The sequence below is a fragment of the Plantactinospora sp. KLBMP9567 genome (assembly GCF_033446045.1).
In the GTDB taxonomy this organism is placed as follows: domain Bacteria; phylum Actinomycetota; class Actinomycetes; order Mycobacteriales; family Micromonosporaceae; genus Plantactinospora.
Genome location: NZ_JAWQRR010000026.1, coordinates 172,475 through 230,145 on the forward strand (window position 1 = coordinate 172,475; position 57,671 = coordinate 230,145).

48 protein-coding genes and 2 pseudogenes (1 of these 50 cut by a window edge) are annotated in these 57,671 nt (G+C 71.7%); 16 read left to right on the plus strand and 34 right to left on the minus strand.

Translation table 11 applies throughout. From position 1 onward, the window contains the following. Positions 1–1,679, plus strand: the 3' portion of a protein-coding gene (gene cydD / locus R6Y94_RS21415; RefSeq protein WP_318397656.1) for a thiol reductant ABC exporter subunit CydD. It extends 151 nt beyond the left edge of the window; only the last 1,679 of its 1,830 coding nucleotides appear in the window; the start codon falls outside the window, past its left edge; its stop codon occupies positions 1,677–1,679. Beyond that, on the plus strand, positions 1,676–3,469 hold the full coding sequence (cydC, locus tag R6Y94_RS21420; protein ID WP_412102830.1) for a thiol reductant ABC exporter subunit CydC: 1,794 nt from the start codon (positions 1,676–1,678) through the stop codon (positions 3,467–3,469). The genes cydD and cydC overlap by 4 nt, the downstream gene beginning before the upstream one ends. 59 nt (positions 3,470–3,528) lie before the next feature. On the opposite strand, the gene R6Y94_RS21425 is transcribed toward cydC, so the two are convergent. After that, complete coding sequence (locus R6Y94_RS21425) at positions 3,529–3,870, minus strand: PadR family transcriptional regulator (protein ID WP_318397657.1); 342 nt, start codon at positions 3,868–3,870, stop codon at positions 3,529–3,531. A 153-nt stretch (positions 3,871–4,023) separates the two neighbouring features. Here R6Y94_RS21425 and R6Y94_RS21430 point away from each other — a divergent pair, with 153 nt between their 5' ends. The 3 genes from R6Y94_RS21430 to R6Y94_RS21440 all read left to right on the plus strand — a co-directional run bounded on the left by R6Y94_RS21430 (position 4,024) and on the right by R6Y94_RS21440 (position 8,894). Next, positions 4,024–4,986 carry a DNA primase gene (locus R6Y94_RS21430; RefSeq protein WP_318397658.1) on the plus strand — a complete coding sequence of 321 codons (963 nt, stop codon included), beginning with the start codon at positions 4,024–4,026 and terminating at the stop codon, positions 4,984–4,986. A 38-nt stretch (positions 4,987–5,024) separates the two neighbouring features. Next, positions 5,025–7,364 (plus strand): transposase, encoded by a 2,340-nt coding sequence (locus R6Y94_RS21435; protein ID WP_318397659.1) that lies wholly within the window; start codon positions 5,025–5,027, stop codon positions 7,362–7,364. Positions 7,365–7,679: 315 nt separating this feature from the next. Further along, positions 7,680–8,894 (plus strand): ABC transporter substrate-binding protein, encoded by a 1,215-nt coding sequence (locus tag R6Y94_RS21440; RefSeq protein ID WP_318397660.1) that lies wholly within the window; start codon positions 7,680–7,682, stop codon positions 8,892–8,894. Between the two features lie 277 nt (positions 8,895–9,171). Here the strand turns inward: R6Y94_RS21440 and R6Y94_RS21445 are convergent, their stop codons facing one another. From R6Y94_RS21445 to R6Y94_RS21465, 5 genes are all read right to left on the minus strand, one after another. Further along, positions 9,172–9,759, minus strand: coding sequence for an ATP/GTP-binding protein (locus tag R6Y94_RS21445; RefSeq protein ID WP_318397661.1), 588 nt, complete (start codon positions 9,757–9,759; stop codon positions 9,172–9,174). A 1-nt stretch (position 9,760) separates the two neighbouring features. Then, positions 9,761–10,138: a DUF742 domain-containing protein gene (locus R6Y94_RS21450; protein WP_101371820.1), complete on the minus strand. Its 378-nt coding sequence runs from the start codon at positions 10,136–10,138 to the stop codon at positions 9,761–9,763. Positions 10,139–10,245: 107 nt separating this feature from the next. Beyond that, the gene (locus R6Y94_RS21455; protein ID WP_130465005.1) at positions 10,246–10,650 is read right to left on the minus strand and encodes a roadblock/LC7 domain-containing protein; all 405 of its coding nucleotides are present in this window, start codon (positions 10,648–10,650) and stop codon (positions 10,246–10,248) included. After that, a complete protein-coding gene (locus tag R6Y94_RS21460; RefSeq protein WP_318397662.1) occupies positions 10,647–14,075 on the minus strand; it encodes a nitrate- and nitrite sensing domain-containing protein in 3,429 nt (1,142 codons plus the stop codon). Before R6Y94_RS21460 ends, R6Y94_RS21455 begins: the two co-directional genes overlap by 4 nt. A 585-nt stretch (positions 14,076–14,660) precedes the next feature. Further along, entirely contained in the window at positions 14,661–15,740 is a 1,080-nt protein-coding gene (locus R6Y94_RS21465) for an adenosine deaminase (protein WP_318397663.1), read from the minus strand. A 106-nt stretch (positions 15,741–15,846) separates the two neighbouring features. On the opposite strand from R6Y94_RS21465, the gene R6Y94_RS21470 reads away from it, so the two are divergent. Next, positions 15,847–16,707 (plus strand): putative RNA methyltransferase, encoded by an 861-nt coding sequence (locus R6Y94_RS21470; RefSeq protein WP_318397664.1) that lies wholly within the window; start codon positions 15,847–15,849, stop codon positions 16,705–16,707. A gap of 11 nt (positions 16,708–16,718) precedes the next feature. Here R6Y94_RS21470 and R6Y94_RS21475 read toward each other — a convergent pair whose 3' ends face one another. Beyond that, the gene (locus R6Y94_RS21475; RefSeq protein ID WP_318397665.1) at positions 16,719–17,399 is read right to left on the minus strand and encodes a DUF4272 domain-containing protein; all 681 of its coding nucleotides are present in this window, start codon (positions 17,397–17,399) and stop codon (positions 16,719–16,721) included. A 263-nt stretch (positions 17,400–17,662) separates the two neighbouring features. Here R6Y94_RS21475 and R6Y94_RS21480 point away from each other — a divergent pair. Next, positions 17,663–17,885, plus strand: a pseudogene (locus R6Y94_RS21480) (transposase); the annotation flags it as partial. Between the two features lie 98 nt (positions 17,886–17,983). Here the strand turns inward: R6Y94_RS21480 and R6Y94_RS21485 are convergent. The 11 genes and pseudogenes from R6Y94_RS21485 to R6Y94_RS21535 form a co-directional block, all read right to left on the minus strand. Then, positions 17,984–18,946 (minus strand): hypothetical protein, encoded by a 963-nt coding sequence (locus tag R6Y94_RS21485; protein ID WP_318397666.1) that lies wholly within the window; start codon positions 18,944–18,946, stop codon positions 17,984–17,986. A gap of 8 nt (positions 18,947–18,954) precedes the next feature. Next, entirely contained in the window at positions 18,955–19,302 is a 348-nt protein-coding gene (locus tag R6Y94_RS21490; protein ID WP_318397667.1) for a PadR family transcriptional regulator, read from the minus strand. A 662-nt stretch (positions 19,303–19,964) separates the two neighbouring features. Next, a pseudogene (locus tag R6Y94_RS21495) lies at positions 19,965–20,858 on the minus strand (IS5 family transposase). Positions 20,859–20,900: 42 nt separating this feature from the next. Continuing rightward, on the minus strand, positions 20,901–22,181 hold the full coding sequence (locus R6Y94_RS21500) for a thymidine phosphorylase (protein WP_318397668.1): 1,281 nt from the start codon (positions 22,179–22,181) through the stop codon (positions 20,901–20,903). Positions 22,182–22,597: 416 nt separating this feature from the next. Further along, entirely contained in the window at positions 22,598–23,302 is a 705-nt protein-coding gene (locus tag R6Y94_RS21505) for a cytidine deaminase (protein WP_318397757.1), read from the minus strand. A 30-nt stretch (positions 23,303–23,332) separates the two neighbouring features. After that, a complete protein-coding gene (locus R6Y94_RS21510) occupies positions 23,333–24,610 on the minus strand; it encodes an ABC transporter permease (RefSeq protein ID WP_318397669.1) in 1,278 nt (425 codons plus the stop codon). A gap of 116 nt (positions 24,611–24,726) precedes the next feature. Beyond that, positions 24,727–26,142, minus strand: a complete 1,416-nt coding sequence (locus R6Y94_RS21515; protein WP_318397670.1) for an ABC transporter permease — start codon at positions 26,140–26,142, stop codon at positions 24,727–24,729. After that, entirely contained in the window at positions 26,139–27,806 is a 1,668-nt protein-coding gene (locus tag R6Y94_RS21520) for an ABC transporter ATP-binding protein (protein WP_318397758.1), read from the minus strand. Before R6Y94_RS21520 ends, R6Y94_RS21515 begins: the two co-directional genes overlap by 4 nt. 253 nt (positions 27,807–28,059) lie before the next feature. Beyond that, on the minus strand, positions 28,060–29,124 hold the full coding sequence (locus tag R6Y94_RS21525) for a BMP family ABC transporter substrate-binding protein (RefSeq protein ID WP_318397759.1): 1,065 nt from the start codon (positions 29,122–29,124) through the stop codon (positions 28,060–28,062). Between the two features lie 316 nt (positions 29,125–29,440). Beyond that, positions 29,441–29,782 (minus strand): hypothetical protein, encoded by a 342-nt coding sequence (locus R6Y94_RS21530; protein WP_318397671.1) that lies wholly within the window; start codon positions 29,780–29,782, stop codon positions 29,441–29,443. Between the two features lie 125 nt (positions 29,783–29,907). Next, positions 29,908–30,948, minus strand: coding sequence for a hypothetical protein (locus R6Y94_RS21535; RefSeq protein WP_318397672.1), 1,041 nt, complete (start codon positions 30,946–30,948; stop codon positions 29,908–29,910). Between the two features lie 99 nt (positions 30,949–31,047). Between R6Y94_RS21535 and R6Y94_RS21540 the strand changes: the two genes are divergently transcribed. Both R6Y94_RS21540 and R6Y94_RS21545 read left to right on the plus strand, forming a co-directional pair. After that, complete coding sequence (locus tag R6Y94_RS21540) at positions 31,048–31,653, plus strand: TetR/AcrR family transcriptional regulator (protein WP_318397673.1); 606 nt, start codon at positions 31,048–31,050, stop codon at positions 31,651–31,653. A 304-nt stretch (positions 31,654–31,957) separates the two neighbouring features. Beyond that, positions 31,958–32,674, plus strand: a complete 717-nt coding sequence (locus R6Y94_RS21545; protein ID WP_318397674.1) for a DUF305 domain-containing protein — start codon at positions 31,958–31,960, stop codon at positions 32,672–32,674. Positions 32,675–32,753: 79 nt separating this feature from the next. On the opposite strand, the gene R6Y94_RS21550 is transcribed toward R6Y94_RS21545, so the two are convergent. The 3 genes from R6Y94_RS21550 to R6Y94_RS21560 all read right to left on the minus strand — a co-directional run bounded on the left by R6Y94_RS21550 (position 32,754) and on the right by R6Y94_RS21560 (position 36,032). Next, positions 32,754–33,599, minus strand: coding sequence for a sugar ABC transporter permease (locus tag R6Y94_RS21550; protein WP_318397675.1), 846 nt, complete (start codon positions 33,597–33,599; stop codon positions 32,754–32,756). Positions 33,600–33,601: 2 nt separating this feature from the next. Continuing rightward, positions 33,602–34,621, minus strand: a complete 1,020-nt coding sequence (locus R6Y94_RS21555) for a sugar ABC transporter permease (protein WP_318397676.1) — start codon at positions 34,619–34,621, stop codon at positions 33,602–33,604. Between the two features lie 106 nt (positions 34,622–34,727). After that, positions 34,728–36,032, minus strand: coding sequence for an extracellular solute-binding protein (locus R6Y94_RS21560; protein ID WP_318397677.1), 1,305 nt, complete (start codon positions 36,030–36,032; stop codon positions 34,728–34,730). Positions 36,033–36,307: 275 nt separating this feature from the next. Here R6Y94_RS21560 and R6Y94_RS21565 point away from each other — a divergent pair, with 275 nt between their 5' ends. Both R6Y94_RS21565 and R6Y94_RS21570 read left to right on the plus strand, forming a co-directional pair. After that, positions 36,308–37,384, plus strand: a complete 1,077-nt coding sequence (locus R6Y94_RS21565) for a LacI family DNA-binding transcriptional regulator (protein ID WP_318397678.1) — start codon at positions 36,308–36,310, stop codon at positions 37,382–37,384. 207 nt (positions 37,385–37,591) lie between these two features. Beyond that, positions 37,592–39,238, plus strand: a complete 1,647-nt coding sequence (locus R6Y94_RS21570) for a glycoside hydrolase family 13 protein (RefSeq protein ID WP_318397679.1) — start codon at positions 37,592–37,594, stop codon at positions 39,236–39,238. A 240-nt stretch (positions 39,239–39,478) separates the two neighbouring features. Here the strand turns inward: R6Y94_RS21570 and R6Y94_RS21575 are convergent, their stop codons facing one another. The 6 genes from R6Y94_RS21575 to trpS all read right to left on the minus strand — a co-directional run bounded on the left by R6Y94_RS21575 (position 39,479) and on the right by trpS (position 45,957). Next, entirely contained in the window at positions 39,479–39,925 is a 447-nt protein-coding gene (locus tag R6Y94_RS21575; RefSeq protein WP_318397680.1) for a hypothetical protein, read from the minus strand. 118 nt (positions 39,926–40,043) lie between these two features. After that, positions 40,044–40,952 carry a YihY/virulence factor BrkB family protein gene (locus R6Y94_RS21580; protein ID WP_318397681.1) on the minus strand — a complete coding sequence of 303 codons (909 nt, stop codon included), beginning with the start codon at positions 40,950–40,952 and terminating at the stop codon, positions 40,044–40,046. Between the two features lie 235 nt (positions 40,953–41,187). Further along, positions 41,188–42,501, minus strand: a complete 1,314-nt coding sequence (locus R6Y94_RS21585; protein WP_318397682.1) for an SPFH domain-containing protein — start codon at positions 42,499–42,501, stop codon at positions 41,188–41,190. Continuing rightward, positions 42,498–44,123: an SPFH domain-containing protein gene (locus R6Y94_RS21590; protein ID WP_318397683.1), complete on the minus strand. Its 1,626-nt coding sequence runs from the start codon at positions 44,121–44,123 to the stop codon at positions 42,498–42,500. The genes R6Y94_RS21585 and R6Y94_RS21590 overlap by 4 nt, the downstream gene beginning before the upstream one ends. Positions 44,124–44,279: 156 nt before the next feature. Further along, the gene (locus tag R6Y94_RS21595) at positions 44,280–44,795 is read right to left on the minus strand and encodes a 2'-5' RNA ligase family protein (RefSeq protein ID WP_318397760.1); all 516 of its coding nucleotides are present in this window, start codon (positions 44,793–44,795) and stop codon (positions 44,280–44,282) included. A gap of 136 nt (positions 44,796–44,931) precedes the next feature. Next, a complete protein-coding gene (gene trpS, locus R6Y94_RS21600; RefSeq protein WP_318397684.1) occupies positions 44,932–45,957 on the minus strand; it encodes a tryptophan--tRNA ligase in 1,026 nt (341 codons plus the stop codon). Positions 45,958–46,208: 251 nt separating this feature from the next. On the opposite strand from trpS, the gene R6Y94_RS21605 reads away from it, so the two are divergent. Together R6Y94_RS21605 and R6Y94_RS21610 are read left to right on the plus strand one after the other, a co-directional pair. Beyond that, a complete protein-coding gene (locus tag R6Y94_RS21605) occupies positions 46,209–46,883 on the plus strand; it encodes an RNA polymerase sigma factor (RefSeq protein ID WP_318397685.1) in 675 nt (224 codons plus the stop codon). Positions 46,884–46,886: 3 nt separating this feature from the next. After that, on the plus strand, positions 46,887–48,155 hold the full coding sequence (locus tag R6Y94_RS21610; protein WP_318397686.1) for a hypothetical protein: 1,269 nt from the start codon (positions 46,887–46,889) through the stop codon (positions 48,153–48,155). Here the strand turns inward: R6Y94_RS21610 and R6Y94_RS21615 are convergent. Beyond that, a complete protein-coding gene (locus R6Y94_RS21615) occupies positions 48,148–49,239 on the minus strand; it encodes a hemolysin family protein (RefSeq protein WP_318397687.1) in 1,092 nt (363 codons plus the stop codon). The two genes, R6Y94_RS21610 and R6Y94_RS21615, sit on opposite strands and share 8 nt — an antisense overlap. A 196-nt stretch (positions 49,240–49,435) precedes the next feature. Between R6Y94_RS21615 and galE the strand changes: the two genes are divergently transcribed. Further along, positions 49,436–50,425, plus strand: coding sequence for a UDP-glucose 4-epimerase GalE (galE, locus tag R6Y94_RS21620; protein ID WP_318397688.1), 990 nt, complete (start codon positions 49,436–49,438; stop codon positions 50,423–50,425). A 92-nt stretch (positions 50,426–50,517) separates the two neighbouring features. Then, complete coding sequence (gene galK, locus R6Y94_RS21625; protein ID WP_318397761.1) at positions 50,518–51,639, plus strand: galactokinase; 1,122 nt, start codon at positions 50,518–50,520, stop codon at positions 51,637–51,639. A gap of 72 nt (positions 51,640–51,711) precedes the next feature. Here galK and R6Y94_RS21630 read toward each other — a convergent pair whose 3' ends face one another. The 5 genes from R6Y94_RS21630 to R6Y94_RS21650 all read right to left on the minus strand — a co-directional run bounded on the left by R6Y94_RS21630 (position 51,712) and on the right by R6Y94_RS21650 (position 55,793). Beyond that, complete coding sequence (locus tag R6Y94_RS21630; RefSeq protein ID WP_318397689.1) at positions 51,712–52,617, minus strand: arylamine N-acetyltransferase family protein; 906 nt, start codon at positions 52,615–52,617, stop codon at positions 51,712–51,714. Between the two features lie 94 nt (positions 52,618–52,711). Next, positions 52,712–53,311, minus strand: a complete 600-nt coding sequence (locus R6Y94_RS21635) for a hypothetical protein (protein WP_318397690.1) — start codon at positions 53,309–53,311, stop codon at positions 52,712–52,714. Then, positions 53,308–55,134, minus strand: a complete 1,827-nt coding sequence (locus R6Y94_RS21640; protein WP_318397691.1) for a M91 family zinc metallopeptidase — start codon at positions 55,132–55,134, stop codon at positions 53,308–53,310. The genes R6Y94_RS21635 and R6Y94_RS21640 overlap by 4 nt, the downstream gene beginning before the upstream one ends. Before the next feature lie 14 nt (positions 55,135–55,148). After that, complete coding sequence (locus tag R6Y94_RS21645; protein ID WP_318397692.1) at positions 55,149–55,478, minus strand: hypothetical protein; 330 nt, start codon at positions 55,476–55,478, stop codon at positions 55,149–55,151. Positions 55,479–55,649: 171 nt separating this feature from the next. After that, on the minus strand, positions 55,650–55,793 hold the full coding sequence (locus R6Y94_RS21650) for a hypothetical protein (RefSeq protein WP_318397693.1): 144 nt from the start codon (positions 55,791–55,793) through the stop codon (positions 55,650–55,652). Positions 55,794–55,823: 30 nt separating this feature from the next. On the opposite strand from R6Y94_RS21650, the gene R6Y94_RS21655 reads away from it, so the two are divergent. Continuing rightward, positions 55,824–57,143, plus strand: coding sequence for a hypothetical protein (locus tag R6Y94_RS21655; protein WP_318397694.1), 1,320 nt, complete (start codon positions 55,824–55,826; stop codon positions 57,141–57,143). A gap of 55 nt (positions 57,144–57,198) precedes the next feature. Here the strand turns inward: R6Y94_RS21655 and R6Y94_RS21660 are convergent, their stop codons facing one another. Further along, complete coding sequence (locus R6Y94_RS21660) at positions 57,199–57,573, minus strand: hypothetical protein (RefSeq protein WP_318397695.1); 375 nt, start codon at positions 57,571–57,573, stop codon at positions 57,199–57,201. Positions 57,574–57,671: the final 98 nt, after the last annotated feature.

A 57,671-nucleotide genomic window follows, 5' to 3' on the forward strand; every position in this document is an offset into this window, starting at 1 on the left:
GCGGCCACCTCGACCGGGCCGCACTGGCCGGCTTCCTGGCCAGTGTGGCCGGCCGGGCGGGCCTGCTCTGGGCGCAGGGCACGGTGGCTGCCCGGGCCGCCGCCACGGTCAAGGCCGCACTCCGCGCCGACCTGCTCGACGCCGTCGGCCGACGCGGGCCCGGCTGGCTCTCCGGGCAGCGTACGGGTCAGCTCGCCACCCTGGCCGGGCGCGGGCTGGACGCGCTCGACGCGTACTTCACCGGCTATCTGCCGCAGCTCGTGCTGAGCATCACGGTGCCGCTGGCCGTACTGGCCCGGCTGGTCTTCGCCGACTGGAGCTCCGCCCTGGTCATCGCGGTGACGCTGCCACTGGTCCCGATCTTCGGAGCACTGCTCGGCTGGCAGGCCCAGGCCGCCACCGAACGCCAGTGGCGCCGGTTGGCACTGCTCGGCGGGCACTTCCTGGACATGCTGCGCGGGCTGCCCACCCTGCACCTGTTCGGCCGGGCCCCCGCCCAGGTGACCGTGGTACGCGCGATGGCGGACCGGCACCGCCGGGCGACCATGAAAACGCTGCGGATCGCCTTCCTCTCCGCGCTCGTACTCGAACTGGTCGCCACCCTCTCGGTCGCACTGGTCGCGGTGCCGATCGGCCTCCGTCTGCTCGGCGGCGGGCTCACCCTGCAGACCGCACTGCTGGTGCTGCTGCTCGCCCCCGAGGCGTTCCTGCCGCTGCGCGCGGCCGGCAGCCAGTTCCACGCCAGCCAGGAGGGGCTGACCGCACTGGACGAGGCGTTGACCCTGCTCGACCCCGAGCCGCCCGCCAGCACCGCCGACCAGCCGCCCGCCCGCACCTCTGGGAAGCCGGCCGCCCCTGCCTCCGGGAAGCCGGCCGCCCCTGCCTCCGGGCTGCCGGCCGCCCCTGCCTCCGGGCTGCCGGCCGCCGCCCGGGTGGCCGGCAGCCCGGACGGCCCGGACCGCGAACGCCACTACCAACCGGGTCGGCACGGCGAGATCAGGTTCGAGTCCGTGACGGTCGCATACCAGCGCACCACTGCACTGCGCGAGGTCACCCTCACCATCCGGCCCGGTGAGCGGATCGCCGTCGTCGGCCCGAGCGGCGCCGGCAAGAGCACCCTGCTGCACCTGCTGCTCGGATTCGCCAGCCCCAGCAGCGGGCGGATCACCGTCGACGGTACGGACCTCGGGGCGCTGGACCTGGCGCGGTGGCGCCGGCAACTGGCCTGGGTGCCACAACGGGCCCACCTGTTCGGCAGTTCTCTCGCCGACAACATCCGGCTCGGCGCACCGGACGCACCCGTCACGGCGGTCTGGGACGCGGTCCGGGCCGCCGACCTGGCCGAGCTGGTCGCCGACCTCCCGGACGGCCTCGACACCCGGCTCGGCGAGCACGGCCACGGGCTGTCCAGCGGGCAGCGGCAGCGGGTCGCGCTGGCCCGGGCCTTCCTCCGGGACGCCCCGATCGTGCTGCTCGACGAGCCCACCGCCCGGCTCGACGCCGGTTCGGAGGCGGCCGTACTCGCGACCACCCGGCACCTGGTCGCCGGGCGTACGGCGCTGCTGGTGGCGCACCGCCCGACACTGCTGGCCGGGGCGGACCGGGTGCTCCGGGTCGAGGACGGGCGGGTGACCGAGCAGGAGCCGGTCGCGGCGCTGCCCCGGGAGGTGGTGGCGTGAGGCTGCGGCCCGAACGTGCCATCTTCCGGCTGGCCCGCCCGTACCTCGGTCGGCTGCTCGGCGCCGGCCTGCTCGCCGCCGGCACCGAACTCGCCGGGCTCGCCCTGCTGGCGACCGCGACCTGGTTGCTGGTCAGTGCCGCCGGCCGGCCGCCGCTCGACACCCTCACCGTGGCGATCGTCGCGGTCCGGGCCCTGGCGATCGGCCGGGGCGTGCTGCGCTACACCGAGCGGCTGGCCGGGCACGACGCCGCGCTGCGGGTCGTCACCGAGGTCCGGGCCCGGCTCTTCGCCACGCTGGCGGCCCGGCGCACCGCCGCTCCGCAGCGCTCCGGTGACCTGCTCAGCCGGCTCGTCTCGGACGTCGAGGCGGTGCAGGACCTGCTGCTCCGGGTGCTGGTCCCCGGGGCCGCCGCCACGATCGTGGGCCTGCTCGCCGTGGCCGGCGCGTCCGCCGTCGACCCGCTCGCCGGGCTGGCCCTGGCCGGTGGACTGCTGCTGGCCGGAGTCGTGCTTCCGGCGCTGGCGGCGGTGCTCACCCGGCGTACCGCCGCCCGGGTGGCGCCGTTGCGCGGCGCGCTCGCCGGGGACGCGGTGGACCTGACCGCCGGCGTCGCCGACCTGGCCGCCTTCGGCGCCACCCGGGCGGCGCTGGACCGGGCGGACGCTCGGGCCCGCGAACTCGCCGGGCTGGAGCGCCGGATGGCGGCGGTGGGCTGGGCCGTGGACGGTCTCGGGGTACTGCTGGCCGGTGCGACCAGCGCCACCGTGCTGACCGTGGCGCTGCGGGCGGGCGTCGACGGCGTACTCGTCGGAGTCCTCGCGGTCGGCACGCTCGCCGCTGTCGAGGCGGCCCTGGCGCTGGTCGGCGCGGCCCGGCACTGGACCCGGCTGCGCACCGGCCTGACCCGGGTGGCCGACCTGCTGGAAGCTCCGCAGGGCGAACCGGAAGGGTCGGCCGGCGGGCCGACGTCCTCGTCGGGCGTCGAACCCCGGGGCGCCTCCGGGGCGGAGGAGGTCGCCCGACGGTGGCACTGCCGGGTCGAGGAGGTGAGCCTCCGATACCGCCGGCCGGGACCGCCCGCACTCGACGGGGTCAGCCTCGACCTGGCGGCGGGGAGCCGGATCGCCGTCGTCGGTCCGAGCGGTGCCGGCAAGAGCAGCCTGCTCGCCGTACTGACCGGGATGGTCCGGCCGGACCGGGGCCGGGTCGTGTGCAACGGCGTCGACCTGCCCGACCTGCCCGTCGACCGGCTGCCCCGGATCGTCGGCGGACTGCTCGCCGAGGCGCACGTCTTCCACGCCACGGTCCGGGAGAACCTCCTGCTCGGCCGGGTCGGCGCGACCGACGGCGACCTGGCCGGCGCGGCCGAGGCCGCCGGCCTGCTCGACTGGGTACGGCAGCAGCCCGCCGGCTGGGACACGGTGGTCGGCGAGGACGGCGGTCAACTCTCCGGCGGGCAACGTCAACGGCTGCTGCTGGCCCGGGCCCTGCTCGCGGCCCCGGCCGGGATCCTGGTGCTGGACGAGCCGACCGAGGGCCTCGACCCCGCCGCCGCCGACGCGGTGCTCGCCTCGGCGACCGCCCACGCCGGTCCGGACCGCACGGTGGTACTCGTCACGCACCGACTATCCGGTTTGGACCGCTACGACGAGGTCGTCGTCCTCGACCAGGGGCGGGTCACCGACCGGGGCAGCCACGCCGAGCTGGTCGGCCGCCCCGGCTGGTATCGGGACCAGTGGCTGCGCCAGACCGGCGCGGAACGCGACTACCTGGCGATCGGCGCCTGAGATATCTGTCGATCGGCGCCTGGACCGGGCGTCGAGGCCGCGCCGACCCGAGCGGCTGCTTAGGCGGGTGCGCCGGGGGTGGGCGCTCCGCCGAGAAACTGCCCCACCGTCGAGCTGAACTCCTGCCAACTCGTCCGCTCGCCCGCCAGGGCGCGCTGCCCGGCACCGGTCAGCTCGTAGGTCCGGCGCTCGCGGCCGTTGACGGTGCTCCAGGTGCTGCTGACGTATCCGGCCCGTTCCAACCGGCGCAGTGCCGGGTAAATGGTCCCGGTGGGCAGATCGAGCACGCCGCCGCTGCGGGCCCGGAGCGCCTCGATGATGGCGTACCCGTGCAGCGCGCCCTGCTCAAGCACCGCGAGCAGCAGCGCATCGAGATGGCCGTGCAGCGCCTGGGCGTTCATAAGTAGCAAGCCTACTAATATATGCGACGAAGTCCAACGGGGTGCCGGCATCCATGCCCGCCGCCGGCCTACTAGGGTGTGTGCGCAGAGTCACCGATCCGCCGGCACCCTCGCCGGGTCGGGTGCCCATATCGAGCGCACACGGAGGTCAGCGTGGCCCGCCAGTCGTCCCACCGGCCCGAAACCGACGAGCCCGGCAACGAGCCCGCCGGAAGCGACGGGGCTGTCGACCCCGGGCAGATCGACGGCTCCTCGGAAACCAGCGACGACACCGCCGGCACCGACGACGCCCCGGCGGCGTCCGGCACGCCGGACCGGTCGCTGTGGGAAGAGGTGCGGATCGACCCGGTCGAGATCGCCCTCCCCTCGGGCGCCGGTTTCACCCTGCGGACCTACCGCCCGGCGAGCGAGCTGACCCCGACCGACATCGAGGACCGGGAGCAGGACGACCTCTTCGCCAGCCGGTCGCGGCAGGCCGAGGTCGACGAGGACGAGGACGACGAGACGGTCGTGATCCTCGACGAGGAACTCGCCGACCAGTTCGCCGAGGTCGACGAGGAGGAGGCGGAGCGGGACGGCAAGGCCAAGGCCGCCGACTCCGACGCCGAGGCGGCCGAGGAGGACGAGGACGAGGAGGTGCCGGCCTTCCTCACCCACCGGGGCAAGTTGCTGCTGTTCAAGAGTCCTGAGGCGCTTGTCACATTCGTCAGGTCCGGCGCGCCGCACGACCTGGCCGACCTGGACACCTGGGACCAGCTCGTCGAGCGGATCACGCCGGCCGACATCGCCCCGCTCGACGAGGACTCCTACGAGCTCGACCTCGTGGTGGAGAACCTCCGTGGCGGGCACGACGTCTGGGACTCGACGCTGCTCATCGAGGCTGGTGAGGTGGCCCGCGACCTGGCCTACGCGCTTCGGCTCCCCGCCGTACTCGATATGCTTTCCGCTGGCTCCAGCCTGGACGACCTCGACGAGGCGCTCCGGGCGACCGTGGCCGGCGGTCTCGGCGGATTCCGGGGTCGGCGGCGACTCAAGAAAATCGGGGCACAAACCGCAAGTCTCGGGTGGCGCACGATTATCGGCAAGATCTCTGCCGTCGTGGACTGGCGCGACTGACCCCTTACCAGGGAGCATCAGTCTTTGGCACACCACTTGTGTCTCGGGAGGAGGACGACGCCGTGGCGCTCGTGCGGGTGTACTGCGGTCTGGCCTCTGCGGATGCGACGGGCCGGCCGGCTTCGGCCGGCGCGACGCTGACCTCCGCGGTGGTCGATGACGCAGGCAGACTGCTCCATGTCTGCGAGATCACCGATGACCCGGCTGGCTACGCCCAGCTCGGCGCGGTGCTCGTGGAACGGAGCAGCGGGCCGAGCGGGGCGGCCGTCGCGGCGGACAGCGACGACCACATGGTCACCTCGCTGCTGAGCGCGGCCGGGCGTCCACTGGTCATCGCCGACGACGACTCCGTCGACGACTTCGCCGAACGGTTCGCCGACGACGAGTCGGCCGAGGAGCGGGAGTCCGCCCCGGCCGAGCGACGCGCCGTCGGGCTCGCCCGGGCGTTGCAGGCCGGCGCGCTCTCCGCTGCCACCCTGCCGCCGCCGCGCGAACTCGCCAGCTTCAAGCCGGTACTCGCTGCGCACGCCGCGCTCGCGAACGGCCGGCACGCCGCCGCCGTGGCCCTGCGCGAGGTGCTGCGCGAGCTCTACCCGGCCGCACTGCGGGCGTACCCGGATCCGGCCGAGCCGGTCTCGCTGGCCGTGTTGGACGCACTGCCCGAGCCGGGCATGCTCGGCGGCACCAGTGCACGCGGACGGGACACCTCGCTCGCCACCGACGCCATCGCCGCGCATCTCGCTGCGGACGGCGTCGCCGAGGCCGACGTCATCACCGAGGCGGTCACCGCACTCCGGGTCGCCATCGCGGAGACCCCTCGACGGGGCACCGCCAACAAGGCCCTCACCTCCGCCGCCGCGGAGACCGTACGACAGGCCGTGGCGGCCGTACGCGCCTGCGACGCCGGCTGCGACGCGCTGGTCGCCACCCTGACCGCCCGGGTCGCCCCGGCACCGGCCCCGAGCCGGCGGGCCGGGCGACGCAGCGCCGACGAGGCACCGGTACCGGCCGGCACCGGACTGCCCGGCCCGGCCCGGGAGCCGGTACCCAACTCGGGGCGGCGCACCCGGCATCAGCCGGCGGCGGCCGGCAACGGGCCGGCCAGCCCTCAGCCGATGGGACCACCACCGGTGGCGCCGGCACCGGTGGCGCCGCCGCCGATGGCGCCGCCGCCGGTCGCCCCCTCCTCGGCACCGCCACTGTCGCCGGCCGCCACGCTCTCCATGCCGGTCGTCCCGGTCTCCGGGCCTCCCCGCGAACCCCGCTCGGCCGCGCCCTCCTCCGCGCCGCCCGCCTACCACGCCGACACGATGGCGAACCGGCCGGTCTCCGCGCCGCCGCCCCCGCCGCCCGGGATGACGCCGATGCCACCGGCACAGCGTGGCTCGATCCCGCCGGCCGAGGCCGGCGAGCCGTTCCGGGCCACCCTGACCACCGCCGCCATCAACAGCGCCCGCAACGAGCGGCGGCCGACGCCGATCACGCCCCGGCCGAAGACCAACGGAGACGGCACGGCACGCCCGGGCACCATCTCCGCCGCCGGCCTGACCGTCTCGGTGCCGGCGACCCGACCCGAACCGCCGGCACCGCCCGGTTCCCGGGCGAACTGGCCGCTGGTCAACTCCGGCGAGGAGCAGGACGACCGGGCGAGCGGGTCGGGATACCCGGGATACTCGGGCGAGCAGTCCGGCCAGCGCGACGCGCCGGTCAGCCCGGCGCCCTCCGACGGGCGGGTCACCCCGCCGTGGCAGGCGGACGACCTGCCCCCGGAGCCGCCCACGCTGCGCCTCGTCGAGCCGTCACCGCTGGCCGACCGGAACCTGCACAACGGGCTCCCCGCCGACAACCCGCCGCTGCGCCTGGTGGACCGGGGAGAGCCGGCGACCCAGACCGGTTCGGGCCTGCCCCGCCGCAACGCCGAGCCGAGCACGCCGCCGGTCTCGGACGAGGGTGACGGAGATCTGCTGATCTTCGCGGCGGCCAGGTCCGCCTGGTTCACCGGTCACTCGGAGGAGACCGAAGTGGAGTGGTCGTCGACGGCCGACAGCGGCTGGCAGGCCGCCCAGCAGGCGGCGCGCCCCTCGGTCGGCGCCTCGACCACCGCCGGCCTGCCGAAGCGGGTGCCGCAGGCCAACCTGGTGCCCGGCTCGCCGCTGCGCGACGAACGGCCGCTGCGGATCGTCCGCGACGCGGCCCGGATCGCCGAGCACACCACCGGGTACTTCCGGGGTTGGCGCCGTGGCCAGGAGATCGGCGGCTACGCCGTCGGCGGCCGGCCGGGCCGGGAGGCCGCCGGAGGCTGGGACTTCAGCCGTGATCCGGACGAGCGGGCCGACAACCGCGACTACGAGTACCGATCCGCCAGTTACCGGTCCTGACGGATCGGGAAACACCACTTCACCGAAGACCCACACCGGCGTCGTCATCGACTTCCAGCCGGTGTGGGTTTTCCGCGTCGACCGGGCTGCCCGTGCCTGTTCGGACACGCTCCACTCGCGTTGCCCACCCGGTCGACACCGCCGGTCGGACTGTCCGGTCAGGACCCGTCGACTGACTGGCCAGTCAGCTTCAGACCTATGTCCACCTGGTGTTTCTCACCACACTGCGCGGAGTTGACGACGCCTGGGAGTGGCCGCGACCATACCCCGGGACCGTAGGCGACACCTACGACCAGCGCAGGGAGGGTGGCGACGATGGCCGGACCGGCAGTGCAGGCGTGGACGCTGAGCCGGCGCGGCCTCCTGGCGGCCGCCGCCACCACGCTGCTCGCCGCCTGCGGACGCGACGACGAGGACCGGGGCGGACCACGCGGGCCCGGTTCGACCGAACTGGTCATCGGCGCCAGCCTCGAACTGACCGGCCCCGGCCGGGTACTCGGCGTACTCCAGGAACGGGCGCTGAAGATCACGGCCGACAAGCTCAACGAGCAGGGCGTACCCGTCGGCAACCTACGCCGCAACATCCGGCTGGTGATCCGGGACAACGCCAGCGAACCGCGGCTCGCCGCCCAGCACGCGACCGAACTGGCCACCCGGGAGAACGTGCACGCGCTGGTCGGCGGGTGCCTCGCCGAGACCTCCCTGGCGATCATCCCGATCGCGCAGCAGCAACAGGTGCCGTTCATCTCCTTCGCCGCCGCCGACAACATCACCGTGCCACTGGCGCAGCGGACGTACATCTTCAAACTCACCCCGGACGCCCGCGACGTGGCACGGGCGCTGGCCCGGCTGATTCGCTCGCAGGGCTTCGAACGGGTCGCTCTACTAGCCGCGTCAGGGGCGCACGGAGATTCGGGCGTACGGGCCCTCACAGCGGCCCTGAAGTCCGTGGACGTCGACCTCGTCAAGGTGACCCGGCTGCCCGTGGCCGAGAACGCCGACTACCGGCCGGCGGTCCGGAAGGTGACCGACCCCGATCCCGGGGCGGTGGTCGTCTGGGGCACGGCGCCGGTCTCCGGCAAGGCGGCCCGGGTACTGCGGCAGGCCGGCTACGAGGGCCGGATCTTCTTCGACGCCGGGGCGGTCGCCGAGGACACCCTGTCGGATGCGAACGCACCGGCGGTCGAGGGCGCGTACGCCGTGCACCCCGGTTCGCTGGGCAGCTCGTCGCTCACGAACACCAGCACGGCCGGGCTGGACCGGCGAGACTTCGTCTACCGCTACATCCACCTGCACGGCTCGTTCAGCGGGTTCGCACCGTACGCGTCGGACTCGCTGCGACTGATCGTCAACGCCGCACGGCTCGGCAAGAGCGTCGACCGGGGTCGGCTGCGCGCCTACCTGGGTAACCAGATCACCGAGGGGATCGCCGGGGCGTACTCGTTCGCGCCGATCCGGCACGGCGGGATGGAGCCGGACTCGCTCGGCGTCTTCACCGTGGTCTCCGGCGCCTGGAGCCGGGTCTCCTGACCAACGAGGCCGCAACGTTCGGACCAGGTCTACGAGCGCCTTCCCGCGGCCGGTCTCTCCGCCGGGGTGCGATCACCGCCGTGCCGCGGCAGCCGGTGGCCATCCGCCGCTACGACGCCGCCACCGCAGTGGACGGTGCCGGACGGCCCGGCGGATGGCGCGTTCCGCGCCGTCGCCACCGGCACGCGGGCAGCCGGCCACCCGGCACGGGCCGGGTGACCCCGTCGGGCGTACCGGCCGATGACCGGACCACCCCGACGGGCGAGGTGCTCGCCGGTCAGGCCGGGGCGACGGCGCGCGAGCGCCGCATGGTGAGCACGTACTCGACCAGCGAGATCAGCACGTGCTTGGTCGACTCCCGGTTGCGGGCGTCACACGCGACCACCGGCACCTCGTTCGAGATCGCCAGCGCGTCCCGCACGTCCTGCGGGTCGTGGTACTGCATCCCGTCGAAGCAGTTGATCGCCACGAGGTACGGCAGTCGCCGGTGCTCGAAGAAGTCGATGGCCGCGAAGCAGTCGGCCAGCCGGCGGGTGTCCACCAGGACAACCGCACCGATCGCTCCCCGCACCAGTTCGTCCCACATGAACCAGAACCGCGTCTGGCCCGGGGTGCCGAACAGGTAAAGGATGAGGTCCCGGTCGATCGAGATCCGACCGAAGTCCATCGCGACCGTGGTGGTCGTCTTGCCCGGCACCTGGCGGGTGTCATCGACACCCACACCAGCCGACGTCATGATCGCCTCGGTGGTCAGCGGCGTGATCTCCGAGACCGAACCGACCAGTGTTGTCTTGCCGACGCCAAAGTCACCGGCGATGACGATCTTCGCCGATGTCACGCGCCCGGCCGTTGGGCGGTGCGACATGTCAGAGCCTGCGAAGTCCACTCAGCACCCTCTCCAGCAGTTCAGTGCCCACCGCGTCGTTTGAGTCGTCCAGAATTGTCGGTTCGTGCACCGCCACCAGGCCATCGGCGGCCATGTCGGCGATCAGGACCCGAGCCACTCCGAGCGGTAACTGCATCCGCGCCGCGATCTCCGCGAGCGACTGCAGCCGACCATCACACAGCGCGGCGATGTATTGATGCTCCCGGCCCTGGCCGCCATTGCCGTTACCGGCGGACCGACCGCGCACCGTCGTCTCGACGAGCGCCTCCAGGGCAATGTCGAGCCTCGGCCTGGTACGACCCCGGGTAACGGCATATGGCCTCACCAGCGCGCCCGTCGGCTCGTCGCGTTCGGCCATCATCGCCGTTCACCCCCTTCTCGTCGTACCCGAGACTCAAAGCCTGGAGTTCGTCATTGTTCCATTGTCGTCGCACCGGCCAGCGAACCACACCGGCCGGGTACCACCTAGCTCAGCATCCCCGCGGCGGCCCGGGTCGGTGGCGTCAACGCGTCACCCACCCGGTCGACGAGCAGTGCCATCTCATATCCCACCTGTCCGACGTCACAGCTCCGGGCGGCGAGCACTGCGAAGGACGAGCCGTCCGAGATGGACATCAGGAACAGGAACCCATTGTCCATCTCGACCACCGTCTGCAACACCGCCCCACCCTCGAAGCAGCGCGCCGCCCCCTGGGTGAGGCTGACCAGGCCGGACGCGATCGCGGCGAGCTGATCCGCCCGGTCGCGCGGAAGATCCCGTGACGACGCCAGGAGCAGGCCGTCCGCGGAGACGGCGATCGCGTGGGCGACGCCGGGCACACGATCGGCGAAGTTGGCCAACAGCCAACCGAGATCCTGCGTAGATGTCATCCTTCATGCTCCTTCTGGCCGCTTGCGGTCGCGGGGCCCACCTCGGCCTGCGAGGACTGCTGCCCTGCCGGAGTCGCCTCCGGGTTGGTCGACTGGTCGTCCGTCGGGTGCGTGCGGCCACGCTGCACCCCACGGTGGTACGCGGACAAGAGCCCGCGCACCGCCTCCGGCGTACGACGCTGCACCGGGGTGGTTGGCTTCTCCACGGCTCCGGGCACCAACTGGGCCATCGGCACCCGCTTGGGCAGTCCGGTCTGGGTGGTCTGGGTGGTCTGGCTACCCGTGGTGGCGGCTGCCGTAGCCGCCATGGCTGCCCGCCAACCGTCGTCGGCGGCCGTACGCCAGCCGCCGTCACCCGGCCGTCCGGTGCCGTTGGTGATCGGCCCACTCCCCGGCTGCTGGCCACCGGGCCTCGGGCTGTTCACCGTTGCCGCATTGCCTGTTGGTACGGGTCCGGCCGGGGCGGCGTCGGGGACGGCGGTGTCCACCGCGACGGCCTGGCCGGGCGCCTGGGAAGCCGCACCGGCTCCCTGCGGCTGTCCACCGGTCTCCTCGGGCTTCCGGCGGGTGCGGAACCAGGCCGACTCCAACTCGCGGAAGATCGGCAGTTCCATGGTCTCGTCGGCGAACTTCGGCCGGGCCTCCATGTTGGCCGCGGCGTCCGCCGCCGACGGCCGAGCCATCCGAGGCAGCTCGGCGGTCATGTCCAGGGCTGCGGCCAGGCGCTCTGGAACGGGCGGCGCTGCGGCCTCCCGGTCCGGCGTGTTCACCGGCGGCCAGGCCGGCGGCGCGTTGACCGCCGGAGCCGGCGGCTGCGCGGCCGGCGGCGGCACCGGGGCCGGCACGGCCGGCGACGGGGCCTGACCGAACGGCGGCGCGGAAACCGGCGGTTGCGCGGCCGGCGGCGCCGAGACCGGTGGGATCGGCGGCGCGGAGACCGGCGGCAGCGCGGTCAGCCCGTTCGGCTGCGGATCCGGCGCGGCCGGACGCTGCCGGGGGATGAACCCGGACATCGTCGTCATCTCGTTCGCCGAGAGGCCGGCCGGGTCCTGCTCGGTGGCCCGCCGCTGCGGCAGCGGCTCGATGTCGTGCCCGTTGGGGATCCGCGGCGTGAACGGGTCGCTTCCGTTGCGTCCCGCTCGGGCGCCGGTCAGGTCGGACCAGGCCGGCATGTCCCTGGGCTGGGTCGGGGCGCTGGTCTGCCCGCCGCCGTTCATCGCCGGCTCGTACGGCCGATCGAGGGGCACGCCGTCGCGGCCGCGACCGCCGCCGAAGCTCGGGGCACGGTCGCCGCCGAGGCCCGGACCACCGTCGCCGCCGAAGGTCGGTACCGGCGGCGTGGCCGGACCGCTCTCCAGGGCGAGCGGGGCGCCGAAGGCCGGCCGGACGGTCGGTTCCGGCGTGAGCGGGAGGCCACCCGGCTGCGTCCGGCCGGAGAGCGCCCGGGGGATCAGCATCGGGGTGGGCAGCGTGACGTCGGCGACGGTTCCCCGGTCAGGACCGGCCCGCAGCTCGACCTTCACGCCGTGCCGGGAGGCCAGCCGGGCGACCACGACCAGGCCCATCATCCGGGAGACGGTCACGTCGACGGCGGGCGGCGTGGCGAGCCGTTCGTTGAGGTCCTGTAGCTGCTCGGCGGAGATGCCGATGCCCCGGTCCTCGACGAAGAGCGTCGCCCGGTCACCCACCCGACGGGCCTCCACCATCACCTGCGAGTCCGGCGGGGAGAAGGCCGTGGCGTTGTCGAAGAGCTCGGCGACCAGGTGCACCAGGTCGTTGACGGCGGCGGCCTGGACCTCGATGTCCCGGTCGACCATCCCGAACTCGATCCGGGTGTAGTGCTCGACCTCGGACTGCGCTGCCCGGAGCACGTCGATCAGTGCCGCCGGCTCGCGCTGTACCCGGGTCGAGTCGGCACCCGCGAGCACCAGCAGGTTCTCGTCGTTTCGGCGCATTCGGGTGGCCAGGTGGTCGAGCTGGAAGAGCTCGGCCAGCCGGTCCGGGTCCTCCTCGCCCCGCTCCAGCCGGTCCAGGTGACCGATGAGCCGGTCGACCAGGATCTGCGAACGGCGGGCGAGGTTGACGAACATCGTCGCGACCGAGGCCCGCAGTGCGGCCTGCTCGGCGGCGGTCCGGACGGCTTCCAGGTGGACGGCGTTGAACGCCTCGGTGACCTGGCCGAACTCGTCCTTGCTGCGTACCGGTAGTGGCTCGGCGATCTGGTTGGCCACCTGCACCGGCGACATCTGCGCGGTCATCTGCGGGTCACGCAGTCGGGAGACCGCGTGCGGCAGGCCGTACTGGGCGATGGAGAGCGCGCCGTGCCGCAGCTCGCGCAGCGAGCGGGCCATCGAGCGGGCGACCAGATAGGCGAAGAGCACCGCCAGCAGCAGCATGCTGAGCAGCAGACCGGTTTCCAGGAAGACCTGCCGCTGCACGTCGTCGCGGAGCGCACTCGCCTCGGCGAGCACGTCGGAGTCGAGCCGGCCCTCGACCAAACGGATCAACTGGGCGTTGCCGACCATCGCGGAGTCCCAGTCGTCGGCGTCGAACGGAGCATCGGCCATGCTCTCGTTCGTCCGGCCCCGGATCCAGCCGCCGTAGCTGTCGACCTCACGCACGTCGGCGCCGGTGACCGTCTCGTCGTAGAAGGCGGACTCGGAGCCGGTGGCGATCGCCTTGAAGGTCTGCAACGCCTGCTGCTGACCGGTCTCGGTGGCGATGTAGTCGGTTTGGAGCGCGGCGGTCAGCCGACCGTCGATCAGGGCGCGGTGCACCACGACCCGCCGCATCGACAGGAACTCCTTGCCGCGCGCGTTGGCGGCGGCGGCCCGCATCCGGTCGCTCAGCGAGGACTCGCCGGCGAGTTGCGAGGCCAGGTCCCGGATGTTCAGCAGGTCGTTGATCAGGCCCTCGTACGACTGGGCCGCGTCGGTCAGCTTGAGCTTGGAGTTGATGACCTGGCTGCGGATCCCCGGCAGGTCGGCCAGGCCCTGGTCGATCTGGGCCAGCAGCGCGTCGAAGTTGCCCGGCAGCTCGTCGAGCTGCGCCCGGCGCTCCGAGTAGGGCCCCTTGGCCTTGTCGACCTCGGGGTGCACCTTGTTGTAGGTGTCGCGGGCCGCCTTCCGGACGGTCTCGTTCCGCGAGCCGAGCAGCAGCACGGCGCCCGCCCGCTCGTCCTGCAGGTCATGCACCAGTTCGCCGGAGGTCTGGGCGAGCGTGGCCAGGGTGTGCGCCCGGTTCGCGTCGTCCAACGTCTCCATGTGGTCGACGATGCTGGTCGTACCGACCACGACAACCGCGATGGTCGGCGCGATCATGATCAGACCCAGCTTCGACCAGATCGGCATGTCGCGCAGCCGGCCGGCGACCGGCCAGCGGAGACGCGACAGGAACGGGCTTGCTGTCTTCGGCCGCTTGCTCACGTCACCGCCTTCCCATCCAGTACCCGGCCAAGGGCCCAGGGCACCGCTGATCGACCGACCCGGGCGGGTCGGACCTCCGAGATTCCATCACGCCGCAACTCAAGAAGAAAGCCCAGGTTGTCACCGACTGGAAGCGCATCGGGATGTCCCCGCGATTTGACAGCAGTCTGTCTTTCTGGCGTCACCCAGGGTAGTCACGCATCCTGTCCGTGCTCTACTGCCATCGACCGTCCACAACCGGATGGTCACTGCTCGCCCGCGCCCGGGGCCAGTACCGCAACGTATCGAACGTTACCGGCACGGGAAACCCTACGCCCTCGCGTACGGTGGCTGCGTTCGACTCCGGTGTCACCGCCAGCCTGGCACCCGCACAGCGCAGAGAACCATTGCCCGACCGGTCGGCCACGGCAAGGTCGAAGTGCCGGATTACGCGGTCCGTGCGGACCACCGAATGGCCGCCCGGACGGCCGTGCTGACCGGCCCGGCAGTTTTCCCGGCCAAAAGAGATAGCAGACCGGAAATCGTCCGACAACGCTCCCGGCTCGGCGGCCGATCCGGGCCCGGCCGTATCGACCGGTGCGACGGTCAGGACAGCAGCTTGGCGTACGCCGGCTTGATCACCTCGTTGATGATGGCGAGCCGCTCGTCGAACGGGATGAAGGCGCTCTTCATCGCGTTGATGGCGAACCACTGCAACTCGGGGTAGCCGTAGCCGAACGCCTCCACCAGCAGCGCCATCTCCCGGGACATCGAGGTGCCGCTCATCAGCCGGTTGTCGGTGTTGACGGTGACCCGGAACCGCAGGTCCCGCAGCAGCCCGATCGGGTGCTCCGCGATCGAGGGGGCGGCACCGGTCTGCACGTTGGACGACGGGCACAGTTCCAGCGGGATCCGCTTGTCCCGGACGTACGCGGCCAGCCGGCCGAGCACCGGCCGGGCGTCCCCCGGGGTGATGTCGTCGACGATCCGCACCCCGTGCCCCAGCCGGTCGGCACCGCACCACTGGATCGCCTGCCAGATCGAGGGCAGCCCGAACGCCTCACCGGCGTGGATGGTGAAGTGGAAATTTTCCCGTTGCAGGTATTCGAAGGCGTCCAGGTGCCGGGTGGGCGGAAAGCCCGCCTCCGCACCGGCGATGTCGAAGCCCACCACGCCGGTGTCCCGGTGCCGGACGGCGAGTTCGGCGATCTCCTGCGACCGGGCGGCGTGCCGCATCGCGGTCAGCAACGTGCCGATCCGGATCGGGTGCCCGGTCGCCGCCGCCTCGGCCGCACCCTCGGCGAAGCCCTCCAGCACCGCCTCCACCACGTCGTCGAGGCCGAGGCCCCGCTCCAGGTGCTGCTCCGGGGCGAACCGGACCTCGGCGTAGACCACGCCGTCCGCGGCCAGGTCGAGGGCGCACTCGGCGGCCACCCGGCGCAGCCCCTCGGCCGTCTGCATCACCGCGACGGTGTGCGCGAAGGTCTCCAGGTAGCGCTCCAGCGACCCCGAGTCGGCCGCCTCCACGAACCACCGGCCAAGTTCGTCCGGGTCGGTGGTGGGTAACGGATGCCCCACCGCCTCGGCGAGTTCGACCACCGTCGCCGGGCGCAGCCCGCCGTCGAGGTGGTCGTGCAGCAGCGCCTTGGGAACCCGGACGATGTCTTCGTAGCCGATTGCCGCCATGCCACCGACCCTAGTGGCCCGGCCGCCCCGGCCAGCGGCGGGACACCGGGCGCCGGAGCGGCGGACCACCGCCGGCCCCGGCCGGGTCGGGCACTATCGTGACGGAGTGCCACCCGAGGTCCTGCGCCGGCTGCGCTGCCCGGTCTGCGCCCGGCCGCTGGCCGCCGTACCGCCCGCCGCCGTGGTCGCGCTGCGCTGCCCGGCGGGACACAGCTTCGACCTGGCCCGCCAGGGGTACGTCAACCTGACCGCCGGTCGGGCCACGCACTCCGGGGACAGCCCGGCGATGGTGGCCGCCCGGGAGGAGTTCCTCGGCGCCGGCCACTACGACCTGATCTCGACCGCGCTCGCCGGCCTCGCCAGGGCGGTCGCCGGGCCGGCGCTCCAGACGTACCCGGAACTGGTGGTGGACGCCGGAGCCGGCACCGGCCGGCACCTCGGCGCGGTGCTCGACGCCCTGCCCGCCGCCGTCGGGCTGGCCCTGGACGTCTCCAAGCCGGCGCTGCGCCGGGCCGCCCGGGCCCATCCCCGGGCCGGTGCCGCGCTCTGCGACACCTGGCGCGGGCTGCCGCTGGCCGACGGCGCCGCCGGGCTGCTGTTGAACGTCTTCGCCCCACGCAACGGACCGGAGTTCCGCCGGGTACTCCGGCCGGACGGCGCGCTGCTGGTGGTCACGCCGACCGCCGAGCATCTCGGCGAACTGGTCGACCGGCTCGACCTGCTCCGGGTCGACCCGGCCAAGGAGGCCCGGGTCGCCGGCAGCCTGGCCGAGCACTTCACACCGGGCCCGACGGCGGTGCACCGGGCCACCCTCCGGCTCGACCGGACCGAGGTGCGCACCCTGGTCGGGATGGGACCGAGCGCCTGGCACGCCGAGCCCGACCGGCTCGACCCGCGGGTCGACGACCTTCCGGAACCCGTCCAGGTAACCGTCGCGGTCCAGGTGACTGCCCACCACCCCCGCTGACCGCCGGCCGGTCAGGTGGAGAGGTCGACCTCCTCCCACCCGGCGGGCGGGTCGTGGAACGGTCCCCGGAACACCACCGCCCACTCCAGCGCCCACCGCCGCTGGCCGATCGCGTTGCTGTCGATCAGCCCGGGCAGGTCCAGCCCGTCCTGCTCGGCCTCCAGATAGCCCCAGTCCAGGCAGTAGTAGAAGTCGAGTACGGCGGCCACCTCCGCCGCGTCCCGAGGCGCCGCCAGGGTGCGGGAGCGCCACTGGCCGAAGGTCTCCCCCGCCGCCAGGTTGGGCAACTGTTCCATCAGCCGCTCGTCGCTGGGCTCCGTCGGGTCGAGGTGCCGGCTCAGCCCGAGTACCCAGGCCAGCGCGAAGATCGCGTCGTGGTGCAGTACGAACGACCGGTGGTCGCCCCGGCTGCCCATCACGAACTGCCACTCCGGCGGTGTCACCTGCTCCACCAGGTGCGAGCCGAGCAGCCAGCTCATCCCGGCCTGCGGCGGCATGCCGAAGCACCGTGCCAGCACCAGGTGCAGTACGGCTGTCCGGGCCTCGATCTCGGCGGTGGGCCGCAGGTCGACCGCGTCGCCCAGCTCCCACACCAGCGGAAACTGGGGCGGCGGCACGGGCAGCCCCAACCGCTGCAACTCGGCCACGTTCGCGGCCCGGACCGCCTGCGGGTCGGGAGCGGATACGGTCACAGCCTGATTTCCCGTCACGTCGGAGTCGCCTCGGGCGCCCACGGCACCCCGGCACCGGATGCGGCTGGACCCGCCAGTCGAGCCGACTCAGCACCCCGTGCTACCCCCCGGCGACGGAGGATAGCCGGTCGGCAGCGCGTACACCATGGGTGCCCGGCGTGGCAGCCGCACGGGTCGAAGTCGACGCAGGGCCCGCCGATCCCGATCCGGCCGACGGCTAGGTTCTGTTTCGCGGATCATGAGGGTCGCTCGTTAGACCCTTCGTGGCACGAGGCGGTCTGACGAATCACGAGTGGGCGGTGCTGGCACCGTTGCTGCCGGCGCAGCCCGTTCGTGGTAGGCAGTGGCGGCCCCATCGGCAGGTCATCAACGCGATCTGCCGGGTGAAACGGACCGGCTCACCCTGGCGTGACCTGCCCGAACGGTACGGGCCGTGGAAGACCGCCTACCAGCGGGTTCCGTCGACGGGCGGCCGATGGCACCTGGCGCTGCGGCCGACCCTGAAATCGCTGAAGAGGGCGACCACGGCGGAAGGAAGATCGTGCTCCGCCACGGTCGCCGCTCGTGTGACCCGAAGCTGGTGTTCAGCGCATCACGGGTTCATCGGGTGGTAGCGACCGCACCTCGGGCTTGTGGCGACGGGCGAGGCGATTGATGCCTGTCATGGTGGCAGCGATCACCGTGATGAGGATTGCCAGTGGTAGCGGCTGACCGTCGAAGTGCTGCATCGCCGTGTTGGAGAGCAGCGGGTCGGGAATGAGCCATCCGGCGATGAAGCCGGTGAGTCCGACGCCGATGATGACGGCGGGCCGGTGGCGGCGGACTGCGAAGGCGGCTCCGACAGCGGTGATGGCGGCGGTGAGGATCCCGATGACCGTCGGCACGGCGTCGAGAACGTACACGCCGTGGCGTCCCCATTCTCCGGTGCCTTTCCAGGCGAGGATCCCGAGCGGGACGAGGGCCCACCAGAACAGGCGCGGCCGGGGCGCGGTCCACCGCTCGCGGTCAGCGATCGCGAGCAGGACGAAGATCAAGACCGGTGCGGCGTACGCGAAGAGTTGTTGGCCGGGGTTGATTCCCATGCCGGCACCGCTGAGCACGTCGATGACGAACCAACCAACGGTGACCGTCAGGAATATTGCTTGCAGGGTGAGGGCGGTCCGGGTCGCGCCGCACAGCCAGGCGATCAGCGGTGCGAGGGGCAGCAGGCCGAGAACGACTATCTGCGGCCAACTGGAGATGATGGCCGGCATGTCGGTGGCGAGGACGGCGCCGGTGAACAGGTCCAGGGTGCCACCGGCGGGCTGGGTGCCGGCGGCGACGAGCAGGGCACTGAGTCCGGTGGTGAGGGCGGCGGTGGTGACGGGCGTCGTGAGTCGCAGCCGGATCGCCAGGGCGATGATGTGCAGTGTCTCGTGCCGGCTCGGGTGCCGGCGGCCGTGGTCGAGGTCCAGCAGCAGTCCGAGCAGTTCCTCGCCGCGGGCGGTGCGGTGCGTGGCTGGCAGTAGGCGTAGCAGCCGTCGATATCGTCGCTCCAGGGGGCTCATGCCCGGGTTCATCCGCTGGTCCCAAGGCCCGGGGCGTTGCGGGCGGCACGCTTGTTGAGGCGCTCCTCGGCGAGCCGGACCGCGGTGGCCATCCGCCGGCTCTCAGCGCGGATGGCGTCTGCCCCCGTGTCGGTCAGTTTGTAAAAACGGCGTAGCCGGCCCTTCTCCACCTCGTCGTGGTCGGGGGCGATGAGCCCTTGGGTGACGAGGCGGTCGAGGGCCCCGTAGAGGGTGCCAGCGCGTAACCGGATCCTGCCGTCGGTCATCTCGTCGACCTCTGTCACCAGGGCGTAGCCGTGGCGGGGTTGGTCGGCGAGGGCGGAGAGGATCAGGAACGTCTGCTCGCTGATGTCCATGCACTATATATATCGCACCGCGATATATATAGCAACGATGTCGCGTGTTGGAGCGTCGGGACCGTCAGTACGCCCAACTGGTGCTCGCACTGGCTGCGGCACCAGCGACGGCGACCGTAGCGCCTGCCTGCGGTTACTCACCGCACGATGGCAGGCCGACATTCCTTGGCTACTGGTCAGGAAGGGAGGTTGTGCAATGTCGGTTGATCAGCCTATGCCGCTCCGCAGTTCCGGGAGCTGGAGCAGCCGCCTGCTTCGCAGCGTGCGGCTGAAGCATCACCGCTCACTTTGCTGGGTTCCAGGATGATTTGAGGTGTGGGCGGCATCCGGCTTTAGCTGCTGTGGTGTGGCGACTGGGTCGGCCGGGCCGGTCGTGATGCGGTCGGCGGGCGCGGCTGTGTCGGAATTTCGGATCTGGCGGCGAGGTAATAGGTTCGGCCGGCGTTGACGGCGCTGGCCTGGCGGACCGCCGTTCCTAGGGTGACGCCGAGTAGGTCAGCGAGGATCGGTGGGGGATGTCGGCGGTCATGGCAACGAGCGCAGCATGTCGTCCGGGGGCGGGTGCGATGCCATACCTGCGGAGCTTGTCGCGTAGGCGTCGCGCGGCGATCGGCTGGCCGGGTGCACCGCCGGGGAACAGCAGTGGTTTGCGGGCGACCGGGCTAGGTTCTGTCCCGTGGGTCTTGCTGGTCGGGAACGGCGCGTAGCCAGTCGAGGGTCTCGACCAGGTCGAGAGTGGCCCGGAAGTAGGCGCCGAGTTTGTCGTACCTGGTGGCGAGTCCGCGCCAGTTTTTCCGCCGGTTGAAGCCGCGTTCGACCTGGTTACGGCGCTTGTAGGCAACGGGGTCGAACGTTGGTGGCCGGCCGCCGTGTCGTCCCCGCCGCTTCCGATTCGCGATCTGGTCGTTGGCTTCGGGGATGACCGTGGTGATGCACTTGTCCCGCAGAGCGGTCCGGTTGACTCGGGAGGAGTACGCCTTGTCTGCAGTGGGTGAGTCGGGCCGCTTACGCGGTCGGCCGGCACCGCCTGGTCGGGGTACGCGGATCTGGTTTAGCAGCGGGATCAGTTGCTTGGTGTCGGCTGACTGACCTGGGGTGATGCGGGTAGCGAGGGAACGGCCACGTCCGTCGGCCAGGGTGTGGATCTTCGTGGTGAGGCCGCCACGGGACCGGCCGATGGCCTGCGCTGCCCGCGAATCCTCTGGGTTCAGCCCCTTTTACGGGCACCAGCGGCGTGTTGGTGGGTGCGGACGATCGTGGCGTCGACCTGGGCGCTCCAGTCGATGTCGTCGTCCAGCTCGGCCAGGGCGATGGCGTGGGCTTTGAGCCGGATCCAGGTGCCATCGGCCGCCCGTCGACGGAACCCGCTGGTAGGCGGTCTTCCACGGCCCGTACCGTTCGGGCAGGTCACGCCAGGGTGAGCCGGTCCGTTTCACCCGGCAGATCGCGTTGATGACCTGCCGATGGGGCCGCCACTGCCTACCACGAACGGGCTGCGCCGGCAGCAACGGTGCCAGCACCGCCCACTCGTGATTCGTCAGACCGCCTCGTGCCACGAAGGGTCTAACGAGCGACCCTCATGATCCGCGAAACAGAACCTAGCCGATCCGGTCGATGACCAGGGCCGGCAGGGTCGGCGGCTCGGCCGAGATCGACACCGCCTCGGCGGCAACGGCGCGGGCCGCCGGAATCCGGCCCGCGTCGTCGGCCCGCAGCTCGTAGAGCGGCTCACCGGCCCGTACCGGATCTCCCGGCTTGCGGTGCAGCAGCACCCCGGCCCCGGCGCTGACCGGGTCCTCCTTGCGGGCCCGCCCCGCGCCGAGCCGCCACGCGGCGATCCCGATCCGGTACGCGTCGACGGCGGCCAGGTAACCGTCCCGGTCGGCCCGGACGACCTCCACCTCCGGGGCAACCGGCAACGGGGCCTCCGGATCCCCACCCTGGGCCCGGATCATCGCCCGCCAGATGTCCATGGCCCGGCCGTCCCGCAGCGCCCGCTCCGGATCGGCGTCCGGCAGCCCGGCCGCCACCAGCATCTCCCGGGCCAGCCGCAGGGTCAGCTCCCGCACGTCGGCCGGCCCGCCGCCGGCCAGCACCTCGACCGACTCGGCCACCTCGACCGCGTTGCCCACGGCCAGCCCGAGCGGCGCCGACATGTCGGTCAGCAGGGCGACCGTCCGAACCCCGTGTGCGCCGCCCAGCTCCACCATGGTCCGGGCCAGCTCCCGGGCATCCGCCTCCGACTTCATGAACGCGCCGGAGCCGACCTTCACGTCCAGCACCAGGGCCCCGGTACCCTCCGCGATCTTCTTGCTCATGATCGAGCTGGCGATCAGCGGGATGGCCTCCACCGTGCCGGTGACGTCGCGCAGCGCGTACAGCTTGCGGTCGGCCGGGGCCAGCCGCTCGCCCGCCGCACAGATCACCGCGCCGACCTCACCCAACTGGGCGATGAACTCGTCGTTGCCCAGCGCGGCCCGCCAGCCCGGGATCGACTCCAGCTTGTCCAGGGTCCCCCCGGTGTGCCCCAGCCCTCGCCCGGAGAGCTGCGGTACCGCGGCACCGCACGCCGCGACCAGCGGAGTGAGCGGCAGCGTGATCTTGTCGCCGACCCCACCCGTGGAGTGCTTGTCCACGGTCGGACGGCGTACCCCGGAGAGGTCCAGCCGGTCTCCGCTGGCGATCATCGCGGCCGTCCAGCGGGCGATCTCGCCCGGCGTCATGCCGCGGAGCAGGATCGCCATGGCCAGCGCGGACATCTGCTCGTCGGCCACCCGCCCCCGGGTGTACGCGTCGACCACCCAGTCGATCTGCTCGTCGGACAGCGTCCCGCCGTCCCGCTTGACCCGGATCACGTCGACCGCGGCGAACCCACTCACAGCTTCCTCTTCCCCACCTGCTTGTCGAGACCACAGACCTGCCTGTCGAGACCACAGACCTGCCTGTCGAGACCACAGACCTGCCTGTCGAGACCACAGACCTGCCTGTCGAGACCACAGACCTGCCTGTCGAGACCACAGACCTGCCTGTCGAGACCACAGACCTGCTTGTCGAAACCACGGTCTCTTGTCGATCGAGACCACGAACCCGCACCGGCCCACGGTCAGTGCCCACCGAGCCGGGGCCTGCCGTACCCGGCGGAGGGATCAAGCCTGACCGCCCGGAGCCGGGCACGGCAGGCCCCGACCCACCCCGCGCCAGGCCGGCTCCGCCCCACGCGGCCCGGCCACCGCGAACCCCGGAAACCCGACCACCGCGAACCCCGGCTAACCCGACCACGACGAACCCGGAAAGATCAGTCGCCCCAACGCCGAGGGATCTCGACCGGCGGCTCCGCCTCACCCGCCCAGAACATCGCCCCGTCCGCGTCGACCACCACCACCCGGGGCGTACGCGCCTGGCCCCAGCTCACCGCCTCGGCCGGGTCGTCCCAGGTCGGCGCCTCCTCGAGTACCCCGGTCCGCACTCCTTCGGCGTCCCCGGCGGCCCGCTCCCAGTACCCGGTCCAGACCTGCCGCCCGCCCGAGACGTCCGGATGCACGAAGACGGTCCCCCGCCCCCGCCAGGCGGCCAGTTCCTCCGGCACCGGAGGCACCTTCACCGACGCCGCGATCGCCTCCAGATCTTCCACCCCGAACGCGTGCGGCAGCAGCTCGGCCATCCGCAGCGGCACCGGGTCCGCCTCGATCAGGCACTCCGGCCCGCCGTTCTCCCAGAGCAGTTGCCGGCACCGGCCACACGGCATCAACGGCTCACCGGTCGCCCCGACGCACGAGAGCGCGACGAGCCGCCCCCCGCCCGACGCGTGCAGCGCGGACACCACCCCGCACTCGGCGCAGAGCGTCACCCCGTACCCGGCGTTCTCGACGTTGCAGCCGACCACCACCCGGCCGTCGTCGACCAGCGCCGCCGCCCCGACCGGGAAGTTCGAGTACGGCGCGTACGCGTGCCGCATCACGTCGGTCGCCGCGGCCCGCAGCTTCGCCCAGTCAATCTCCATGGTCACGCCCCCATCCTGCCCCGCCGCTGGTCAGCCCTTGATGTAGGGCTTACCGTCCGCGGCCGGCGCCCGCACCTTGCCGACCAGGCCGGCGACGGCCAGCAGGGTGGCGAGGTACGGCAGCATCGCCAGGAACTCGCTGGGAATGCTGCTGTCGATCGCGCCCAGGTACGTCCCGAGCTGGTCCGCGAAGCCGAAGAAGAGCGCCGCCAGCAGCGCCCCCGTCGGGCTCCACCGGCCGAAGATCAGTGCCGCCAACGCGATGAAGCCCTTGCCGCCGATCATGTTCTTGCTGAAGGTGTAGAGCGCGAGCGTGTAGGAGGCGCCGCCCAGCCCGGCGACCATGCCGGCGAGCAACACGTTCCGGTAGCGCAGCGCCAGCACCTTCACCCCGAGGGTGTCGGCGGCGGTCGGGTGCTCACCCACCGAGCGGGTCCGCAGCCCCCACCGGGTACGGAACAGCGCGACGTGGATCACCACCACCAGGATCAGGGCCAGGTAGAGGAAGATGTTGCCCCGGAACAGCGCCGGCCCGAGAACCGGGATGTCGGACAGCACCGGGATCGGCCACGCCTCGAACCTCGGCGGCTGGTTGTACTTCGCCGCCTCCGGCTGCATCAATCGCTCGTAGAGGAAGCCGGTCAACCCGACCGCGAAGAGGTTGAGCACGATCCCCATCACCACCTGGTCGACCAGGTAGCGGATGGTGAAGATCGCCAGCAGCAGCGAGATCAGCGCGCCGCCCAGCGCCGCCGCGATCAGCCCGACCCAGGCGCTCGCCGCGATGGTGCCGACCAGGGCACCGGCGAAGGCGCCCATCAGCAACTGGCCCTCGATCGCCACGTTCACCACGCCGGACCGCTCGCAGAGCACCCCGGCCAGGGCACCGAAGATCAGCGGCAGGGCCAGGATGAAGGTACCCCGGACGATGTTGACCAGCGGCATGAAGTTCTGCCCGGTCGGTGCGGCCGACACCTGCCAGCAGAGGAACGAGAGCACCACCCCGACCACCGCCACGCCGAGCAGCGGCACGAACCAGCGCTTCGGCAGCCCGGCCAGCAGTGCCGCGCCGGCCGCCGCCGCGACCAGCCCGAACAGGATCGCCCCCACCGTGCCGTTGACGGACAGCGCCGCGCCGCCGGCATCCTCGCTGAGCGTGAACCGCGCGTCCGCGCCGGTGGCCAGCGCACCGAAGAGCACCGCCGCGACCAGGCCGAGCAGTACGGCACCGGCGCCGACCTTGCGGTCCCGGGTCCAGAAGCCCGGCCGTACGGTGACGGCCAGCTCCTCGACAGTCATGGTCGACATCTGTGCCGCCTTCCGTTCGCGACTGCGGGGCTCGCAAGCTCACTCCTCGCGCTCACCTGTGCCGCCTTCCGTTCGCGACTGCGGGGCTCGCAAGCTCACTCCTCGCGCTCACTGCCCTACCAGCCCTTCGCCATGCTCGTGGACAACCTGGCGGCCCGGGCGGCCCGGAGCCCGAAGATCACCTTCACCAGTGCCGGCGCGGCGATGAAGATGACGATCAGCGCCTGGAGCACGGTGACCAGCTCCAGCGAGATGCTGGCGTACGACTGCATCCGGTTGCCGCCGGCCTGGAGCGCGCCGAAGAGCAGCGCGGCGAGCGCGACGCCCCACGGCTTCACCCGGCCGAGCAGCGCCACCAGGATGCCGTCGAAGCCGATCTGGGCGATCACCAGCGGGGTGAGCGCGGTGGCCGTGCTGCCGAGCACCATGTTGGCGCCGCCCAGCCCGGACAGCGCCCCGGCGAGCACCATGACCAGCACGTACGTCCGGCCGACGTTGATCCCCGCGGTCCGCGCGGCGTCCGGGTTGGCGCCGACCGCGCGCAGCTCGAAGCCGAAGGTGGAGCGGTTGAGCAGCCAGCCGACCGCCCAGGTGGCGGCGACCGCCAGCACGATGCCGAGGTGTACCCGCAGGTCGCTGCCGAGCAGCCGGGGTAGCTGCGCGGAGCCGTCCACCGGCCGGCTGATCGCGTCCGTCCGGTCCGGATCGTGTACGCCGTTCTGCACGATGATCCAGGCCAGGAAGGAGATGGCGACGTAGTTGAGCATGATCGTGGTGATCACCTCGTGCGCACCGGTACGCGCCTTCAGGAAGCCGGGGACGAAGCCCCAGATCGCCCCGCCCAGCGCTCCGGCGAGTACTGCCACGATCAGGTGCACCACCGGGGGCAGCGGAAGCAGGAAGCCGGCCAGCGCCGCCAGGATCACCCCGATGGTGGCCTGCCCCTGGGCGCCGATGTTGAACAGGCCGCCCCGGAAGGCGAGCGAGACCCCGAGCCCGGTGAAGACCAGCGGGGCGGCGTAGGTCAGCGTCTCCGAGATCGGCGCGAAGACCGGCTGCCAGCCGCCGGTGCCGTTCGCCCAGGCCTGCACCGCCGCCGGGTCGAAGACCGCGCCCTTGAACAGGTTCGCGTACGCCTCGCTGACCACCGTCCAACTCGCGTTGAGCGCGTCGGAGGGCTGGGCGGTGAAATAGCCCCAGGTGGCCAGCACGTCCGGGTCGGAGACGATGATCAGTACGGCGCCGATCAGCGTGGCCAGCACGATCGCCAGTACGGTCACCGTGACGGTGTTGGCCGCCCAGAGGTTGTGCACGAACGCCTGGAGCAGTTGCCGACCACCACCGTTCCGGTCGGTCAGCCCTTTCCCGGGCCCGCCCGACTGGGTACCGCCGGAATCGGCCGCACCGGCTGCGGTGCCGGCGGCGGCGGACGGATCGGCCGCGCCGACCGTGGCCACCGTCTCCGGGTCGGGCCGCTGCCCGGCCGGAGATTTCTCCGGCGACGGTGATCCGGGCTCGTTCACGTCGGTCATCGGGTTTCCTCGCTACCAGCGACGTCGGGAGCCGGGGTCACCGGCCCGTCGGGGGTTGCGGCCGATCCGGCACCGCCGCCGTCGGCGGTCCCGGTCGAGTTGGTACCGCCGTCGGCGGTCCCGGTCGGTACGGCGCCCTCGCCGGCCCCGGTCGGTGCGGCGTCGGTGATGCCGGCCATCAGCAGGCCGATCTCCTCGCGCGGGGTCTCCGGCCCGACGACGCCGAGGATCCGGCCCCGGTACATCACCGCGATCCGGTCGGCGAGCCCGATCACCTCGTCCAGCTCGCTGGAGACCAGCAGTACGGCGGTGCCGATGTCCCGCTCATGGATGATCCGGCGGTGGATGAACTCGATCGAGCCGACGTCCACCCCCCGGGTCGGCTGGGCGGCGACGAAGAGCTTGAGCGGCCGGGACATCTCCCGAGCGATGATCACCTTCTGCTGGTTGCCGCCGGAGAGCGTGCCGACGGCCGCCTCCGCCGACGAGGTGCGTACGTCGAACTCCGGGATCCGCTCCCGGGCCGAGGCGGTGATCGCGTCCGGCCGGAGCACCAGGCCGGAGCCGAACGGCGGCCGGTCGTAGATGTCCAGCACCAGGTTCTCGGCGACGCTGAACTCCTTGACCAGCCCGTCGACGCTGCGGTCCTCCGGGACGTAGCCGACGCCGGCCCGCAGCACCCGCTTGGTCGGCCAGCCGTCGATGCGCTGACCGGCCAGGCTCACCGTGCCGTGCAGCACCGGCCGCAGCCCCATCAGCGCCTCGATCAGCTCGGTCTGGCCGTTGCCCTGCACACCGGCGATGCCGAGCACCTCGCCGGCCCGTACGGTCAGGTCGACGCCGTCGACGGCCCGGACCGACCGCTCGTCGTCGACGACGAGTCCCGCCACCTCCAGTACCGGCTCACCCGGCGCGGCGGCGGCCTTCTGCACGGTCAGGTTGACGGTCCGCCCGACCATCAGCGCGGCCAGCTCGTCCTCGCTGGCGCTCGGGCTGGCGGTGCCGACGGTCCGGCCACGCCGGATCACGGTGATCCGGTCGGCGATCGCCTTGACCTCTTTGAGCTTGTGCGTGATGAAGACGATGGACTTGCCGGACTCCTTGAGCGACCGCATGATCCCGAGCAGTTCCTCGGTCTCCTGCGGGGTCAGCACGGCGGTCGGCTCGTCCAGGATCAGCAGGTCGACGTCCCGGGTCAGTGCCTTGAGGATCTCGACCCGCTGCTGCACGCCGACCGGCAGGTCCTCGATCACCGCGTCCGGGTCGACCCGCAGGTTGTAGCGGGTGGAGACCTCGGTCACCTGGCGGCGGGCCCGCCGCCGGTCGAGGAAGCCGGCGAATCCGCCCCGGACCTGCTCGGCGCCGAGCATCACGTTCTCGGCCACGGTGAAGACCGGGACCAGCATGAAGTGCTGGTGCACCATGCCGATGCCGGCGGCGATGGCGTCGCCGGGGCCCTTGGCCGCAAGCGGCCTGCCGTCGACCAGTACCTCGCCCTCGTCGGGCTGGAGGAGGCCGTACAGCACGTTCATCAGAGTGGACTTGCCCGCGCCGTTCTCACCGAGCAGCGCGTGGATCTCTCCGGGCTCCACCGTCAGGTCGATGTGGTCGTTGGCGACCAGCTCACCGAACCGCTTGGTGATGCCGCGCAGTTCGAGTCTCAGCGCAACCTCCTGGAGTGCGGGCGATGGTGCAGCCTAGCTGCTGCTCGGACCGGGTCGACAGGGTCTCATCCGTCGATCACTGCGGGCTGTTCGGCCCGCCCGGGCGGGCCTGTCGGGGCGTACCTGCTGGCGTGAAAACCGGCCGCCCCGACCATCGCGGAGATGTGTCTCCACGACGATCGGAGCGACCGGGTCGTCGGCATCGGAGCCGTACGGGTCGGCCGTCCGAGCTGGTCGGACGGCCGACCCGGGATCACTTCGGCTGGCTGGCCGAGGTGACCTTGATCGCACCGGAGCTGACGTCGGCCTTGATCTTGTCGACCTCGGCCTTCAGCTCCGCCGGCACCTTGCTGTCGAACTCGTGGTACGGCGCGAGCGAGACGCCGTTGTTGGCCAGGGTGCCGAGGTAGCCGGGGTCGTGGGCCAGCTTCTCGCCCTTGGCCGCCGTCACCACCGCCTCCTGGACCGCGTCCTTGATGTTCTTGACCACGGTGGTGACCAGCGCGGCACAGTTCGGCGTGCTCTCGCAGCCGTCGCTGTCCACCCAGATCGCCGAGTACTTGCCGCCGGAGGCCTGGGCGGCGGCCGTGGTGCCCAGGCCGGCCCCACCGGCCACCGGCATGATGATGTCGGCGCCCTGGGCGACCAGCGTGTCGCTGACCTTCTTGCCCTCGTCCTGCTTGACGAAGCTGTTGGTGAACGAGCCGTTCTGGCTGGCCTTGTCCCAACCGATCGACTTGACGGTCTTGCCCTTGACCTTGTTGTAGTGGGCGACACCGTCGACGAAGCCGTCCATGAAGATGGTCACCGGCGGGATCTTCTCCCCGCCGTACGTGGCGACCACGCCGGTCTTGGTCAACCCGGCGGCCAGGTAACCGGCCTGGAAGGCCGCCTGCGCGGTGTCGAACTGCATCGGGTAGACGTTGCTCTCCGGCAGCTTCGCGTCGACGATGCCGAACTGCTGGTCCGGGTTCGCCTTGGCGATCTTCGAGGTCGCCCCGCCCATCAGGCCACCGACGGCGAGGATGAAGTTGCAGTCCTGGTTGACGTACTGGGTCAGGTTCGGCTCGTAGTCGGCCTCTGCCTTGGACGCCACATACTTGATGTCGATCTTGTCGTCGGCGGCCTTGGCCGCCTCCAGGCCCGCCCAGGCGGAGGTGTTGAACGACTTGTCGTCGATGCCTCCGACGTCCGTCACCATGCACGCGGTGTACTTGTCGGCCGCGGCGCCGCCCGCGTTGCTATCGCTCGGTGCCTCACCACACGCGGCGGCGCCCAGCGCGAGCCCACCCACCGCGAATACCGAGACGATCCGCATCCCACGCACAGAGCGCAAGACGGTCTCCTTCCCATTGCACACCGCCCACCGCGGTGGCAGCCCTAAGCCGGCCTGCGCGTTGCCGCCGGCTGTCCCACGTTACGGACGGGAGCGTACGCCCGCGCCTGTCCACCGGCCGACAATCGTGCCTGACTGTTGAACGCCCGTTACCCTTACGTAACTTCGGGGTGCGCGACATCACTTCCCGGCCCGCCCGGTGCGGGACCTCGAGCTATGGGACGTCCGGTTTCGCCTGTTCCGCCCGGGCGGCGCGGCCGGAGCGGCCCGGCCGCCGGTTAACAACTCGGGCGCGGGGTTAACGCCAGAAGACCGCGATGGCGGCATTGACCAGGGTCAGCCCGATGATCGCCAGGAAGTGGCCACGGTTGACCTCCTCCCGCTTGCGGGAGAAGAACACCATCACGAAGATCATCAAGCCGATCACCAGCTTGGTGGCGAGCTTCGCCGGGGCCGGCTCGTCGCCGTCCCGCAGCGGTGCGGAGAGCCCGATCCCGGTCAGCACCTGGATGACGGCGCCCCAGAGCATCAGCGGGTTGATCCGGATCCGTCCGGTGGCGTACTGGGCGGCGGCACCACCCAGCAGCAGGGCGAAACCGATCAGGTGGGCGTAGAGAAGTATCAGCCGGAGAGGTTCCACGGCGGCCATCCTCCCCCATCGGCTATCCACATGTCGTCCCCCGCCCCCCCCCCGGCCCCCGGGCCACACCCCGAGCCCTCACCCACCATCCCCGAACAGGTTGGTTACCGGGGAGTTCGAGGGCACTACATCACCGAGACAGCACGATCATCCGCGCCAATGACGGAGGCGGTGTCAGCGGGGGCCTGCGCGTGGCGGGTGCGGGCCAGGGTGACCAGGAGCAGGCCGACGGCGGCGTACCCGGCGAGGACCAGCAGCGGGGTGCCGGCTCCGGCGCCGTCGAAGAAGGCGGTCGACCGGAGCAGGGTGCCGCCGGCACCGACCGGGAGCCACTGGCCGACCTCGCCCCAGGGCTGGGGCAGCAGTTCCGGCGCCGCGCCGACCGCCGAGAGCGGGTTGCCCACCAGGAAGACGAGTACCGCGCCGAGCCCGAGACCGGGTCGGCCCAGGATCGCGCCGAGCCCGGCGACGGTGGCCGCGACCGCCAGCCCGACGAGCCCGAGTACGGCACCGACGGTCACGGCGTCGCCGGGCAGCAGGCCGAGCCAGCCCTGGAGTACCAGCGGTCCGACAACGCCGACCAGCAGCCCGAAGCTGGCCAGCCCGGCCAACCGGGCGAGCCGACCGCCGAGCAGCAGCACGAGCAGCGCCCCGAGCACCATGCCGGTCAGCGCGAGCGGCAGGAAGCCGGCCGCGAAGCCGGCACCCCGGGGGTCGTCCGGGTCGGCTGGCACCACGTCGACCACCCGGACGGGCTGGCCGCCGGAGACCTGCCCGGCCGCCTGGGTGAGCAGGGCCGCCACGGTCGGGCTCGCCGCGCTCGCGGTGTGCAGGGTCGCGCCGTCCGGGCCGAGCACGAAGGCGGCGTACGCCTCGCGGTCGCGCAGCGCCCGGTCGGCGGCCGTACCGTCCGGCAGCCGGATCACCTCGAAGGCGCCCGGTGCGGCGGCGTCGAGTTGCCCGACCAACCGGTCGGTGGCCGGCGCCGGACCCGCGACCACCACCGGCAGGTCGCGCGGCTCCAGGTTCGCCGCCGGCCCGGCGAAGAGGGGTACCAGCAGCGACTGCAACAGCACCACCGCCACGGCCAGCAGTACGGCGACCGCCAGCGGCCGGCGGAGGTGTGTGGGGGTGGGCGGCCCGGAGAGGGCCGATGGACGAGTCATCTCAGGACTCCTTCTAAAACGAATGCTCGTTCTTTTATTCAGCGTCCTCCCCACGAACTCCGCAGTCAAGGGACGAGCGTTCGTTTTACACTGCGTGCCGTGCCACGCGTATCCGACGAACACCTGGCGGCCCGGCGCCAGCAGATCCTCGACGCCGCCCGGCGCTGCTTCCTGCGCAACGGCTTCCACGCCACCTCGATGCAGGACGTGATCGCCGAGGCCGGTCTCTCGGTGGGCGCCGTCTACCGCTACTTCGGCAGCAAGCAGGATCTGGTCACCTCGATCGCCGAGTCGGTACTCGACGGCGCGGACCAGCTCTTCGCGACGCTGGCCGCGACCGAGCCGCCACTGCCGCTGGTCGAGGCACTTGACCGGGCGCTCCAGTTCGTCGAGTCCCAGACCCGCCAGGACGGAGTCTTTCCGCTCGCCATCCAGGTCTGGTCCGAGTCGCTCCGCGATCCGGCGCTGGCCGAGTCCGTCGCGCGGCTGTACGCCGGCTTCCGGTCCAACTTCGTCGTACTGGCCCGCCGGGCCCAACAGGCCGGTGAACTGCCGGCCGACGCCGACGTCGAGGCGGTGGGTGCCGCCCTCTTCGGCCTGATCCCCGGCTTCGCCCTGCAACGGATACTCGCCGCCGGCCCGGATCCGAAGACCTATCTCGACGGTGTACGCGCCCTCCTGGCCAGCAAGGGCGGTGGAGAGTGAACCTTTCTCAGCCTGAACCGCGCGGCGCTCACACACCGCGTCGGACCTTGCGGTCCGTCAGACCGCAAGGGAGGTTGAGAAGGTTCAGCAGGTAGAGCCGGCGGAAACCGGCCCGGACGGCCGCCGAGGTCAGGGCGTACTCGATCTTCCAGCGTCCCGGCCGTCGGGCTACCATCGGCCCAACCCGGGGTTGACGACCCGGCCCCGGCGCAGAGCCCCGGCTACGCCTCGACCGGCCGGCAGGGTGGACGGGAGTCACGCTGTGGTGTTGGCCAGGAGCGCGACCGGCGGCAGTCGCCGACCGGTGATCGTGTTTCTCGCGCTGGTGGAATCGGCGGCGGTACTGCTCGCCCTCGGCATCGCCGGGATCGCCACCACCGGGGAGGGACGCCAACCCGCGCCCGTCGCCGCCCCGGCCACCACGACCCCGACCCCGGTGCCGTCGGTCCTGCCCACCTCGGCCATCGGCACGGCGCCGGTGATCCAGCCCGGCCGGCCGGGCGAGTCGGCCCAGGTGCTCCGGCCGGACCAGCTCACCCCGCCGCCCGGGGCGCAGCACAACGCGGCCGACATCCGGTTCGTCGCGATGATGGTGCCGCACCACGAACAGGCGTTGGAGATGGCCGCCCTGGTCCCGGACCGGGCCGGCAGCACCGGCGTGATCGCGGTCGCCGACCGGATCCGGGCCGCCCAGCAGCCCGAGGTCGAGGTGCTGCGGGGCTGGCTCCGGGACCGCGGCCTCGACTCGCTGCTCGGCGGGACCGGTCACGAGCACCCCGGCATGCACGGCATGCAGACCCCGGAGGCGATCGCCACGCTCACCGCGACGACCGGGACCGACTTCGACCGGATGTTCGTCGAGATGATGAGCGCGCACCACCAGGGCGCCATCGCGATGGCTCAGGAGGTACTCGTGAACGGCATCGACCGGCAGATCCGGGAGCTGGCCCGGAACATCGCCTTCGAGCAGGCCGTCGAGGTCAACCGGATGCGCGAGGTGCTCGACCCGCAGTCGAAGTGAGCCGGAGCCGGCTCAGCGCGGCGGCCGCACCTGGAAGGTCGGGCCGTCCCCGGGGCGGTGTCAGCGCCGCCGGCCCCGGTCACCCCTTGGTGCCGCCGCCGGTCAGCCCGGAGACCAGGTGCCGCTGGGCGTAGAGGAAGACCAGACCGGCCGGGATGGTGACCAGCACCGCCGCCGAGGTCAGGTACTCCCACTGCGGGTTGAACTGGGGTACGAACTGCTGGAGCCCGTACGCCAGGGTGAAGTTCCGGTCCTCCTGGATGAACGCCGAGGCGTACGCCACCTCGCCCCAGGCGGTGAGGAAGGCGTAGAAGCCGGTGACCGCCAGCGCCGGGCGGGCCAGCGGCAGCACCACCCGCCAGAAGATGCCGTACGGCCCGCAGCCGTCGATCGCCGCCGCCTCGTCCAGCGCGGTGGGGATGGAGTCGAAGTAGCCCTTGAGCATCCAGGCGCAGAACGGCACCGCGATGGTCAGGTTGGCGATGATCAGTGAGGCGGGCGTGTTGATCAACCCGAATCGCGCCATGATCATGTAGATCGGCACGATCAGGATGGCGACCGGGAACATCTGGGTGACCAGGAAGACCGTCATCAGTGGCCGGCGGCCCGGGAAGTTGAACCGGGAGACCGCGTACCCGGTGGTGGCGGCGAGGAAGATCCCGAAAAGCATGGTGAACGCGGCGACCAGCACCGAGTTGCCAAACCAGCGCACGAAGCTCGTCTCACCCAGCACGTACGCGTAGTTGGCCAGCGTCGGGTCCTTGACCAGGGTGAGTTCGCTGCTCTGTACCGCGTACCCGGGTTTGAAGGAGGAGAGCAGCACCCAGAGAATCGGGCCGACCGCGATCAGCGAGGCGACGATCAGGGTGGCGTGCAGCCCCACCGACCGCAACGGGCTCCGGCCGGTACGCACGGATCGGTTCATCGTTACCACACCTCGCCCTGCTTGCGCAGTGCCCGCCGGTAGAAGACCGAGAAGACGAGCAGGATCGACAGGATCAGCACCCCGTAGGTCGAGGCGAGCGAGTAGTTCCGGATCCCCTCGAAGGCGGCCCGGTAGGCGCCGGTGACCAGGATGTCGGTCTGGCCGGCCGGCTGGCCCTCGGTGACCAGGAAGATGATCGGGAACATGTTGAAGGTCCAGATGGTGCCGAGCAGCAGCACCGTCATGCTGACCGGGCGCAGGCCCGGCAGGGTGATGTTGACGAAGCGCTGCCACGGGCTGGCGCCGTCGATCTCGGCCGCCTCGTAGAGCTCGTCCGGGATGGTCTGCATGCCGCCGAGCAGCGCCACCATCATGAACGGCACCCCGAGCCAGATGTTGGTGACGATCGCGGTGGCCAGCGAGGTCCACCGGTTGGCGAACCAGTCGACCGGGTCGACGCCGACGGCGGTGAGCAGCGAGTTGGCCAGCCCGAACCGCTCGTTGAAGATGAACTTCCAGGCGAAGGCGCTGACGAAGGCCGGCACCGCCCAGGGCAGCACCAGCAGTACCCGGTAGAGCCCACGCAGCCGCATCGGCCGGTTGAGCATGGTGGCCAGTCCCAGCCCGAGCCCGTAGTGGAAGAGCACGCAGACCGAGGTCCAGATCAGCGTGACCCCGGTCCACTGCCAGAACTCGCCCACCTCGCCGGTGAGCACCCGGGCGTAGTTGTCCAGCCCGACGAACTCCCACCGGTTGGGGTTCTCCTTGCAGATCTCCCCGCCGGTGATCGACCTGGTGCAGACCTCGGCCAGCTGGTTGGCCTCGGTCAGGTCGGTCAGCGAGAGCCAGATGCCACGGACCAGCGGATAGAAGATCAGTACCGCCAGCACCAGCACCACGGGCAGCACCATCGCCCAGGCGTACCAGTGCTTGTCCCAGCTTCGGCGCAGCCGGGACGGGCCGGCGGGCCGGCGTCCGGGCGGCGCGGGCGCCGGCGCCGGGCCGGCGGTCACGGTGGTCATCAGCAGCGCTCCTGGAAGGGAGCCCGGCAGGGCCGCCGGCCAGCGCCGGTCGGCCCCGCCGGGTACCGGACGGGATCGCCGGCCGGGGCCGGCGCCGATGATCGGATCACATGCCGTACGACGGTACGACCTCGGACTTGTACTTCCCGGCGACCTCGTCCAGCGCCGCCTTCGGGTCCTTGTTCTGCACCAGCACCTGGGTGGCCATCTGGTCGAGCGGGCCGAAGAACTGGCCGCCCTCGGGGATCCACGGCCGCGGCACCGCCGACTCGACCACCGGCCGGAACGCCGAGATGACCGGGTTGTTCTTCACCGTGTCGAGGTCGTACGCCGACTTGCGGGTCGGCAGCAGGCCGAGCCGGTCGGCGAGGAAGCCCTGCGACTCCGCCGAACTCATGAACTTGACGAACGCGATCGCCGCCTCGACCTTCTCCTGCGGCATGCCGGACCAGACCACGTAGTTGTGCCCGCCGACCGGCGCACCGGCCCTGGCCGAGCCGGCCGGGACCGGGGCGATGCCGAGGTTCTCCAGCCCGCCGAAGGTCGGCGCGTTCGAGATGTTGTTGACCTCCCACGGCCCGTTGACGATCATCGCGACCTTCTTCTCCTTGAAGAGGGTCATCATGGTGCCGTACGCGTCGTTGGCGGCTGGCTTCGGCGCCGCGCCGCTGGCGATGAGGTCCTTGGCGACGTTCAGGCCGGCGACGTTCTGCGCCGAGTTGACGACGATCTTCTTCGCCTGGGCGTCGACCAGGTCGCCGCCCTCGCCGTACATGAAGGGCAGCATGAAGTAGCCGGCCGGGTTGACGTAGACACCGTCCACACCGGTCTTCTGCTTGACCGCCAGCGCGGCGGTCTTCAGGTCGGCCCAGGTCGCCGGAGCGGTGCTGATGCCGGCCTTGGTCAGCAGTTCCTTGTTGTAGAGCAGCGCGAGCGAGTCGGTCACCTGCGGCACGCCGTACGTCTTGCCGTCGTACTTGTCCGCCGAGAGCGGGGTGGGCAGGAAGTCGGACTCGTCGGCGGTCAGCTCCGAACCGTCGAGGGCGTAGAGATAGCCGAGCGAGGCGAACTCCGGTACCCAGGCCACCTCGGCGCGCAGGATGTCCGGGGCACCGGTCTTGGCCTGGGCCGCGGTCTTGAACTTGTTCTGGGCCTCGCCGAACGGCACCGACTGGTAATTAATCTTGACGTTCGGGTACGTCTGGTTGAACTTCGCGACGAGTTCCTGGAAGGCCGGTCCCTCGTTCTTCGGGTCCGAGGTGTCCCACCAGGTCAGTTCCGCCTTCAGTGCGGCGGGGTCGGTCTTCTGGCCCGACTCCCCCGACGTGTCGTCCTCGCCGCCGCAGGCGGCGAGCGTCAGAGCAAGGGTCGTGCAGGCGAGTACGACGATCCCTCTGGCTGTGCGACGCATCTAGCGCTCCTAGTCTGCCGGCCGGTATCGGCGGGACAGTAGCAAGGAGTTGCCGGTTACGAAACCCCTTGCAAACCTCCTTGCAACAACCGGCGCCCAGTCGACATCTGGCCGGGGCGGTTCACCCCTTTTGAGTGGCTACCGGATGGGCGGATCACCGCTGCGGTACCGGCGCTGCCCCTGGCACATCACCGAGCCGGGCCACACGTGGGGGCCGCTTTGCAAGTATTTGCCGTGGGCTACGCAAGAAACGACTCGTGGGCTACAGTTCCGCCATGCGTGCACGACTGGCCGACATCGCCCAGCAGGCCGAGGTGAGCGAGGCCACGGTGTCGCGGGTGCTCAACGACCGCCCCGGGGTGGCGCCGGAGACCCGACAGGCCGTACTCACCGCGCTCGACGTACTCGGCTACGAGCGCCCCGCCCGGCTACGCAAGCGCAGTGCCGGGCTGGTCGGGCTGGTGGTGCCGGAGCTGGAGAACCCGATCTTCCCGGCCTTCGCCCAGGTGGTCGAGTCGGGGCTGGCACAGGCCGGCTACACCTCGGTGCTCTGCACCCAGACCCCGGGTGGGGTCACCGAGGACGAGTACGTCGAGATGCTGCTGGACCGGCAGGTCTCCGGGATCGTCTTCGTCTCCGGCCTGCACGCCGACACCGCCGCCGATCCGGCGCGGTACCGCACGCTGATCGCCCGGCCGCTGCCGATCGTGCTGGTCAACGGCTACCAGCCCGGCCTGCCGGCACCCTTCGTCTCCTGCGACGACCGGGAGGCCGGCGAGCTGGCCGTGGCCCACCTGGTCGCGCTCGGGCACCGCCGGATCGGCCTGATCACCGGGCCCGGCCGGTACGTGCCGGTGCAGCGCAAGGTGGCCGGGTTCAAGACCGCGATGAAGCGGTTGGTCGGGCTCCCCGACGCCGAGTTGGACGAGCTGGCCGAGCTGTCGCTGTTCGGCGTGGAGGGTGGCGAGGTGGCCGCCGCGCGGCTGCTCGACCGGGGCGTGACCGGGCTGGTCTGCGGCTCCGACCTGATGGCGCTGGGCGCGATCCGGGCGGCCCGGCAGCGCGGCCTGTCGGTGCCGGCCGACCTCTCCGTGGTCGGCTACGACGACTCGCCGCTGATGGCGTTCACCGATCCGCCGCTGACCACGATGCGGCAGCCGGTCACCGCGATGGCGGTCGCGGCGGTACGCGCACTGGTCGACGAGATCCACGGGCACGCGGCGCCGCACTCGGAGTACATCTTCCGGCCGGAGCTGGTGGTGCGCGGCTCGACCGCGGTCGTACCGGGGGTGCTGGACAAGCCGGTGGACAAGCCCCGGCCGCCGGCCGCCGACCTGCCGCTGCCGGTCTGAACCCGGGTCGCCCGGCAGAGCAGCCCGGCACCTTCTTGCGCAAGAACTGCTTGACTCTTGCAGGCGCGGCCCGGCATCCTGCTCTGACCCGCCCGGCGTTCCACGCCCGACGAACGGACACCCCCACATGAGCAAGCGCAGTGAGCGAATCAGCCAGTTCAGTGCGGATGAGCCTCATGACGGCACGCAGCGCAGCGGAGTGCCGGCATGAGCGTCTCCCCCGCACCGAGCCGGCCCGAGGACTGGTGGAAGTCCGCGGTGGTCTACCAGGTGTACGTCCGCAGCTTCGCCGACGACGACGGAGACGGCATCGGTGACCTGGCCGGGGTACGCGGCCGACTGCCGTACCTGCGCGACCTCGGCGTGGATGCGCTCTGGCTGACCCCGTTCTACCGCTCGCCGATGGTGGACGGCGGCTACGACGTCGCCGACTACCGGGACGTCGACCCGATCTTCGGCACGCTCGACGACTTCGACGACATGATCACCGACGCGCATGCGCTGGGGCTGCGGATCATCGTCGACATCGTGCCGAACCACACCTCGGACGCGCACCCGTGGTTCGTCGCCGCCCTGGCCAGCCCGCCCGGCTCGGCCGAACGGGACCGCTACCTGTTCCGGGACGGCCGGGGACCGGGCGGCGAACTCCCGCCGAACGACTGGGAGTCGATCTTCGGTGGCCCGGCCTGGACCCGGGTCCCGGACGGCCAGTGGTACCTGCACCTCTTCGATCCGGCCCAGCCCGACCTGAACTGGCGGCACCCCGAGGTACGCGCCGAGTTCGAAGACGTGCTGCGGTTCTGGCTCGACCGCGGGGTGGACGGGTTTCGGATCGACGTGGCACACGGGATGATCAAGGCGGACGGGCTGCCGGACGTCGGCGACGGCGTCCCGGCCGGTCAGCGCCAGGTCGAGCTGCTCGGCCGGGCCCGGCTGCCCTACTTCGACCAGGACGAGGTACACGACATCTACCGGGCCTGGCGGCCCATCCTGGACAGCTATCCGGGCGGCCGGATGGCGGTCGCCGAGGCGTGGGCCGAGACCCCGCAGCGGCTGGCCCGCTACGTCGGGCCGGACGAACTGCACCAGGCGTTCAACTTCGACTTCCTCGACGCCACCTGGTCGGCCGACTCGTTCCGCAAGGTGGTCGACACCGCGCTGGCCGAGTCGGCGATCGTCGGCGCCCCGACCACCTGGGTACTGTCCAACCACGACAAGCAGCGCCACGTCACCCGGTACGGCGACGGCGCGCTCGGGCTGCGTCGGGCCCGCGCGGCCGCCCTGCTGATGCTCGCGCTGCCCGGCAGCGTCTACCTCTACCAGGGCGAGGAACTCGGCCTGCCGGAGGTGCTCGACCTGCCGGACGAACTGCGTCAGGATCCCGCGTTCCGCCGCACCGGCGAGAGCCGGGACGGCTGCCGGGTACCGCTGCCGTGGGACGGCGACGTCCCGCCGTACGGCTTCGGTCCGGCCGGCGGCGCCCCGGCCTGGCTGCCGGCCCCGCCCACCTGGCGGGCCCGCTCGGTCGCCGCCCAGACCGGCGCCGCGGACTCGACCCTGGAGCTCTACCGGACGGCGCTGCGGCTGCGGCGCGAACACGCGCCGACCGGCGGGGCGACCGAACCGGGCCAGGTGACCTGGCGGGGCAGTGAGCCGGGGGTGCTCGCCTTCAGCCGGCCGGCGGGAGCCGGTCCGGCGGAGCTGGTCTGCGTGGTCAACTTCGGCGACGAGCCGGTGGACGTCGACGGGTACGGGACGCCGATCCTGCGCAGCCAGCCGCCGGGTGCCGCCCACGACCCGGCTCGGCTGCCGACCGACACGGCCGGGTGGTTCATCCGGCCGGTAACCGGGTAACTCCCTATCGACCTGGTCGCCCGCCGCGCTCCGCGCCGACGGGCGGCTGGGGCGGCGACCCCTTTGTGGTGGAGGGGGATGGTGGTACCGGTGCTCCGGGAGCGCACTCCCGGGGCACCGGTGCGTCAACCGCCCCGACCGGTTTCCTCGGCGCGACGGTTCGGGGAATCTCAGCGGGGTGGGAACCCCGTCGGGATTCCCCGAACCGTCGGGACGGGGGTGTGCCCGGGGAGCCGCCTGTTAGGGGGAGGGGCGGGTGAGCATCGCGGCGATCCGGGCGATGCCGGCGCGCACCTCGGTGGGATCCGGGGGTTGCCGGGGCTGCGCCGGCGCCCGGCTGCTCTCGCCGATCACCTCCTCCTCGCCGAGGTCCTCGTAGTCGCCGTAGATGCTGGTGTCGTCGAGCTCCGCCGCCTCGTCCTCGGCCTCGACGGCGATCTGCGCGGCGGCGATCTCGGCCCGGATCTCCTCGGCGGAGACCCGGGGCAGCAGCGGCTCGACCACCGCCATCAGCTCCTCGTCGGCGACCACCGATTCGGCCAGCGCCAGGGCGTGGGGCCGCTCGTACGGGCCGCAGACCACCGGCTCCCACTCCTCGTCGTCGTCGAGCGGGCCGAACGTGATGATCCAGGGCAGGGCGAGGATCGGCGAGTCGTCCGGCAGTTCCAACGTCACTAGTGCGCCCACGGGACTCATCATCGCGGCGATCCACACACCATTAGTGGCTTTTGCCCGAATCGTAGTTCTGGTCTCTTTCCCCGGGGCCGATCACGCTCGGCTGCCGCCCCGGCAGCCGGCCGCCGCCTCATTCGGTCGACGGTGGGTGCGGCCGGGCCGGATCGGGCACCTCCGGCGCCCTGGTCAGGTCCCGGACCCTCCCCCGGTGGCTGGTCGCCGCGAGCGCCGCGCCGAACAGCAGCAACTGGTTGAGCAGATAGAGATAGATCAGCAGGCCGACCGCGCCGGCCACCACCGTGTACGCCGGATTCCGCTCCCAGCGCACCACGTAGTACCGGCCGACCGAATTCAGCAGGGTCACGCCCACCGCCACCAGCAGCACCGCCGGCAGCCACCGCCGGAAACTCATCCGCAGCCTCGGTACGGCGAGCAGCAGCGCCGAGGCCAGCAGTATGTTGATCAGGAACGCCAGGAACCAGCTACAGATCGTGAGCCCGATCGAACGTGCACCCAGCAGCCAGCTCAGCACCGACTCCAGCGCGTCCACGGCGCCGATCGAGAGCCCGAGCAACACGAAGATCACCAGCATTACGGCCAGGTCGACGAGCTGGCGCAGCACGATGTAGCCCGGATGCTGGGCCAGACCGTGGATCAGGCGCTGCGAGGAGCGGATCGACTCGACCCAGCCGATGCCGGTGACCGCCAGCAGGATCAACCCGATGACCCCGGGGCGGCTGCTGCTCTGCCGGATCTGCTCGGGGTCGACGAACGGCAGGTTCCGCTTGAGGAACCCGACTATCACCTCGCCACTCTCCGCCCTGTCCCCGAGCAGCGCGCCCAGCACCGCGTACGCCACCAGGCCGAGGGCGAAGACCGCGAAGAAGCCGTAGTAGGCGATCGCCGCCGCCAGCCGGGCGCCGAGCACGTCGGTGTAGCGGCCCACGGCCCGGGCGAGGTGGTCGAACCACGGCGACTGCCGGCGGTACGCCGTCAGCCGCGCTTCGATGCGCAGCACCACCCGCTCCAACGCATTCACGCCGCCATCCTTGCCCATCACTGCCGGGTCCGGGGGCCGGTCGACGCGGTACCCGGACGCCCTGCGGCAGCGTTACTTCTCCTGGCAAGCATGTTGACCCGATGGACTCGCATGGCGGCGGCCGGCGAGGCGACCACGCCCGTCCGGCCCGGCGTCCCTCGGCATCGCGCCGATCGGGTTCGCCGGGCCGTCGATCCGTTACGGGCAGGCCGGGCCGCCGGGCGTGGCCGGGACCCTAGTCCGCGTGGCCGGCGCCGGAATTCCTGCTCGTGCCGTCAGCGGCCGGCAACGCGACGGTGCGCGGCAACAACTGGGCGGTGAGCAGCGTGGAAAGCGCCGAGGTGTCGCCGCCGCCGGCACCGTCGGTACGCACCACCACCGGCTGCGGCGACTTCTCGGCCAGTTCCGCCCCGACTTCGAGCCGGCGCAGCGCCAGCTCGTAGTGCAGCACCGCCCGGTTGTCCCGGTACGCCTGAGCCAACCGGCGCTGCGCCTTGGCCTCGTTCTCGGCCGCGATCAGCCCGCTGCGTCCCCTGGTCTCAATCTCGAAGCGGACCCGCTGCGCGTTGGTCTCCTGCTCCTCCAACAGCTGCGCGACCTGTTCCCGGGCCTTGTTCAGCGCCGCCTTCACCTCGACGAACCGGGCGTCACGCATCTTCTTGGCCCGCTCGATGTCCATCTGGAGGCTGTCGATGCGGCGCTTGCGGATCAGGCCCCACTCCTGCTCGTACGCGGCGTGCTCCTTGGCGACCCGCTCCCGGGTGGCCAGGTGCTGCTGGTACTGCGTGGGCAGTTGTACGTCCGGAATGTTGCAGCCGGTGATCCGTACCCCGTAGCGGGTCAGCTGGCGGTTGAGTAGTTCCTGCATGTCGGCCACGTCCGAGCCACGCAGGTCGTACGCCCGCTCGGTCTGCACCAGGCGGGCCCGCTGACGGATCGCGTCCTGCACGGCGCTGGAGAGCACCAGGTCGAAGTTGCCGGCTCCGATGGTCCGGACGAACAGCACGGCATCGGTGATCCGCAGCTTCATGAAGAACTCGATCGAGCGCAGCGGCACGTTCTCCCGGGTCGGGCAGGCCACCACCGGCGCCGAGTACGGGATCTCGGTGGCCACGTCGACCACGAAGTCGACCCGGGACCACGGGTGCCACAGGTAGTGCCGCCCCGGGTCGAGGGTGCGGGTGACCGCGCCGTACCGAGTCAGTACGCCGTTGGTGCCCTGCTCGATCTCCACGATCGACGAACGCCACCACCAGAGCACGCCGATCAGCAGGAGCAGACCGCCGGCCACGAACGCGAGCCCGCCCAGCGCGTCGTACGCGGACCCGAGCAGCCCGTCGTCGCCCCGCACCGCGAGCATCACGCCGGTCAGCAGGGCGAGCAGGCCCAGCCAGAGCGGGACCATCCAGCCGAGCCGGCGGCGATGCTTGGGGATGACGACCGGTACGAGAGTGCCTGCCTCTCCACCACGCAGCAGTTGGGCGATCTCGCCCCACGGGGCGACGACCTCCGAGATGACCGAACTGCGACCCGTCCGTGCCGTACTCACCGCTGCACCTCCGCGCCGTCGGCCGGTCCGGTGACGCCGGTGACCGGGACTGTGTCGTCCGCGCCGACGCCGCCCACGACGGCCGGCACGGTCGGCTGGTTGGCCTCACGCAATGCGTTGATCTCCGGTTCCCGTTCGGCGATGCGCGCCGCGACTTCGGCCAGCCGGGTACGCATGCTCGCCATGTCCGCCTCGGTGAAGAGCTCTGCGCCGCGCTCGCCGACCATCTCCCGGGCCAGCTGGAGCAGGTCGACGCCGGCGGCACCGTTCGGGTCGGTGGATCCGCCGATCCGGATCAACCGTGGCAGGTGGTCGGCGACCGCCTCCAGCGTGTCGAGCACCTCCCGCTGGTAGCGGTATTCGAGGATCTCCGGTGCTTCGGCGGCGCTGACCGCGCGGATGTCCAGGGCCTGGGCGTCCAGCAGCGCGGCGTTGGCCCGCGCCTCGGACTCGGCCAGCACGTACCGCTGGCGGGCCAGCGCCTCGGCGCGGTTGGTCTCCCGCTCGACGGCGGTGTCCATCTGCGCCTGGTACTGGGCTATATCGGCCTGGATCGCGGAGAGGGTCTCCTGAAGGGTGGCAAGTTCCTTGGTCAGGTCACCCTCGTCCTGCTCCTTGCGCAGTTGCAGCGCGTACTCGTGGGTGTAGGCCTCCTTGGCGACGCGCACCATCTCCGGCGCGGCCAGGTCCATCCGGTACTTGCGGTCGGAGGGCTCGGCGTGGGTGATGTTGGCGTTGGTCAGCTCCACCGCCGGACGGAACTGCTGGTTGAGCTGTTCCAGCAGCCGACCGGTGTCCTCGCCGACCATGTTGTAGATCTCCGCGGCCTCCTGCTCGTAGATCAGGCTACGGATCGTCTCGCTGACGGCGTTGCTGAGCTTCTCCTCGAAGCCGCGTACCGCACCGAGGGTGTAGACGAACTCCACCGGGTCGCTGATCCGGAACTGGATGAACAGGTCGATCGACGCCTTCACCCCGCCCTTGGTGGGTGCTTCCCGGACCGGGGCGTTGAACGGGTACTCACGGGTGGTGTTGACGATGTACGACACCCGCTTCCACGGGTTCAGCAGGATGACCCGCCCGGGGCCCACGACCTGCTCCAGCTTGCCGAACCGGGTGATCAGGGCGGCGCAGCCGTCCGGCACCATCACCATGCCCTGCCGCCACCAGACGAAGACGACAGCCGACACCGAAAGTAACCAGTAATGGAGGCCGAAGAAGGGGTTGGTCAGTACGGTGCCGCCGGCGACCCAGATCGCCACCGCGGCAAGCGCGCCGAGCACCAACAGCAGCGACACCGGCAGCATGGTCGCCAGGGAGCGCCCCCGGGGAATCACCATGGGGCAGATGACGTGCACCTGCTCGCCTTCCTCCCGACGCTGCTCGCTGCGGTTGAGCACCTCTCCGGCGTCGTCCAGCGGCACCGTCCGCTGTTCCATCAGGGTGTCGATGCTGCCACCGAGGTCCCGGGCTGCTGGGAAGTCGACGGGATCCATTCCCGCCTCCTGCGGCTGCGACCGCTGCCCGCCACCGACTCCGGCGGCGATCGCACTGGCCGCCGCACCGCCGCGGCGACGTAGCTCCGCCCGCGCCAACGCCTGCGGGTCGGCACCCTCAGCCACTGCTTGAGCAACCCTCCGTATGCCTTGCTGGGCCCGTGCCACCGTTCCCCTTCCGTGGTTTCCGAAACCGCGATGGTATCCAGAGAGTTCAACCCCGGCGAGCCGGCCCGAGGCGAGTGGATCACGGTGAGTGACGTGACCCAGCGACACTGCGGGTCAGCCGCCGAGCGGGAAGTCCCGGCGGGGCTGCCAGCGGGCGTCGCCGCTGTGCGAGAAGAGGGTGAACCTCTCGACCTTGAAGAGGGCGGAGAAGTCGGCCAGGTCCTCGTACACCTGGTCCAGCGCCTCCGGTGCGACGTCCTGGGCGACCGTGACGTGCGGGTGGTACGGAAAGCGGCTCTCCCGGCGCAGCTCGGGCGCCCGGCCGATCGCCGCGGCGAGCAGCTCGCACTCGCTTATCCCGGCGGCCACCACCACGAAGACCACCTCGGTGATCGGCCGGAAGGTGCCGGTACCGCGCAGGTGCAGCAGGTACGGCCGGTGCGCGGCGGCCACCTCGGCCAGGTGCCGCTCCACCGCCGGCAGGCTCGCCACGGGTACGTCGGTCGGCCCGAGCAGCGTCAGATGCGCCGGCACGTACGCGGCCTGCGGGTCACCGGCCTCCGCCCGCCGTCGGGTGAGGAACTCACACCACGGCTCCGGGACGTCCACGGCGATCCCGACCCGGGCCATCGGAGTTCCCGGATCCTGCGATCCGTCCGTGACAACCACACTCCGCTCCACTCACCGCACCGGGCGGCAGCACGCCCGCCCGGCGACCACGTTCCGGTACCCGGCGGTCGGACCCCCGCCGGAGCGTCCGGCGGGCTCAGCCGTTTCGCGTGCCGGGCAGGAACCCCACCCGGTCGTACGCCTCGCGCAGCGTGGCCGAGGCGACCGCGCGGGCCTTCTCGGCGCCGATCGCCAGCAGCTTGTCGAGCTGCGCCGGATCGTCGAGGTAACTCCGGGTGCGCTGCTGGATCGGCCGGACGAACTCCGCCACCACCTCGGCCAGGTCCTTCTTCAGGTCCCCGTAGCCCTTGCCCGCGTACGCCTCGACCAGCTCGTCGATGCTCCGGCCGGTCAGCGCGGAGTAGATGACCAGCAGGTTGGAGACCCCCGGCTTCCGCTCGGGGTCGAAGAGGATGTCCCGGCCGGTGTCGGTCACCGCCGACCGGATCTTCTTGGCCGATTTCGCCGGGTCGTCCAGCAGCATGATGATCCCGGCCGGCGACGAGGACGACTTCGACATCTTGGCCGTCGGGTCCTGAAGGTCGGTAATCTTCGCGGTGTCCCGGACGATGTACGGCGCCGGCACGGTGAACGTCCGGCCGAACCGGGTGTTGAACCGCTGCGCCAGGTCGCGGGTCAGCTCAAGGTGCTGCCGCTGGTCCTCGCCGACCGGCACCGCGTCGGCCTGGTAGAGCAGAATGTCGGCGGCCTGCAGGATCGGATAGGTGAAGAGCCCGACGCTGGACCGGTCGGCGCCCTGCTTCACCGACTTGTCCTTGAACTGGGTCATCCGGCTCGCCTCGCCGAACCCGGTGATGCAGCTCAGCACCCAGGCGAGCTGGGCGTGCTCCGGCACCTGGGACTGGACGAAGAGGGTGGTCCGCTCCGGGTCCAGCCCGACGGCGAAGAGCTGCGCCGCCGCTATCCGGGTGGCGTTCCGCAGCGCGACCGGGTCGTGCCCGGCGGTGATCGCGTGCAGGTCCACCACGCTGTAGAAGGTGTCGTGCGTCTCCTGCATCGCCACCCAGTTGCGTACCGCACCCAGGTAGTTGCCCACGTGGAACGAGTCGGCGGTCGGCTGGATCCCGGAGAGCACCCGGGGCCGGGCAGGAGCGTCGGACATGCCGGCAATTCTGACAGCAACCGTGGGAACGTGTCCGCACGCCCCCGTGCCATTCCACCCCGACCACAGCCACCGGGCCACCCGGCTGCGGCAACCGGTCCACCCCCGGCCACGGTGACCGGGCCGGGCACGGTCGGACGGGAAAGCGGGGAACCGGCCGGAACGGTGGGGACTCGTACCCTGAAACCGGAGTCGGTCGGCGGCTCCGCCGCACCCGGTGCGGCGTAGCGCCCGGCCGGGAGGGACAGCGCTTGGTACGGCATCGGGGCGGACGCTCCTCCGGCGGCGACCGGGGCGCGGTGGACGAGGCGATGGGCGAGCTGTACCACGCCTGTTACCGGCGACTGGTCGCACAGGTCTACGCGTTCACCACGGATCTGAGCGAGGCGCAGGACGTGGTGCAGGAGGCCTTCGCCCGGGCGATCGCCCGGCCGCAGGGGTTGGCCGATGTCGACAACCCGGAGGCGTGGCTGCGTACGGTCGCGGTCAACGTCGTACGGCGGCGCTGGCGGCGACGCCAACTGCTGGACACCATCCTGCTGCGGGACCGTCCGGTGACCCGGCTGGTCGAGACTGCTCCCGGACCCGAGCGGACCGACCTGCGGGAGGCCCTGGCGGGCCTGCCGGTCAGCTATCGGGAGGTGATCGTGCTGCACTACTTCGCCGACCTGCCGGTCGAGGAGATCGCCACCGTGCTCGGGGTACCGACCGGCACGGTGAAGTCCCGGCTGTCCCGGGGGCGTACGGCGCTCGCCGCCCGACTCGGCGACTACCAGGGCACCGGCGGGCCTGCCTCGACGCCGGGACCGAAGGGCCGGACGGATCCTCCGGCCGACAGCGCGGACAGTCCGGCCGGCCGGCCGGATCCGATGGCCGCCAGGATGGAACCACCGGCCCGGATACGGCCGGCGGTGCGACCGGGGTGAGAGATGCCTGACCGAGACCTGCCCGGCCCGGACCTCGACGTACGGCTGGTACGCGGCCGCGCGGCGCTGCTGGACAGCATCGACCAGCCGCCACTGGCCCGGATCCGGGACCGCGCGGCGACCCGGCGCCGTCGCCGGCACGCGGCCGGCGCGGCCGGGGGTGCCGCCCTGCTCAGCCTGGCGGTGGTGGCGACGGTGGCGCTCCAGCCGTGGACGACCGACGGCACCGACCCGGTGCCGCCGCCGGTGGCCGACGCACCGCCCGGCGGTCCGGTCTACACCGGTGCCGGCATCACCATCAACGGGCTCAGCACGGCCGCCGTCGCACACGTGCCGGGGACGATCAGCGACGTCGAATTCGTCGACCCGGACCACGGCTACCTGCTGGCCCGCTGCGGGGCCGCCGAGCCCTGCCCGGCCAACCTGGCCCGGACCTCGGACGGCGGCGCGAGCTGGGAACACACCGACCTGCCGGCCAGCAGCGCCGGGCAGCACGATCTGGAGCTGGCCGCGTTTCCCGGCGGCCGGCTGCTGGTCAGCCACCCCGGCGGGGGGTACGCCTCCACGGACGAGGGACGGAGCTGGCAGGAGGTCGGGAGCGGGGACGGGACCGGCCAGGTGCCGGCGGTCCGGGGCGACCTGCTCCGGGCCGGGCCGGGCGGCGGGCGGTGCGACCTGGACGTGGAGGTGTGGCGGCCGGAGCTGGCTCGGGCGGGTGCCCCGGCGACCGCACCCGATCTCGACGTCTGCTGGGTGGCACCGGCGGCCGGTGCCGACGGCGCCTGGTGGGTCGGTGGCTTCCGGAACGGTCAACCCGCGGTGGCGATCACCCGGGACCGGGGAGCACGCTGGCGGACGGTGGAACTGCCGGGCACCGGCGTCTCGGCCGGTACCGTCGAGGTGGCCAGCCTGGGCAGCCAGGCGTACGCGACGGTGCTCGGCGCCGACCGGAGGCTGCTGGCCCTGCACCACTCCGCCGACGGTGGCCAGACCTTCAACCCGAGCCGGTCCGGCTCGTCGGAGCTGCCGACGGGGCTCTCCGGTGCGCTGGTGCCGCTGCTGGACGGGCGGCTGCTGGTGACCGGCACCGACCGGCAGCTCTATCTGAGCGCCGACGACGGGGTGACCTTCCAGCGGGCCGGCGGGAGCCTGCCTCCGCTCGCCCGGCTGGAGCGGACCGTCGCCGGCTACGTCGCCTACGACCTGTTCGGTTCCGGCTGGGCGGCCTACTCGGCCGACGGCGCCACCTGGCGCAAACTCCAGATCATCTGACCGGGTTCTCGGATGCCGCGCCGGGCTCTCCGTCGGTGCGCGCGGCCGGCACGCTGGCGCGCTGTTGCTCCGGCAGCCGGGCCACCGAGACACCGACCCGGGCCACCCGGCGGCCCTCCACCGCCAGCACCCGGAGCAGCCAGCCGCCCGCGGCGGAGCCGCCGTCCGGGTCGGCACCGTTGCGGAGCCCACCCGCCGGGCGGCCCGGACCGCCGCCGTTGCCGGCCACGCCGGGCTCCTCCACGCCGGGCACCGGCACCTCGTCACCGCAGACCGGCAACCGGCCCAGGGCGGCCATCACGAAGCCGCCGACCGTCTCGTACGGGCCGGGTGGCAGGGCGAAGCCGACCCGTTCGGCGAAGTCGGCGAGGTTGAGCCGGCCGTCCACCTCGGTCGGGCCGCCGATCGACACCGGGTCGGGCGCGCTGTCGTACTCGTCGTGGATCTCGCCGACCAGTTCCTCGATCAGGTCCTCCAGGGTGACGATCCCGGCCGTGCCGCCGTACTCGTCGATCACGACCGCGAGGTGGTGCCGCTCGCGGCGCATCTCGGTCAGCGCCGCCAGCACCCGCTTGCTGCCCGGGATCTTCTTCACCTCCCGGGTCAGGTCCCCGATCGTGGTGCAGCCGTCGTCGTCCGGCCGGAGCAGTACGTCGCGCAGGTGCACGAAGCCGACCACGTCGTCGGAGGTGCCGTCGACCACCGGATACCGGGTGTGGGTCTCGACCCGGACGAGTTGGGCCGCCTCCGCCAGCGGCAGCCCGGCGGCCAGGAAGACCACCTCGGTCCGGGGCATCATCACCTCCCGGACCAGGCTGGCGCCGGCCACGAGTACCTCGTCGATGATCCGCCGTTCGACCGGGTCGAGCCGGGTGTTCGCGGCGACCAGGTCCCGGAGTTCGGCCTCGCTGATCTGCTCCCGACCCGCCGTCGGGCTGGCCCCGAGCAGCGCGGTGACCAGCCGGGTCGAGCCGTCCGCCGCCCGTACGATGATCCGGGCCAGGGCCCACGCGAGTGGACCCGGTTGCCGTCGAGTACGCCCCGACGATCGTCGCCGGGGCCCGGTACTGCCGCCGTCCCGCATGCCAAGGATGGTAGACACCGGAGGTGCCCGATGTGGGTACCTCCGGACCCGTGCACCCGCCGGTCGATGTTCGACTCTGTGCAGAATTGACAGAACATGGTGGAATGCTGGGGTCCGGCGCCGAACACGAGGCCGATACGGAATCGTCACCGGAGTCAGCACGGCATCCGTCGTACCGAAGCAGAAAGGCACAGGCGTGAAACTGCTCGTCACCGGAGGTGCCGGTTACGTCGGCAGCGTCGTCACCCGGCTGCTGCTCGACGCCGGGCACGAGGTGGTGGTCCTGGACGACCTGCGTACCGGGCACGCCGAGGCGCTGGCCCCGGAGGCCACCTTCGTCCGGGCCGACATCGCCGACGTCGCCGGAGTGCTGACCCCCGACGCCGGCTTCGACGGCGTGCTGCACTTCGCCGCGCTGATCGCGGCCGGAGAGTCGATGGTCAAGCCGGAGCTCTACTGGAAGGTGAACACGGTCGGCTCGCTGGCGTTGCTGGACGCCGCCCGGCTGGCCGGGGTGCCCCGGTTCGTTTTCTCCTCCACCGCCGCCGTCTACGGCAACCCGACCTCCTCGCCGATCAGGGAGACCAGCGCTCCGCTGCCGACCAGTACGTACGGCGCCACCAAGCTCGCCGTCGACCTGGCGCTCACCTCGATGGCCACCGCGCACGGCCTGGCGGCGGTCTCGCTGCGCTACTTCAACGTCGCCGGGGCGTACCTGCGCCCCGGGGTGGCCCTCGGCGAGCGTCACGAGCCGGAGACGCACCTGATCCCGATCGCCCTCCAGGTCGCTGCCGGCCGCCGGGACAAGCTGCAACTCTTCGGCGACGACTACCCGACCGAGGACGGCACCTGCGTCCGGGACTACATCCACGTCGAGGACCTGGCCCGGGCCCACCTGCTCGCGCTGGAGGCCGCCAAGCCCGGTACGCACCAGTTCTTCAACCTCGGCAACGGCTGCGGCTTCTCCAATCGTCAGGTGGTGGAGGCGGTCCGCGAGGTGACCGGGCATCCGGTGCCGGTCGAGACGGCGCCGCGCCGCTCCGGCGACCCGGCCGCGCTGGTCGCCTCCGCCGAACGCGCCCGGGCCGACCTCGGCTGGACCCCGGCCAAGCCGGCCCTGCCGCAGATCGTCGCCGACGCCTGGACGTTCTACCAGGAGCAGATCCTCGGCGGGGCGGCGTCGTGACCGGCACTCCGGACACCACGCACCGCCCGGGCACCACCAACCACCCGGACCGGCCGGTCGGGCCGGTCACCGAGCGCGCCACCGCCGGCTTCATCGGCGAGTACGCCGAACGGCCCGCCGGAGTGTGGGCGGCACCCGGCCGGGTCAACCTGATCGGCGAACACACCGATTACAACGACGGTTTCGTACTGCCGTTCGCGCTGCCGCAGCGCACCGTCGTCGCCGCCGCGCCCGAACGGGGACGCCGCTGGACGGTCTGGTCCGAGCAGGCCGGTGAACGGATCTCGTTCGGCCGGGCCGACGCCGCCGAACCGGGCCGGGTGACCGGCTGGGGGGCGTACGTCGCCGGAGTCGTCTGGGCGCTGCGCGAAGCCGGACACGACGTACCGGTGGCCCGGCTGGCCATCGCCTCCGACGTGCCGCTCGGGGCCGGACTCTCCTCCTCGGCGGCGCTGGAGTCCGCCGTGCTCACCGCCCTGGCCGACCTCGGCGAGCTGGACCTGCCCCTGGCCGACCGGCCGGCGCTGGCCCAGCGGGCCGAGAACGGCTACGCCGGAATGCCCTGCGGGATCATGGACCAGTCCGCGTCGCTGCGCTGCCAGCCGGGGCACGCGCTCTTCCTGGACTGCCGGACGCTCGCCGTCGAGCAGGTGCCGTTCGACCTCGACGCCGCCGGGCTCGCCATCCTGGTGATCGACAGCAACGCGCCACACCGGCACGTCGGTGGTGAGTACGCCGCCCGCCGCGCCGCCTGCGAGTCCGCCGCCGGCACGCTCGGGGTCCCGGCGTTGCGGGACGTGACCGTCGACCGGCTCGACGCCGCGCTGGCCCGGCTGGACGACGAGACGGTACGCCGCCGGGTGCGACACGTCGTCACCGAGAACCAGCGGGTACGCCAGACCGTCGAACTGCTCCGCGCCGGCCGGCTGGCCGAGATCGGGCCGCTGCTGACCGCCTCCCACACCTCGATGCGGGACGACTTCGAGATCACCGTCCCGGAGGTGGACACCGCGGTCGAGGCGGCGCTGACCGCCGGGGCGTACGGGGCCCGGATGACGGGGGGCGGGTTCGGCGGCTGCGTACTCGCGCTGGTCGACGCGGCAGCCGCCGAGGCGGTGGCGTCAGCGGTGACCGAGGCGTACGCGGCACGTGGTTTCCGCGCCCCGTCGAGCTTCACCGTCACCCCCGGCCCCGGTGCCGTACGCCTCGGCTGACGCCGGGCCGACCGTCTTCGGGTAGACCGCTGCGGAGCAGGGTCTGCCAGGCCAGTTGCTCGGCCTCCGTGCTCAGGAGTGGCCGTCACGCTCCCACGCGGCATGGTCCGCCTCGATCCGCTGCCACACGGCCCGCAGCCGCTCGTCCGGTACATCGTCGAGCGGCAGGTGGAACACCTCGCGTAGCACGGCGCGCCATTCGGCGTACCCGGAAAGCTGCCGGACCGTCGCGGAGCCGGCCAGCGGCCGCTCGGACAGCACCCGGCCACGGATGATCCGGACGCCGGCCGGGGTCCGGTGCTGCACCGTCACCACCCGCACCATCCCGGACGTCGGCGAGGTGGAAAGCTCGACGTGCTTGTCCAGCAGGTCGGCCGGCCGGGTCGTCGTGGTCGGGAAGTCCATCCCGACCAACGCGCCGCCGGGCTCGTGGTCGAACCGCCAGCCGCCCGGCACGGCCTCCGAGGGGCGCAACCGGAACCTGTCGTCGGGACCGAACGCCCCGGCGACCAGCAGCACCGGGTCGAGCGGGCCGTCGCCGAGGCCGGTGTCGAGCCACCAGCCCTGGCCGTCGAGGACGGTGGTCAGCGCGAGATGGTTGCCGGTGTCGCCGGGCGGGTCACCGGGCTGGCCCTGCACGCCGGCCCGGTGCCAGGTCACCGGATAGCCGAGGGTTGTCAGCAGCGCGGAGAAGGCCCCGTTGAGCTGGTAGCAGTACCCGCCGCGCCCCGCCGCCAGGTGTTTCGCCGCCGCGACCGGATCCATCCCCCGCGTCTCGCCCAGGGCAATCCACACGGTCTCGTACGGCACCCGTGCGACGTGCCCGGCGTGCAGGCGGTGCAGTTGCGCCACCGACGGCCGCTCCGCCCGCTCGGCCACCGGGTCGAGACCCAGCCGGCGCAGGTACGCGGTGACGACCTCGTCGTCGAGCGCCGGTGGCCGCCACACGTCCGCCCCGAGCGATGCCGTACTGGTCACGCGGTCAGCCTAACCAGCGGGGCTGACAGTAACGGCGCCCCAACCAACCGCGGCCGCAACCGGTGCACCACCCGTTCGCCCGGGCGGGCGCCGATCACAGCGTCGCGGGCGGCGAACAGAAGAGGTGCTGTGGCCCGTTCAGCGGATACTTCCCGCGACCATCCTCGGCGGGTTTCGGCGCGGCGGCCTCGCTCTGGAGTACGGCGCCGAGGCAGAAGACCACTTCGCGCACCGGCTCCGGAAGCTTGACCGTGGCGACGTAGGGGCGGCGACCTTCCAGTGGCAGCGGGACAGAGAACTGCTCGCTGACTTCCTCGCCGGGCGGGACGACCGTGCCTTGGATGGTGCCGACCGCGTCGGCGTTCACCCGGGGCGGGATGGCGAAGGTGCGCTTGGCCAGCTCGACCGTGCCGTCCTCCCGAACGGTCACATAGACGTCGTAGGCGTGCGAGGCGGCGTCCCCTTCCACCCCGACATAGGCGACGATCGGCTCCGCGCCCTGGTTGCGCAGCGTGTAACGGACGTCCAGCGCCTCCCCCCGAGGGGTGACCTCGGCGTCGAAGCTCGCCGCCGGCTTGGCGCCGCTCGGGCTCCACTCCGGCTCGAAATCAACGTAGGCATCCGCGCCGCAGCCGGCCAGCGTGACAACGCTGAGCGCCGCCGCACCGCCGGCAAGAAACAACTTCTTGATCAAGAGTACGACGTCCTTCTCGGCCAGCCCATCTCGTCCCGGAAAGCATTTTCGGTGTAACTGTAGGGGTGGTCGGGGTCGATCTGGCCGGGCGTGTTCGGGTCGTCGTCCTCGTCGATCGGCAGGCCGACGGCCTCCCGTTCGTCGTTCTCGACCCCGACATCGTCCGGCCCCTCGTGGGTACCCGGAGCGGACGTGTTGTTCCCGTAGTCGTAGACGTGCGCAAACTCGTGGAACAACCCTCCGATCGGCGGGCGCTCGTCCGACGACGACAGCCGGCTCGGGTTGTAGGTGACCTCGTAGTCTTCCCCCAGATGCCAGTTCGTGGTGTACGAGGCGGTGTTGGATTCGGCTTCGACGATGACGAGCGGGTTGCCCTGGTACGAGATCCCACCGAGCACCGGCCAGTCTGCGGCGATGGCGGCGGAGTCGTTGTGGATGTCGTCGAGTTCGGCGAGCATCTGCTGCCCGATCGGGGAGGCGCGCATCATGTCGAGGTCCGCGCGGACCCGCTCCTGGAACTCGGCCGAGCCCTGGATCTGGATGTACTGCGCCGCGTCGCTCACCTCGACCCGCACGTCCTGGCGTACCCCGGTCACCTGGTCCTCGTCCTGCCGGTAGGCGGTGTCGGCCCCGCCGCCGCCCGTGACCGTGTCACGGCCGTGCCCGGCGTAGATCACGTCGTCGCCGGAGCCGCCGTCGAGCCGGTCGTTGTCCCGGCCGCCGGAGACGATGTCCCGACCCGCGCCGCCGTGCACGGTGTCATCGCCGGTCGCGCCTTCGAGGTAGTCCTCACCCTCGCCGCCAGCGATGTTGTCGTTGCCGGAGAGCCCGTAGACGATGTCGTTGCCGCGCCCGCCGGCCAGCAGGTCGTCGCCGCCCTGGCCGTCGGCGTAGTCGCGGCCGGAGCCGGCCGAGGCGTAGTCGTTCCCGGCGCCGCCGTACACCTTGTCGTCGCCGTGCAGGCCGATGATCCGCTCGTTGCCGTCCCCGCCGCGCAGCTCGTCGTTGCCCTCGCCGCCGAGCAGGGTGAGGCTCAGATCGGCGCCCTTGGGCACCTCGACCCGGTCGTTGCCGTCCCCGGCGCGGATCGTCACCGGCGTGCCCTCGGGGTAGTGGTATTTGACCCCGTTGACCTCGACGACCACCTGTCCGGTCTCCGGGTCGCGGGTCACCTTGACGTTGTCGTCACCGGGACCCGTGTTGACCACGGCCCGACCGTCGACCATCAGCACCGAGACGCCGGTCGCCTCCGCCGGCAGCGTGAACGGGTCGGCGGCGCCGGAGGAGACGCTGTCCCACTGTGTCGAGATGGCGTCCCACTCGGTGGCGGAGAAGCCGCTCAGCTTCCCCTTCAGGGCGTCGTCGAGTTCCTTGCGCAGGTTGCTGGCCCGGTTGGTCGCCTCGCTGACCTGGGTGGCCTGCGCGGGCTGGTTCCACCGGAAGACTATCTGTCCGCCCGAACGCCAGCTCGGCACGGCGCCCATGATCTGCTCGCGCTCGCCGTCGAGCGCGTTCTGATACAACCGCAGCAGCTCCGCCGCGCCCTCCAGCGCCGAGGCGAGCCGGTCGGCCTGGCTGCCCATCGCGTCGAGGCTGCCGAACACCTTCGACTGGTGCTGGCCGAACGAGTCGCGAGCCGCTCCCGCCCACTCCGAGCCGAGCAACTTCCGGCTGTCCGCGTCCAGGTCGTCTCCGACCGCGACGCTCGCCCTGCCGAAGCGCCGCCACACCGACGCGGCGCTATCGATCCGGCCCGGGTTGGCCTGGAGGTCCCAGAGCGCCGCGTCGACCCGGATTTCCCGATCCTCCGGCGGGATGCCCATCCGAGAGTCCTCTCCTAGATCGGGATGTTGGGATGTTCGCGGCGATGCCGCTCGGCCGCTCGCTCGTCGGCCTGCCGGTAGGCGAAGGCGACCTGGAGCAGGCTCTCGTTGTCGACCTCCAGCACGCCGATGACGCGCTCGACGGCCGTACCGGCACTGCCCGCCACAGTGTTGTAAGCGTCCTGTAGCTGGCCGGCCGGGCTGACCCGCCCGAAGTCGGCCGGCGAGATCACGGCGTCGGCGCGCACCGCACGCAGCGCGGACGCCAGTTCGGCCGAGTTGTCCAGATAGGACTGCGCGACCCGGGCGATTTCCACCGGATCGGCACGCACCTCTTCCCCCATGCCTGTCCACGCTACCGCTGGGCGGCCAGCATCCAGGCTAGGAAGTTCGACTAATACCTTTGGACAGAAATTGCTCGGCTCGCCGCCACAAATGCTCCTCGACGAGGTCCGCGCCGGCCGGCTCCGGGTTGCCCGCTTCTATGTGTGGCACCCCCAGCAGATGCTCGACCTCTACGACAGCATCGAGCGCGGGTACCCGATCGGCAGCATGCTGGTCTGGAAGACCAGCCGTTCCCTGCCCACCCTCGACCGGTCGCCGGCATCGAGGTCCCGCCCGCCCCCGACGGTCCGGTCGCGTACCTGCTCGACGGGCACCAGCAACTCTCCACCCTCTTCGGCACCCCCGTGCACCGCCCCGAGCCGGCCGGCACCGGCCGGGACCGGCAGTGGTGGATCTACCGGACGCTCGGCGCCCCGGACCAGCGCGACCTGCTGTTCCAGCACTGGGGAAAGCATGCCCCGCCGGCCAACCTGCTCGCCATGCAGGCGGTACTGCGCACCATGAACTTCCTGGCCCACGCCCGCCGCCTCGCCCGCGACCTGACCAGGGCCGAGAACTCCGACGCCCTGGTCGACGAGGCCGAGCAGGTCGCCCAGCGGATCAAGGCGTACAAGATTTCGGTGATCCGGCTCTTCGGGGGCGACCTGGAACACGCGGTCGAGGCGTTCTCCCCGGTCAACAGCAACGGCCGGCAGATCAGCCCGGACCAGATGGTCTCCGCGCTGACCTACCGGGCCAGGCACGACGAAACCCTCACTGACCGGATCGCGTCGATCCGGGAGAGCATCGCCGACAGCGGGTTCGGGGACACCGCCGCGGAACCGGTCTTCCAGACCATCGTCGCGATCGCCGGCGAGGACGACGTGCAGGGCGCCCGCTGGACCGCTCTCGCCGACCGGGTCGGCAAGACCCTCGACGGCGTCGTCGCGCAGGCCGAGGTCGCCCTGCACCGGGCGGTCCGGTTCCTCCGGTACGAGGTGGGGGTGCCGGTGGCCTGGCTGGTGCCGTACCCGCAGCAGCTCATGCTGCTCGCGCTCTTCTTCCACCACCGGCCCGACCCCGGACGGCGTTCAGACCCGTGCCCTGATGCGCGGTTCTGGAGCACCTCATGGTCGACGCTTTTCGTCGGCGGCAACGCCTTCCAGCTCCGTCGCGCCCTGCACCAGCTGGGCGCCTTCGCCACCGGCCGGGCCGGGCTCAGCTCCCAGGGGCAATACGTTCAACCGCTGCCGGAACGCTTCGACACCGAGGACGGTCGGGTACGCGCCTTCCTGCTCTGGGAGCTGAACCACCTCGGCCAGCGCCACGGGCTGGACAGTGAGCCGATCGAGCTGGACGACCTGCTGGCCCGCTCCGGGGCTGCCGCCTGCCGCCGGGTCGTAACGGGTATCCGGGACGCGTCCAGCATCGCCAACCGGATCGTCCTGCCCACCCCGCCCGGCACCCCCGTACGCGACGCCCTGCTCGACCTGCCGCCGAACCGGCTGCGGTCGGTGGCGGTCAGCCACGGCATCCCGCCGGCCGCGCTGGCCCGGCTGCTCGCCGACGACCGCGACGGCTTCATCCGCGAACGCACCGCGACCCTGGCCGGCCTGGAACAGGAATTCATCCAGGAGATCGGCGCGGACTTGGCCGGAGAGCCAGGGCGGGAGAACATCCTCTGATCAACTACCGTACGGCTCGACGGCCCCGGAGGTCTTTCCCGGTAGGAACGGCCTGTCAGTACGGCGGGAGGTAGTCGGTCGTCGTGATGCCGGCATCACGGCTCGAGCTCACGATGGCCTCGGCGCTGGTGCAGCTCGCGTTGGAAGCGATGCTCCCCACGCTCCGCCAGTAGCCGTACCGGTAGGTCGCCTTCTTGCTCGACTGGTTCGTGCAGCGAGCCCAGGCCCGGTAATACCCGCTGCCGGACTTGCACACCGCGGCGTTGCTCCGCGTCCTGACTATTTTGCTGCAGTTGGACGGGATCGCCTCCGCCGGTGCGGCCGAGACGACGACCACGCCCAGGCTCGCCACGGCAGCCAACGCCACGGCCGCGGCGATCCGCCGCACCGCGCCGGCCTTCCAGCCGGGCTGTTTCGTTTCCAGGTGCACGGTTGTCGTTCTCCTTCGATGAACCCGATCAGCACTCACATGATCAACAAGTGCGGTTGGCACCGTAGGCCAGCAATGTCAGTCGCGCAACATGTGTT

Bases quoted from the DNA above. Each gene is read 5' to 3' on its own strand.
- R6Y94_RS21465 (WP_318397663.1), bottom strand. From the start codon at position 15,740: ATGGCGGCAATCGGCTACGAAGACATCGTCCGGGTTCCCAAGGCGCTG.
- R6Y94_RS21615 (WP_318397687.1), bottom strand. From the start codon at position 49,239: ATGCGGGACGGCGGCAGTACCGGGCCCCGGCGACGATCGTCGGGGCGT.
- R6Y94_RS21610 (WP_318397686.1), top strand. From the start codon at position 46,887: ATGCCTGACCGAGACCTGCCCGGCCCGGACCTCGACGTACGGCTGGTA.
- R6Y94_RS21485 (WP_318397666.1), bottom strand. From the start codon at position 18,946: ATGAGCCCCCTGGAGCGACGATATCGACGGCTGCTACGCCTACTGCCA.
- R6Y94_RS21525 (WP_318397759.1), bottom strand. From the start codon at position 29,124: ATGCGGATCGTCTCGGTATTCGCGGTGGGTGGGCTCGCGCTGGGCGCC.
- R6Y94_RS21425 (WP_318397657.1), bottom strand. From the start codon at position 3,870: ATGAACGCCCAGGCGCTGCACGGCCATCTCGATGCGCTGCTGCTCGCG.
- R6Y94_RS21510 (WP_318397669.1), bottom strand. From the start codon at position 24,610: ATGTCGACCATGACTGTCGAGGAGCTGGCCGTCACCGTACGGCCGGGC.
- R6Y94_RS21645 (WP_318397692.1), bottom strand. From the start codon at position 55,478: ATGGGGGAAGAGGTGCGTGCCGATCCGGTGGAAATCGCCCGGGTCGCG.
- R6Y94_RS21570 (WP_318397679.1), top strand. From the start codon at position 37,592: ATGAGCGTCTCCCCCGCACCGAGCCGGCCCGAGGACTGGTGGAAGTCC.
- R6Y94_RS21440 (WP_318397660.1), top strand. From the start codon at position 7,680: ATGGCCGGACCGGCAGTGCAGGCGTGGACGCTGAGCCGGCGCGGCCTC.
- R6Y94_RS21490 (WP_318397667.1), bottom strand. From the start codon at position 19,302: ATGGACATCAGCGAGCAGACGTTCCTGATCCTCTCCGCCCTCGCCGAC.
- R6Y94_RS21455 (WP_130465005.1), bottom strand. From the start codon at position 10,650: ATGACATCTACGCAGGATCTCGGTTGGCTGTTGGCCAACTTCGCCGAT.
- R6Y94_RS21445 (WP_318397661.1), bottom strand. From the start codon at position 9,759: ATGTCGCACCGCCCAACGGCCGGGCGCGTGACATCGGCGAAGATCGTC.
- R6Y94_RS21550 (WP_318397675.1), bottom strand. From the start codon at position 33,599: ATGAACCGATCCGTGCGTACCGGCCGGAGCCCGTTGCGGTCGGTGGGG.
- R6Y94_RS21640 (WP_318397691.1), bottom strand. From the start codon at position 55,134: ATGGGCATCCCGCCGGAGGATCGGGAAATCCGGGTCGACGCGGCGCTC.
- R6Y94_RS21505 (WP_318397757.1), bottom strand. From the start codon at position 23,302: ATGGAGATTGACTGGGCGAAGCTGCGGGCCGCGGCGACCGACGTGATG.
- R6Y94_RS21515 (WP_318397670.1), bottom strand. From the start codon at position 26,142: ATGACCGACGTGAACGAGCCCGGATCACCGTCGCCGGAGAAATCTCCG.
- R6Y94_RS21565 (WP_318397678.1), top strand. From the start codon at position 36,308: ATGCGTGCACGACTGGCCGACATCGCCCAGCAGGCCGAGGTGAGCGAG.
- R6Y94_RS21450 (WP_101371820.1), bottom strand. From the start codon at position 10,138: ATGGCCGAACGCGACGAGCCGACGGGCGCGCTGGTGAGGCCATATGCC.
- R6Y94_RS21560 (WP_318397677.1), bottom strand. From the start codon at position 36,032: ATGCGTCGCACAGCCAGAGGGATCGTCGTACTCGCCTGCACGACCCTT.
- R6Y94_RS21555 (WP_318397676.1), bottom strand. From the start codon at position 34,621: ATGACCACCGTGACCGCCGGCCCGGCGCCGGCGCCCGCGCCGCCCGGA.
- R6Y94_RS21535 (WP_318397672.1), bottom strand. From the start codon at position 30,948: ATGACTCGTCCATCGGCCCTCTCCGGGCCGCCCACCCCCACACACCTC.
- trpS (WP_318397684.1), bottom strand. From the start codon at position 45,957: ATGTCCGACGCTCCTGCCCGGCCCCGGGTGCTCTCCGGGATCCAGCCG.
- R6Y94_RS21595 (WP_318397760.1), bottom strand. From the start codon at position 44,795: ATGGCCCGGGTCGGGATCGCCGTGGACGTCCCGGAGCCGTGGTGTGAG.